General features: G+C 70.3%; 44 protein-coding genes, 2 tRNA genes and 5 pseudogenes. 24 read left to right on the forward strand and 27 right to left on the reverse strand.

Annotated elements, in window-relative coordinates; all coding sequences use genetic code 11:
- The first annotated feature begins 349 nt into the window (after positions 1-349).
- The 3 genes and pseudogenes from BJF79_RS34340 to BJF79_RS34350 all read left to right on the forward strand — a co-directional run.
- Positions 350-1,015 (forward strand): hypothetical protein, encoded by a 666-nt coding sequence (locus BJF79_RS34340; RefSeq protein WP_075903696.1) that lies wholly within the window; start codon positions 350-352, stop codon positions 1,013-1,015.
- A 117-nt stretch (positions 1,016-1,132) separates the two neighbouring features.
- A complete protein-coding gene (locus BJF79_RS34345; protein WP_083734455.1) occupies positions 1,133-1,909 on the forward strand; it encodes a sensor histidine kinase in 777 nt (258 codons plus the stop codon).
- 23 nt (positions 1,910-1,932) lie between these two features.
- Positions 1,933-2,574 (forward strand): annotated as a pseudogene (locus BJF79_RS34350) (response regulator); the annotation flags it as partial.
- A gap of 96 nt (positions 2,575-2,670) precedes the next feature.
- Here BJF79_RS34350 and clpX read toward each other — a convergent pair.
- The 4 genes and pseudogenes from clpX to tig form a co-directional block, all read right to left on the reverse strand.
- Positions 2,671-3,945: an ATP-dependent Clp protease ATP-binding subunit ClpX gene (gene clpX / locus BJF79_RS34355; protein WP_075903698.1), complete on the reverse strand. Its 1,275-nt coding sequence runs from the start codon at positions 3,943-3,945 to the stop codon at positions 2,671-2,673.
- Positions 3,946-4,118: 173 nt separating this feature from the next.
- Positions 4,119-4,790: an ATP-dependent Clp protease proteolytic subunit gene (locus BJF79_RS34360; RefSeq protein ID WP_075903756.1), complete on the reverse strand. Its 672-nt coding sequence runs from the start codon at positions 4,788-4,790 to the stop codon at positions 4,119-4,121.
- A gap of 53 nt (positions 4,791-4,843) precedes the next feature.
- On the reverse strand, positions 4,844-5,476 hold the full coding sequence (locus tag BJF79_RS34365) for an ATP-dependent Clp protease proteolytic subunit (RefSeq protein WP_075903700.1): 633 nt from the start codon (positions 5,474-5,476) through the stop codon (positions 4,844-4,846).
- A gap of 203 nt (positions 5,477-5,679) precedes the next feature.
- Positions 5,680-7,216 (reverse strand): annotated as a pseudogene (gene tig / locus BJF79_RS34370) (trigger factor).
- Positions 7,217-7,767: 551 nt separating this feature from the next.
- Here tig and BJF79_RS67645 point away from each other — a divergent pair.
- The gene (locus tag BJF79_RS67645) at positions 7,768-8,934 is read left to right on the forward strand and encodes a hypothetical protein (protein WP_262402982.1); all 1,167 of its coding nucleotides are present in this window, start codon (positions 7,768-7,770) and stop codon (positions 8,932-8,934) included.
- Positions 8,935-9,036: 102 nt separating this feature from the next.
- Here the strand turns inward: BJF79_RS67645 and BJF79_RS34380 are convergent.
- Together BJF79_RS34380 and BJF79_RS34385 are read right to left on the reverse strand one after the other, a co-directional pair.
- Positions 9,037-11,489: pseudogene (locus BJF79_RS34380) on the reverse strand (Tex family protein).
- Between the two features lie 144 nt (positions 11,490-11,633).
- Positions 11,634-12,089 carry a DUF6210 family protein gene (locus BJF79_RS34385; protein WP_083734456.1) on the reverse strand — a complete coding sequence of 152 codons (456 nt, stop codon included), beginning with the start codon at positions 12,087-12,089 and terminating at the stop codon, positions 11,634-11,636.
- 147 nt (positions 12,090-12,236) lie between these two features.
- Between BJF79_RS34385 and BJF79_RS34390 the strand changes: the two genes are divergently transcribed.
- A complete protein-coding gene (locus tag BJF79_RS34390; protein ID WP_262402983.1) occupies positions 12,237-13,553 on the forward strand; it encodes a sensor histidine kinase in 1,317 nt (438 codons plus the stop codon).
- A complete protein-coding gene (locus BJF79_RS34395; RefSeq protein WP_075903706.1) occupies positions 13,505-14,152 on the forward strand; it encodes a response regulator in 648 nt (215 codons plus the stop codon). The genes BJF79_RS34390 and BJF79_RS34395 overlap by 49 nt, the downstream gene beginning before the upstream one ends.
- Positions 14,153-14,177: 25 nt before the next feature.
- On the opposite strand, the gene BJF79_RS34400 is transcribed toward BJF79_RS34395, so the two are convergent.
- Positions 14,178-14,597 (reverse strand): cupin domain-containing protein, encoded by a 420-nt coding sequence (locus tag BJF79_RS34400; RefSeq protein ID WP_075903708.1) that lies wholly within the window; start codon positions 14,595-14,597, stop codon positions 14,178-14,180.
- Positions 14,598-14,656: 59 nt separating this feature from the next.
- Here BJF79_RS34400 and BJF79_RS34405 point away from each other — a divergent pair, with 59 nt between their 5' ends.
- Positions 14,657-15,127: a MarR family winged helix-turn-helix transcriptional regulator gene (locus BJF79_RS34405; RefSeq protein ID WP_143220616.1), complete on the forward strand. Its 471-nt coding sequence runs from the start codon at positions 14,657-14,659 to the stop codon at positions 15,125-15,127.
- Between the two features lie 205 nt (positions 15,128-15,332).
- On the forward strand, positions 15,333-17,171 hold the full coding sequence (locus BJF79_RS34410) for a glycoside hydrolase family 18 chitinase (RefSeq protein WP_075903710.1): 1,839 nt from the start codon (positions 15,333-15,335) through the stop codon (positions 17,169-17,171).
- Between the two features lie 86 nt (positions 17,172-17,257).
- Here the strand turns inward: BJF79_RS34410 and BJF79_RS51915 are convergent, their stop codons facing one another.
- A complete protein-coding gene (locus BJF79_RS51915) occupies positions 17,258-18,058 on the reverse strand; it encodes a nucleotidyl transferase AbiEii/AbiGii toxin family protein (protein WP_158079379.1) in 801 nt (266 codons plus the stop codon).
- Positions 18,055-18,639 carry a hypothetical protein gene (locus BJF79_RS51920; RefSeq protein ID WP_262402984.1) on the reverse strand — a complete coding sequence of 195 codons (585 nt, stop codon included), beginning with the start codon at positions 18,637-18,639 and terminating at the stop codon, positions 18,055-18,057. Before BJF79_RS51920 ends, BJF79_RS51915 begins: the two co-directional genes overlap by 4 nt.
- 110 nt (positions 18,640-18,749) lie before the next feature.
- Here BJF79_RS51920 and BJF79_RS34420 point away from each other — a divergent pair, with 110 nt between their 5' ends.
- Positions 18,750-19,595 carry an alpha/beta fold hydrolase gene (locus BJF79_RS34420; protein ID WP_075903712.1) on the forward strand — a complete coding sequence of 282 codons (846 nt, stop codon included), beginning with the start codon at positions 18,750-18,752 and terminating at the stop codon, positions 19,593-19,595.
- An 8-nt stretch (positions 19,596-19,603) separates the two neighbouring features.
- Positions 19,604-20,281 carry an HAD family hydrolase gene (locus BJF79_RS34425; RefSeq protein WP_083734461.1) on the forward strand — a complete coding sequence of 226 codons (678 nt, stop codon included), beginning with the start codon at positions 19,604-19,606 and terminating at the stop codon, positions 20,279-20,281.
- A gap of 4 nt (positions 20,282-20,285) precedes the next feature.
- Here BJF79_RS34425 and BJF79_RS34430 read toward each other — a convergent pair whose 3' ends face one another.
- On the reverse strand, positions 20,286-20,723 hold the full coding sequence (locus tag BJF79_RS34430; RefSeq protein ID WP_075903716.1) for a hypothetical protein: 438 nt from the start codon (positions 20,721-20,723) through the stop codon (positions 20,286-20,288).
- Positions 20,724-20,947: 224 nt separating this feature from the next.
- Between BJF79_RS34430 and alaS the strand changes: the two genes are divergently transcribed.
- On the forward strand, positions 20,948-23,482 hold the full coding sequence (gene alaS, locus BJF79_RS34435; RefSeq protein ID WP_075903718.1) for an alanine--tRNA ligase: 2,535 nt from the start codon (positions 20,948-20,950) through the stop codon (positions 23,480-23,482).
- Here alaS and BJF79_RS62960 read toward each other — a convergent pair.
- The 3 genes from BJF79_RS62960 to BJF79_RS34445 all read right to left on the reverse strand — a co-directional run bounded on the left by BJF79_RS62960 (position 23,463) and on the right by BJF79_RS34445 (position 24,631).
- Positions 23,463-23,708 carry a zinc-binding dehydrogenase gene (locus BJF79_RS62960; protein ID WP_316043492.1) on the reverse strand — a complete coding sequence of 82 codons (246 nt, stop codon included), beginning with the start codon at positions 23,706-23,708 and terminating at the stop codon, positions 23,463-23,465. The two genes, alaS and BJF79_RS62960, sit on opposite strands and share 20 nt — an antisense overlap.
- The gene (locus BJF79_RS34440; RefSeq protein ID WP_262402986.1) at positions 23,603-24,496 is read right to left on the reverse strand and encodes an alcohol dehydrogenase catalytic domain-containing protein; all 894 of its coding nucleotides are present in this window, start codon (positions 24,494-24,496) and stop codon (positions 23,603-23,605) included. The genes BJF79_RS62960 and BJF79_RS34440 overlap by 106 nt, the downstream gene beginning before the upstream one ends.
- A gap of 58 nt (positions 24,497-24,554) precedes the next feature.
- Positions 24,555-24,631, reverse strand: a tRNA-Pro gene (locus BJF79_RS34445).
- Between the two features lie 141 nt (positions 24,632-24,772).
- On the opposite strand from BJF79_RS34445, the gene BJF79_RS34450 reads away from it, so the two are divergent.
- Positions 24,773-24,846, forward strand: a tRNA-Gly gene (locus tag BJF79_RS34450).
- A 268-nt stretch (positions 24,847-25,114) separates the two neighbouring features.
- Positions 25,115-25,481: pseudogene (locus BJF79_RS62965) on the forward strand (transposase); the annotation flags it as partial.
- A 389-nt stretch (positions 25,482-25,870) separates the two neighbouring features.
- Here the strand turns inward: BJF79_RS62965 and BJF79_RS34460 are convergent.
- The 10 genes and pseudogenes from BJF79_RS34460 to BJF79_RS34495 all read right to left on the reverse strand — a co-directional run bounded on the left by BJF79_RS34460 (position 25,871) and on the right by BJF79_RS34495 (position 35,437).
- A complete protein-coding gene (locus BJF79_RS34460; RefSeq protein ID WP_075903722.1) occupies positions 25,871-27,355 on the reverse strand; it encodes a class I adenylate-forming enzyme family protein in 1,485 nt (494 codons plus the stop codon).
- Positions 27,356-27,360: 5 nt separating this feature from the next.
- Positions 27,361-27,795, reverse strand: coding sequence for an enoyl-CoA hydratase-related protein (locus BJF79_RS65965; RefSeq protein ID WP_316043495.1), 435 nt, complete (start codon positions 27,793-27,795; stop codon positions 27,361-27,363).
- A complete protein-coding gene (locus BJF79_RS65970; protein WP_316043493.1) occupies positions 27,732-28,136 on the reverse strand; it encodes an enoyl-CoA hydratase-related protein in 405 nt (134 codons plus the stop codon). The genes BJF79_RS65965 and BJF79_RS65970 overlap by 64 nt, the downstream gene beginning before the upstream one ends.
- A gap of 14 nt (positions 28,137-28,150) precedes the next feature.
- Positions 28,151-29,548 carry an MFS transporter gene (locus BJF79_RS34470; protein ID WP_075903723.1) on the reverse strand — a complete coding sequence of 466 codons (1,398 nt, stop codon included), beginning with the start codon at positions 29,546-29,548 and terminating at the stop codon, positions 28,151-28,153.
- A gap of 93 nt (positions 29,549-29,641) precedes the next feature.
- Positions 29,642-30,277 carry an HAD family hydrolase gene (locus BJF79_RS34475; RefSeq protein ID WP_075903725.1) on the reverse strand — a complete coding sequence of 212 codons (636 nt, stop codon included), beginning with the start codon at positions 30,275-30,277 and terminating at the stop codon, positions 29,642-29,644.
- A 1-nt stretch (position 30,278) separates the two neighbouring features.
- Positions 30,279-31,478, reverse strand: a complete 1,200-nt coding sequence (locus tag BJF79_RS34480; protein WP_075903727.1) for an acetyl-CoA C-acyltransferase — start codon at positions 31,476-31,478, stop codon at positions 30,279-30,281.
- Positions 31,479-31,507: 29 nt separating this feature from the next.
- Positions 31,508-32,266 (reverse strand): 3-oxoacyl-ACP reductase FabG, encoded by a 759-nt coding sequence (gene fabG, locus BJF79_RS51925; RefSeq protein ID WP_083734462.1) that lies wholly within the window; start codon positions 32,264-32,266, stop codon positions 31,508-31,510.
- A gap of 240 nt (positions 32,267-32,506) precedes the next feature.
- Positions 32,507-33,352, reverse strand: a pseudogene (locus BJF79_RS51930) (phosphotransferase family protein); the annotation flags it as partial.
- Positions 33,345-34,145: an SDR family oxidoreductase gene (locus BJF79_RS34490; RefSeq protein ID WP_075903731.1), complete on the reverse strand. Its 801-nt coding sequence runs from the start codon at positions 34,143-34,145 to the stop codon at positions 33,345-33,347. The pseudogene BJF79_RS51930 and the gene BJF79_RS34490, both read right to left, overlap by 8 nt.
- Positions 34,142-35,437 carry an acyl-CoA dehydrogenase family protein gene (locus BJF79_RS34495; protein WP_083734459.1) on the reverse strand — a complete coding sequence of 432 codons (1,296 nt, stop codon included), beginning with the start codon at positions 35,435-35,437 and terminating at the stop codon, positions 34,142-34,144. Before BJF79_RS34495 ends, BJF79_RS34490 begins: the two co-directional genes overlap by 4 nt.
- Before the next feature lie 101 nt (positions 35,438-35,538).
- On the opposite strand from BJF79_RS34495, the gene BJF79_RS34500 reads away from it, so the two are divergent.
- A complete protein-coding gene (locus tag BJF79_RS34500; protein ID WP_075903733.1) occupies positions 35,539-36,021 on the forward strand; it encodes a MaoC family dehydratase in 483 nt (160 codons plus the stop codon).
- A gap of 119 nt (positions 36,022-36,140) precedes the next feature.
- Here BJF79_RS34500 and BJF79_RS34505 read toward each other — a convergent pair whose 3' ends face one another.
- The 3 genes from BJF79_RS34505 to BJF79_RS34515 all read right to left on the reverse strand — a co-directional run bounded on the left by BJF79_RS34505 (position 36,141) and on the right by BJF79_RS34515 (position 39,835).
- A complete protein-coding gene (locus BJF79_RS34505) occupies positions 36,141-37,262 on the reverse strand; it encodes an acyl-CoA dehydrogenase family protein (RefSeq protein ID WP_075903735.1) in 1,122 nt (373 codons plus the stop codon).
- Complete coding sequence (locus BJF79_RS34510) at positions 37,259-38,434, reverse strand: acyl-CoA dehydrogenase family protein (RefSeq protein ID WP_075903737.1); 1,176 nt, start codon at positions 38,432-38,434, stop codon at positions 37,259-37,261. The genes BJF79_RS34505 and BJF79_RS34510 overlap by 4 nt, the downstream gene beginning before the upstream one ends.
- A 219-nt stretch (positions 38,435-38,653) precedes the next feature.
- Complete coding sequence (locus tag BJF79_RS34515) at positions 38,654-39,835, reverse strand: lipase family protein (RefSeq protein WP_075903739.1); 1,182 nt, start codon at positions 39,833-39,835, stop codon at positions 38,654-38,656.
- A gap of 250 nt (positions 39,836-40,085) precedes the next feature.
- Here BJF79_RS34515 and BJF79_RS34520 point away from each other — a divergent pair, with 250 nt between their 5' ends.
- Positions 40,086-40,658 (forward strand): TetR/AcrR family transcriptional regulator, encoded by a 573-nt coding sequence (locus BJF79_RS34520; RefSeq protein ID WP_075903741.1) that lies wholly within the window; start codon positions 40,086-40,088, stop codon positions 40,656-40,658.
- Between the two features lie 19 nt (positions 40,659-40,677).
- Here the strand turns inward: BJF79_RS34520 and BJF79_RS34525 are convergent, their stop codons facing one another.
- On the reverse strand, positions 40,678-41,256 hold the full coding sequence (locus BJF79_RS34525) for a TetR/AcrR family transcriptional regulator (protein WP_075903743.1): 579 nt from the start codon (positions 41,254-41,256) through the stop codon (positions 40,678-40,680).
- 1,033 nt (positions 41,257-42,289) lie between these two features.
- On the opposite strand from BJF79_RS34525, the gene BJF79_RS34530 reads away from it, so the two are divergent.
- Genes BJF79_RS34530 through BJF79_RS34565 form a run of 9 tightly spaced genes read left to right on the forward strand, consistent with a single transcriptional unit; the run spans position 42,290 to position 50,011 of the window.
- Positions 42,290-43,273 (forward strand): acyl-CoA desaturase, encoded by a 984-nt coding sequence (locus tag BJF79_RS34530; protein WP_083734460.1) that lies wholly within the window; start codon positions 42,290-42,292, stop codon positions 43,271-43,273.
- A gap of 36 nt (positions 43,274-43,309) precedes the next feature.
- The gene (locus tag BJF79_RS34535; protein ID WP_143220618.1) at positions 43,310-43,573 is read left to right on the forward strand and encodes an acyl carrier protein; all 264 of its coding nucleotides are present in this window, start codon (positions 43,310-43,312) and stop codon (positions 43,571-43,573) included.
- Complete coding sequence (locus BJF79_RS34540) at positions 43,570-44,502, forward strand: SAM-dependent methyltransferase (protein WP_075903745.1); 933 nt, start codon at positions 43,570-43,572, stop codon at positions 44,500-44,502. The genes BJF79_RS34535 and BJF79_RS34540 overlap by 4 nt, the downstream gene beginning before the upstream one ends.
- Positions 44,499-45,431, forward strand: coding sequence for a cytochrome P450 (locus BJF79_RS34545; RefSeq protein WP_262402987.1), 933 nt, complete (start codon positions 44,499-44,501; stop codon positions 45,429-45,431). The genes BJF79_RS34540 and BJF79_RS34545 overlap by 4 nt, the downstream gene beginning before the upstream one ends.
- Complete coding sequence (locus tag BJF79_RS62970; RefSeq protein ID WP_262402988.1) at positions 45,428-45,796, forward strand: cytochrome P450; 369 nt, start codon at positions 45,428-45,430, stop codon at positions 45,794-45,796. Before BJF79_RS34545 ends, BJF79_RS62970 begins: the two co-directional genes overlap by 4 nt.
- Positions 45,790-46,557 (forward strand): thioesterase II family protein, encoded by a 768-nt coding sequence (locus BJF79_RS34550; RefSeq protein WP_143220620.1) that lies wholly within the window; start codon positions 45,790-45,792, stop codon positions 46,555-46,557. Before BJF79_RS62970 ends, BJF79_RS34550 begins: the two co-directional genes overlap by 7 nt.
- A 4-nt stretch (positions 46,558-46,561) precedes the next feature.
- Positions 46,562-48,313, forward strand: a complete 1,752-nt coding sequence (locus BJF79_RS34555) for a fatty acyl-AMP ligase (protein ID WP_075903747.1) — start codon at positions 46,562-46,564, stop codon at positions 48,311-48,313.
- A gap of 33 nt (positions 48,314-48,346) precedes the next feature.
- Positions 48,347-48,793, forward strand: coding sequence for a PaaI family thioesterase (locus tag BJF79_RS34560; RefSeq protein ID WP_075903750.1), 447 nt, complete (start codon positions 48,347-48,349; stop codon positions 48,791-48,793).
- Positions 48,794-48,796: 3 nt separating this feature from the next.
- Positions 48,797-50,011 (forward strand): cytochrome P450, encoded by a 1,215-nt coding sequence (locus BJF79_RS34565; protein ID WP_075903752.1) that lies wholly within the window; start codon positions 48,797-48,799, stop codon positions 50,009-50,011.
- The last annotated feature ends 313 nt before the right edge of the window (positions 50,012-50,324 follow it).

Genomic DNA, 50,324 nt, shown 5'->3' on the forward strand with positions numbered 1-50,324 from the left:
CGCGGTCGCCGCCGCGGCCGCCGGGGACGTGCCCGTCTCCCCGGGCGACGCCACGGCGGCCGTCGCGGGCGGGCTGGGCGCCCTGCTCGTCGTCGCCGCCGACGATGTCGCCCACCTGTTCCGATCCGCTTCCTGACGCCGCACGAAACCGTTTCCGAGGCCGAGCCCGTCCAGGGCTCGGCCATTTTTTCGCCCGTCGGTCATGTATTCGCGATGTATGGGATTTGTGCGCGGCCGACCTAGTGTGAAGGCGTCGAAGAAAGGAGGTGACCAACATGATCGCGAGCTTGGAGAGGAATCGGGACACGCCGCCGCGCCCGGCCGACCGGGTCCGTACGGGCCGGCCGGGATGCCCGGTGCGCCCGGGCCCGGGATGCCGATGGGGCCGCCGCGGCGGAAACGCGGCAAGGGGCTGCTGATCGGCCTGCTGGCCGGAGGGTTCGCGCTGGTGGTGCTGGCCGTCGGCGGCGTCGGGTTCTACATCCTGAGGTCCAGCCACGAGATCACCACCCCGCGCTCCGCGGGCGGGATGACCCTCGACATCCAGGCCACCGGCGAAACCGACGAGACCTACGAAGAGATGCAGCGGGTGATCCGCAGTACCATCGCGCCTTCGGGCGGCGACTGGGTCCGCGGCGTGTACCGGGACGGCGACCTGGGGTTCCTGCTCATCGGCTACACCGGTGGCTACGACCAGCGGGACAAGCTCGATTCCAAGCTCGACTTCCATCTGCGCAACTCGCTCAGCCTGGGCGAGGCCGAGATCTCCACCCGCATCTGGCAGATCGAGGACGCGGGCGGGGACGGCGACGCGTTCTGCGGGCGCGTGACCGCGAAGCTGCGGTCGTCCTACACCCACTCCTCGATCTGCGCCTGGGCCACCAGGACGACGTTCGCGGTGGTGCTGCCGCTCGGCGGGAAGGTGGCCGGGCGGGACGCGGCGGAGCCGCCGGAGTACAAGGTCGCGGGGCTGCAGCGGGTCATGCGGGACCTCCGGGCGGACGTCGAGAGCTGACCGTCCGGAAACGCTTTCCCGCCCGGGTCGGGACACCGGTCACCTGACACCGGGTCGCCGCCCGGGTCACGCTGGAGGGCGGTGCCCGTGTCGGCGGGCCGGAGGGAGAGGTTCGGGATGCGAGCGGTACTGGCACGGGCCGCCGTGCTGGCCGGCGCGTTCGCCGCGGGGGCCGTGACGGCGCACGCCGCGACCATCCCGCACCTCCACCGCATCGCCGCGGATCTCCAGCGGTCCCGGGAGCGAATCCTCGCCGGACGCGAGGAGGAGCGGCGGCGGCTGCGGCACGATCTGCACGACGGGCTGGGCCCGACGCTGGCGAGCCTGGCGATGTCGCTGGACGCCGCCCGCATCACGCTCGCGTGCGAGCCGGAGCGCACGGACCCGCTGCTCGCCGACGTCCGGGAGCGGCTGGCCTGCGCGGTCGGGCAGGTCCGGGAGCTGGCGCACGGGCTGCGCCCGCCCGCACTGGACGACCTCGGGCTCGTCGCGGCGATCGAGTCGTACGCCGTGGGCTGCTGCAAGCGGGTCGAGGTGCGCTGCGACGGCCCGGCGGGCGAGCTGCCCGCGGCCGTGGAGGTCGCGGCGTACCGGATCGTCCGGGAGTCGCTGACGAACATCCGGCTGCACGCCGCCGAGAGCACCGCCGTGGTGCTGATCGACCGGGCCGCCGACCTGCACGTGACGGTGGCCGATACCGGCCCCGGGCTGCCCGCGGCGAACGGTACGGCGCGGCGCGGCGGGCCGACGCGCGGGCTGGACGCCATGCGCGAGTGGGCGGCCGAGGTCGGCGGCGGGTGCACGATCACGTCGCGCAGCGGCGGCGGCACGGTCGTCGCGGCCCGCCTTCCGCTGCCCGCCGGATACCATCGGCCGGCGGGCGGGCGGGGGTGAATCCCGCCGGGGAAGGCGGGGCCATGGGCGGGGAGACGATCCGGGTTCTCATCACCGACGACCATCCGGTGTTCCGGCAGGGCCTCAAGGGGCTGCTGCAGGCGCTCGGGGTGGAGGTCGTCGCGGAGGCCGAGAACGGGCCGGACGCGGTGCGGATCGCGGCGGAGCTGCGGCCGGACGTCGTGGTGATGGACCTGCACATGCCCGGCGGCAACGGCATCGAGGCGACCCGGACGATCACCCGGACGAATCCGGGCATCGGGGTGCTGGTGCTGACGATGTTCCGCGACGACGACTCGGTGTTCGCGGCGATGCGGGCGGGCGCGCGGGGCTACCTGCTGAAGGAGTCGGGCGCGGAGGAGATCGCGCGGGCCGTGCGGGCGGTCGCGGCCGGGGAGGCGATCTACGGGCCGGAGATCGCGCGGCGGGTGCTGACGTTCTTCACCGACATGCCGGATCCGCGGCGGTCGGCGTTCCCGGAGCTGACCGACCGGGAACGCGAGGTGCTGGGGCTGATCGCGCAGGGCCGCAGCAACACCGAGATCGCGGGGACGCTGTTCCTCAGCCCGAAGACGGTCCGCAACCACGTGTCGAACATCTTCATGAAGCTGCACGTCGCGGACCGCGCGCAGGCGATCGTCCTGGCGCGGGAGGCGGGTCTCGGCGAGTCCGGACGCGCTGAGCGGCGCGTCCGCGCACCGGTGCGGAACGCGGAACGCGGCGACGCCCCCGGACGGGTCCGGGGGCGTCGCCGTTCGTCGTTACGCGGACTTCTCGCGGGGCTCCCGCTTCTTGCGTTCGCGGGGCACCAGCGTCGGGTTGACGTGCTCCAGCACCGCCTCGGCGGTGATCACGACGCGTTCGACGTCCTCGCGGCTGGGCACCTCGTACATCACCGACATCAGCACCTCTTCCATGATCGCCCGCAGGCCGCGGGCGCCGGTGCCGCGCAGGATCGCCTGGTCGGCGATGGCCTCCAGCGCGTCGTCGGTGAACTCGAGGTCGACGCCGTCGAGCTCGAACAGCCGGTGGTACTGGCGCACCAGGGCGTTCTTCGGCTCGGTGAGGATGTTGATCAGCGCGTCGCGGTCGAGGTTGTGGACGTTGGTGATGATCGGGAGCCGGCCGACGAATTCGGGGATCATCCCGAACTTCAGCAGGTCCTCGGGCATCACGTCGCCGAGCACGGCCGACGACTCGTCGAAGTCGGACTTGGAGCGGATCTGGGCGCCGAACCCCATCCCCTGCTTGCCGACCCGGGACTCGACGATCTTCTCGAGCCCGGCGAACGCGCCGCCGCAGATGAACAGCACGTTCGTCGTGTCGATCTGGATGAACTCCTGGTGGGGGTGCTTGCGGCCGCCCTGCGGCGGGACGCTCGCGGTGGTGCCCTCCAGGATCTTCAGCAGGGCCTGCTGGACGCCCTCACCGGAGACGTCCCGGGTGATCGACGGGTTCTCGCTCTTGCGGGCGACCTTGTCGACCTCGTCGATGTAGATGATGCCGGTTTCGGCCTTCTTGACGTCGTAGTCGGCCGCCTGGATCAGCTTGAGGAGGATGTTCTCGACATCCTCGCCCACGTAACCGGCCTCCGTCAGGGCCGTCGCGTCCGCGATCGCGAACGGCACGTTGAGGAGTCTGGCGAGCGTCTGCGCGAGCAGCGTCTTGCCGGATCCGGTCGGCCCGAGGAGGAGGATGTTCGACTTCCCCAACTCGACCGCGTCGTCACGGGTGGCGTCGCCCGACTGGATCCGCTTGTAGTGGTTGTAGACGGCCACGGCCATCGCCTTCTTGGCCGACTCCTGCCCGATGACGTAGGAGTCGAGGAACTCGTAGATCTCCCGCGGCTTGGGCAGGTTGTCCCACTTGAGGTCGGAGGTCTCGGTGAGCTCCTCCTCGATGATCTCGTTGCAGAGATCGATGCACTCGTCGCAGATGTACACGCCCGGACCCGCGATGAGCTTCTTGACCTGTTTCTGGCTCTTTCCGCAGAAAGAACACTTGAGCAGGTCACCACCGTCGCCGATGCGTGCCACCCAACTGTCTCCTTTTCGTGGGGCCGCGCTCTGGATCAGATGCGGTACGGCTCGGATGCGTCCCGAAGGCTCTCGACGTTGCTCTCGACGTTACCGCCTCCGACGGACTTGGAAAGCCCCTCGCCCGGAAGTCTGACGACCGGGCTGGGGGACTCCCTCGTCCTCGTATCGTCTCAGGACGACACTACCTCGGCTTTGCGCTTCCTGCTCGCGAAGACGTCGTCGATCAGACCGTACTCCTTGGCTTCCGCCGCGGTGAGGATCTTGTCGCGCTCGATGTCGCGGCGGACCTCGTCCACGCTCCGGCCGCTGTGCTCGGCCAAGATCGATTCGAGCAGCTCCCGGATCCGCATGATCTCGCGGGCCTGGATCTCGATGTCGCTGGACTGGCCGTAAGTGCCCTCGGTCGCGGGCTGGTGGATCAGGATCCGCGAGTTGGGCAGCGCCGCCCGCTTGCCGGGCGTGCCGGCCCCGAGCAGGACGGCCGCGGCCGAAGCCGCCTGGCCGATGCAGACCGTCTGGATGTCGGGCTTGACGAACTGCATCGTGTCGTAGATCGCCGTCATGGCGGTGAACGAGCCGCCGGGCGAGTTGATGTAGATGCTGATGTCGCGGTCCGGGTCGATCGACTCCAGCGTGATCAGCTGCGCCATCACGTCGTTGGCGGACGCGTCGTCGATCTGGACCCCGAGGAAGATGATCCGCTCCTCGAAGAGCTTGTTGTACGGGTTCATCTCCTTGACCCCGTACGTGGTCCGCTCCACGAAGGACGGAATGATGTAGCGGTTGTCCACCGGCAGCGGGGATCCGCCCGCCTGGACGCCCGGGCGGACGTGGTCACCGATGCCGGGTCGCGTCAGATCGCTCACTGTATGCCTCCGATTCGTCATTCAGGTCGTCAGGAGACGGGGCCCTCGGAGGGCACCTGGCTCGCGCTGAGCACCACGTGGTCGACGAACCCGTAGTCCTTGGCCTCGTCGGCGGTGAACCAGCGGTCGCGGTCGGAGTCGCGCTCGATCTGGTCGAGCTCCTGGCCGGTGTGCTCGGCGATCTTCTCGGCGAGCGTCTTCTTGACGTACAGCATCTGCTCGGCCTGGATCTTGATGTCCGAGGCCGTGCCGCCGATGCCGCCGGACGGCTGGTGCATCATGATCCGCGCGTGCGGGAGCGCGTAGCGCTTGCCCTGCGCGCCGGCGCACAGCAGGAACTGGCCCATCGACGCGGCCAGGCCCATGCCGACCGTGACGACGTCGTTCGGGACGTACTGCATGATGTCGTAGATCGCCATGCCGGCGGTGACGGAGCCACCTGGCGAGTTGATGTAGAGCGTGATGTCGCGGCGGCCGTCCTCGGCCGACAGCAGGAGAAGCTCGGCGCAGATGCGGTTGGCGATGTCGTCGTCGACCTGCTGGCCGAGGAAGACGATGCGCTCGCGCAGCAGCCGCTGGAAGAGCTGGTCGCCCAGAGGCAACAGGGGCGCCTCGGCGACCCGCGCCTGGATCCGCGACGACTCGTCGAAAGTCGGAGGCATGCTCACCGGGTGTTCCTCCGGTCCTTTAAATCGGTTCGGATGATTGGACATTAACGCGCTCAGCGGCCCTCTTAAGCCCGGGGGCCCGCCTTTTCGCCAGGGGCGTACCCGGTCGGCGCCGGGTATGCGGCGATCTACCGGAATGCGGCACGCCCCGTACCCGGACATCGGGTACGGGGCGTGCGCGCGGCTCGCAGAGCGCCTCAGGCGTCCTTCTTCTCCCCGGCGGCGTCCTCGGACGCCTCCGCGGCCTCGGACCCGCCCTCGGCGGCCTCGGCCTTGTCATCGGCGGCCTCGGCCGCGTCGGTGGCCTCGGTGGCCTCGGCCGCGTCGGTGGCCTCGGTGGCCTCGGCCGCGTCCGTGGACTCGGCGGACTCGGCGTCGGCCTCGTCGGCCTCGACGGTCTCGCCCGTCTCACCGTTCAGCTCGCGCTGCACGGCGTCGACGTCGATCTCGTTGCCCGACTCGTCCTTGACGCTGACGTGCTCGACCACGAGGTTCAGCGCCTTGCTGCGCAGCACCTCCGAGACGATCGCCGGGAGCTGGTTGTTCTCGGTGAGGTACTGGGCGAGCTGCTGCGGCTGCACGCCCATCTGCATGGCCTGCGTGACGACGTACTCGCTGAGCTCCTCGTTCTCGACGTTCAGCTCCTCCTGGACGGCGAGCTGGTCGAGCACGAAGCCGCCCTTGACGGCGAGCCGGGCCGCGTCGGCGACGTCGGTGTCGAACTCCTCCTCCGACTTCTCCTGGTCGGCGAGGTAGTCCTCCTTCGACATCCCGGCCATCTGCAGCTGCTGCTCCAGCTGCTGGTTGCGGCGGCCGATCTCCTCGTCCACCACGGCGTCCGGCAGCGGGATCTCGACCTTCTCCAGCAGCGCCTCGAGGGCCTTGTCGCGGGCCTCGGACAGCTGCTGCATCCGCACCTGCCGCTCCAGCCGCCCGCGGACGTCCTCGCGCAGCTCCTCGATGGTGTCGAACTCGCTCGCGAGCTGCGCGAACTCCTCGTCGAGCTCGGGCAGGTTCTTGACCTTCACGCTCTGCACGGTGGCGGTGATCTCCGCCTCCTCGCCGGCGCGCTCGCCGCCGGACAGGGTGCCGGTGAAGGTCTTCTCCTCGCCCGCCGACAGCCCGGTGAGCGCGTCGTCGAGGCCCTCGACGGCGGAGCCGCTGCCGACCTCGTAGGAGAAGCCGGAGGTGGAGGCGTCCGCGATCTCCTCGCCGTCGATCTTGGCGACGAGGTCGATGGTGGCGAAGTCGCCCTCCTCGATCGGCCGCTCGGCGGTGGTGAGGGAGGCGAACCGCTCGCGCAGGTTGTCGATCGTCTCGTCGACCTGCTCGTCGGTGACCTCGGCGTCGTCCACGACGACTTCGAGGCCGTCGTAGTCGGGCATCGAACTTCGGCCGGATGTCCACCTCGGCGGTGAACGCGAACTGGTTGCCGTCGTCGAGCTCGGTGACTTCGACGTCCGGCTGGCCGAGCACGAAGATCTCGGTCTCCTCGACGGCCTTGCCGTACAGCCCGGGCAGGGCGTCGTTGACCGCCTCCTGCAGGACCGCACCCCGGCCGACGTACTTGTCGATCAGGGGGGCGGGGACCTTGCCGCGCCGGAAGCCCTTGATCGCGACCTGCTGCGAGATCTCCTTGTACGCCTTGTCGAGGTTCGGCTTGAGCTCGTCGAACGGAACCTCGACGGTGAGCTTGACCCGGGTGGGGGTCAGCTCCTCGACATCGGTCTTCACTGGGGTTGGTCTCCTTGATCGGGCGCTGTCTCGGCCGCGGCGTTCGACGCGTCTCTCTGCTTCTTGCCTGCGAGCCCTCGGCCTCCCGCGCACGGACCCGGTGGATTCCGGCCGGGTCGGCCCCGGCCGGCCGGTCCGGCTGCGCGTCATTCCTCAGCCCGGCAGTGTCTCGGGCGGCGCGGGCACGCCGAATACGGCTCCGCGCCTTCGCGCGCAAGTCTATGGGGTACGGACGTCGTCTGCGGACATCGGAGGTCCACAACCGCCGAGAATCCCGGGCGGAAGACCCGTCGGGCACCGGAGACGACCCGCGGACGGGGTGCCGGGCCACGGTTTCGTGAACGCGTGAAATCAACTCGTACGCGCGCGGAACACCGGACGACGCGGAAGGAACACCGTCGGAACGCACGGACCACGAACGGAACGCGGGGGAATCGCGCGAGCGGGCGCGAGCATACGCGCACGTCGGAACGGGCGAGGCGACGATTCCGCGTTAACGGGGCCACACGGGCAGTGACATCGGGCACCCGGACCCTTCATACTCATCCGGGATGAACGGGATAACCGCGGCCTTCACCGCAACGGCCCTGTACTACCTCGGGTTCGCCGTGTTCAAGCTGGCGGCGGACCGGATGGCGGTCCTCCGGGGCAACCGCATCGTGCACATGATCTGGACGATCCTGAGCAACTGGGTGTTCCTGATCGGGCTGGCCCTCGTCCTCGGCGGGCTGAGCCTGCAGATCGTGGCCCTGAGCAAGCTGTCCCTGCCGACCGCCGTGCCGATCTTCATGTCGGGCATCGTCCCGCTGCTGATCATCGCGCTGGTCTTCTTCGGCGAGCGGCTCACCCCGCGCGAGTGGCTGAGCCTCGTGCTCACCGGCGCGGCGATCCTGCTGCTGGCGGCGTCGGTGGGCGGCGACGCGCCGATCAGTTCGGCGGACGCGCCGCCGTGGCGGCTCGGCCTGGTGATCGCACCGGCGGTGCTGCTGCCGCTGCTGATCCTCGTCATCGGCGACCACCGGCCGGACGGACGGCACGCGCGGCCGATCACCGGCATCGCCTACGGCATCGCGTCCGGTCTTCCGGTCGGGACCGCGGAGATCGCCATCGCGGGGTGGAGCGACCACGCGAACCGCGCCGACCTCGGGATCCTGGCGACGCCGTGGCCGTACCTGACGGTGCTGGCGGCGGCGATCGGGTTCGGGATCATGGTCGCGGCGTTCCAGCGCTGCCGGGTGTCGATCGTGTCGACCGTCATGACCGTGAGCGCTAAGTCGTACCTGCTCATCATGGGCACGTTCGTGTACGGGCAGCCGTGGCCGGACGAACTGGACCGGTCGGCGATGCGGATCGGGGCGCTCGCGCTCGCCGCCGTCGCCGTGCTGCAGTTCCCCCGGCACCGGCCGGTCGCCGACACCGGGCGGGACGCGGCCCGCGAGCGGGAGGCGGCCGAGCGCGACCCGTTCGGCGGACGTCCGCGCGCGGCCTCGGGTTCGGGGCGCCGGGGTTCGCCGAGCCCGCACTGGGCGCGCCCACCTACGGCGACCAGGGGCCGGGCGGCGGGCCGCCCCGGCAGCGGGAAGCCCCGCAGCCGGGCCCGTACGCGCAGGATCCCCTCGGGCGGGGACCGTCCGGACGCTGGGACGTGCCGCAGCCCCGGACCTCGGAGGCGTCCGAGGAACGGCAGCGGGAACAGGAACAGACCGTCACCGCGCTGATGCGGACCGGGCGCGGACGGACACGGACCTGGGGCGGACGGACGGCGCCGCGGTGGGCCGCCGTCCCGCTCGACACGCGGGACGGCGGCCCGCCGCACCGTCCTAGCGGCGCTTGCCGCCCTTGCGGCCGTCGCCCGGCAGCCCCTTGTCGAGCCCCGCGCGGCGCAACGCGTCGGCCATCGCGCGCCGCCACCGCCGGAGGAGCCGCCCTGGCCGCCGCGGCCCTGCCGCCGGTCGCGGGACTCGCCGCGCCGGCCGCCCTGCTCGCCGCCCGGCTCGTCGTCCAGCCGCAGCGTCAGCGAGATCCGCTTGCGCTGCAGGTCGACGTCCAGCACCTTGACGCGGACGATGTCGTTCGGCTTGGCGACCTCGCGCGGGTCGGACACGAACTTGTCCGACATCGCGGAGATGTGGACGAGGCCGTCCTGGTGCACGCCGACGTCCACGAACGCGCCGAACGCGGCGACGTTCGTGACGACGCCCTCCAGGATCATGCCCGGTTCGAGGTCGGAGAGCTTGTCGACGCCCTCCTTGAACGCGGCGGTCTTGAACGCCGGGCGCGGGTCGCGGCCCGGCTTCTCCAGTTCGGCGATGATGTCGGTGACGGTCGGCAGGCCGAACGTCTCGTCGACGAACTGCTCGGGGCGCAGCCCGCGCAGCACGGCCGTGTTGCCGATCAGCCCGCCGAGGTCGCCGCCCGCCGAACCGAGGATGCGGTGCACCACCGGGTACGACTCCGGGTGCACCGACGACGCGTCCAGCGGGTCGTCGCCGCCGCGGATGCGCAGGAAGCCCGCGCACTGCTCGAACGCCTTCGGGCCGAGCCGCGGCACGTCCTTCAGCCCGCTGCGCCCGCCGAACGGGCCGTTGGCGTCGCGGTGCGCGACGATGTTCTCCGCGAGGCCCTCGCCGATGCCGGACACGCGGGTCAGCAGCGGCGCGGACGCGGTGTTGACGTCGACGCCGACCGCGTTGACGCAGTCCTCGACGACAGCGTCGAGGGAGCGCGACAGCTTCACCTCGGAGATGTCGTGCTGGTACTGGCCGACGCCGATCGACTTGGGGTCGATCTTGACGAGCTCGGCGAGCGGGTCCTGCAGCCGCCGGGCGATCGAGACGGCGCCGCGCAGCGACACGTCCATGCCGGGCAGCTCGCGGCTCGCGTACTCCGACGCCGAGTACACCGACGCGCCCGCCTCCGACACCATGATCTTGGTGAGCTTGAGGTCGGGGTGCCGGGCGATCAGGTCGGCGGCGAGCTTGTCGGTCTCCCGGGACGCCGTGCCGTTGCCGATCGACACGAGGTCGACATCGTGCTCGCGGGCGATCTTGGCGAGCGTCTCGATCGACTCGTCCCACTTGCGGCGCGGCTCGTGCGGGAAGATCGTGTCGGTCGCGGTGACCTTGCCGGTGGCGTCCACGACGGCGACCTTCACGCCGGTGCGCAGCCCCGGGTCCAGGCCCATGGTGGCGCGGGACCCGGCGGGCGCGGCCAGCAGCAGGTCGCGCAGGTTCGCGGCGAACACCCGGACGGCCTCGTCCTCGGCCTCCTGCCGCAGCCGGGTGCGCAGGTCGATGCCGAGGTGCACCAGGATCCGGGTGCGCCACGCCCAGCGGACGGTGTCGGCGAGCCAGCCGTCGGCGGGACGGCCCCGGTCGACGACGCCGAACCGGCGCGCGATCTCCGCCTCGTAGGACGTCCGGACGCCGGGTTCCTGCGGCTCCTCCTCCGGTTCGAGGTCGAGGTCGAGTACCTCTTCCTTCTCGCCGCGCAGCAGCGCGAGGACGCGGTGCGAGGGCAGCTTCTCCAGCGGCTCGGCGAACTCGAAGTAGTCGGAGAACTTGGCTCCGGCCTCCTCCTTGCCCTCCCGGACGCGCGAGGTCATGCGGCCCCGCTTCCACATCCGCTCGCGCAGCTCGCCGATGAGGTCGGCGTCCTCGGCGAACCGCTCGACGAGGATCGCGCGGGCGCCCTCCAGCGCGGCGGCCCGGTCGGCGACGCCCTTCTCCGCGTCGACGTAGGGTTCCGCCTCGCCCTGCGGGTCGCGGGCCGGGTCGTCCAGCAGCAGGTCGGCGAGCGGTTCGAGGCCCGCCTCGCGGGCGATCTGCGCCTTGGTGCGCCGCTTGGGCTTGTACGGGAGGTAGATGTCCTCCAGCCGCGCCTTCGACTCGGCCGCCATGATCCGGGTGCGCAGCTCGCCGGTCAGCTTGCCCTGCGACTCGATCGACTCCAGGATCGCGGTGCGCCGCTCGTCCAGCTCGCGGAGGTAGCGCAGCCGCTCCTCCAGGGCCCGCAGCTGCGCGTCGTCGAGCGCGCCGGTCGCCTCCTTGCGGTAGCGGGCGATGAACGGGACGGTCGCCCCGCCGTCGAGCAGGTCCACCGCGACCCGCACCTGTCCTTCGCGGACGCCGATCTCGTCGGCGATCCGCCGGGTGACCGGCGGCGGGCCGTCCGTCCCTGCGGACTTCTCGGTAACGGTCTGCTCGGTGGCCGTCTGGCCAGTGGTGGCTGTCACAACTTCGATTCGCTTTCTCCCCTGGGTGTCGCAGTGCATTGTCCAGGGAACCGGGCCGCTTGTCTTGTCACCCCGGCGTGCCCCGGCTCCCACTGCGCCGCCCGCCCACCGTACGGCCTCCCCCCGACGATCTCGCGCGCCCGTCTCGCGCGCCGATCTCGCGCGCCGGCCGGAGCGTCGCGATCAGTCGGAGTTGTTCCACATCAGGACGCCGGGCCCGTCGGGCGTCCTGACGGGGATCCACGCCTCGTCCAGGTCGGCGATGCGCGTCTCGTCCAGCCGGAGCGGCACGCGTCCGGTCTCGGCTTCGCCGCCCGGGCCGGACGTCCAGAAGTGCAGCGCGCCGACCGCGGACCGGATCCGGTCGAGGAGGGCCGGGGCGAGCGTGCCGGAGCCGCCGAGGCCCGCGCCGCGCAGCGTGCGCTCGAACACGTCGCGAAGCTCGCGCGGCCCGTCGCGTCCGCTCGCCGGGTCGCGGGCGGCGACGGGGACGAGGTAGCCCTCCACGCCGCCGAGCAGCGTCGCCGTCCCTCCGTACTGCTGCCGGTAGACGACCCCGGTCGCGGCCCGCACGACGACGTAGAGCCAGTCGCCCTGGGTACCGTCCGGATCCAGGAACACGTAGCGTCGGACGTCCACGCTTGCATCCTCTCCCCCGTCTCCTGCCGGGGAGAGTAGGGGAAACTCCACCTCCCGCCATGCGGATCGGGGGTCTGGCTCCACTGTCGTCCGGGGCGGGACTAACGAAAATGGTCCGGAGCACCACATCGGACGCCTGGAGGAACGTTGAGCGAGCCCGCACGTCCCGTCGAACGCCTGGGAGGGTGGGGGCGGCGCGCCTTCCTCAACTTCGTTCGCGGGCTGATCCAGATCGTCGTGGCGTACGCGGCCGGGTTGCCGCTGTTCATCCTGACGGTGCTGTCGATCGCCTTCATCCCGCTGGGCGTGGGCGTCTTCCTGACCCCGGTGATGGTGGCGGCGCTGCGCGGCGTGACGAACCAGCAGCGGCTCTGGGCGGCGGAGTGGTCCGGGGTGGCGATCCCGCTGCCCTACCGGTCCGCGCCGGTCGGCCCGTCCGGCCGGACGGGGCCGTTCCGGCGGCTGGGGTGGCTGCTCGGCGACCCGGCGACCTGGCGCGACCTGCTGTGGTCGCTGCTGAACGTCCCGATCGGGCTCGTCCTCGGGCTGCTCGGCGGCGGCCTGACCCTGTACGGGCTGGAGGGCGTGTTCGTGGCCCCGCTCGTCGCGCAGATGGCCGACTACGGCTGGGGCCCGTTCTGGATGCTGAACGACTGGGGCGCGACCGGCTACGCCGGGACGTTCGTGCTGGCCTCGGCGCTCATCGCGGTGTCGGTCCCGGCGGGTACGGTGGCGCTCAAGGCGCACGCGCTGTTCTGCCGGTCGCTGCTGGCGCCGACGCGCGGCGCGCTGGCCGCGCGGGTGGAGCGGCTCGCCGAGACGCGGTCCGACACTGTCGACGCGTCCGCCGCCGAGCTGCGCCGGATCGAGCGCGACCTGCACGACGGGGCGCAGGCCCGGCTCGTCGCGCTCAGCATGAACATCGGGCTTGCCGAGGAGATGCTGAAGCACGACCCGGAGACGGCGGCGCGGCTGCTCGCCGAGGCGCGCGAGGCGGGCGGCACCGCGCTGACGGAGCTGCGCGACCTGGTCCGCGGCATCCATCCGCCGGTGCTGGCCGAGCGGGGGCTGGAGGGCGCGGTGCGGGCGCTGGCGCTGAGCCTGCCGCTGCCCGTCGACGTGCGGATCGAGCTGCCGGGACGCACCGACGCACCGGTGGAGTCGGCGGCCTACTTCGCCGTCGCGGAGGTCCTCGCCAACGTCGTCAAGCACTCCGGCGCGCGGCGCGCCTGGGTTCAGGTGGAACACGACGGCCGCCGGTTGCTTATGATCGTCGGGGACGACGGGACGGGCGGCGCGGACCCCGCGCGCGGCACCGGCCTGCGCGGGATCGAGCGGCGGCTGGCCGCCTTCGACGGGACGCTGGCGGTGACGAGCCCGGCCGGCGGACCGACCGTCGTGACCATGGAGCTGCCGTGCGCGTTGTCATCGCCGAGGACCTCGCCCTCCTCCGGGACGGCCTGATCAGGCTGCTCGAAGCCTTCGGCTGCGAGGTCGTCGAGGCGGTGGACAACGGGCCGTCGCTGCTGCGGGCGCTGACGACGCACCGTCCGGACGTCGCGGTCGTGGACGTCCGGCTGCCGCCGACGTTCACCGACGAGGGGCTGAAGGCGGCGCTGGAGGCGCGCCGACAGATCCCCGGGCTGCCGGTGCTGGTGCTGTCGCAGCACGTCGAGCAGCTGTACGCGCGTGAGCTGCTGTCGGACAGCACCGGCGGCATCGGCTACCTGCTCAAGGACCGGGTGTCGGACGTGAAGCAGTTCGTCGAGGCGGTGCGCCGGGTGGCCGCGGGCGGCACCGCCCTCGACCCCGACGTCGTCGCGCAGCTGCTCACCCGGCACGCCCGCGAGGAGCCGCTGCAGGCGCTGACCCCCCGCGAGCGCGAGGTGCTGGGGCTGATGGCCGAGGGACGGACGAACGCGGCGATCGCCGCGCGGATGTTCGTCACCGAGAAGGCCGTCAGCAAGCACACGAACGGCATCTTCGGCAAGCTCGGGCTGCCCCCGTCCGAGGACGACAACCGCCGCGTGCTCGCGGTGCTCGCCTACCTCAACGCCGGTTAGCGCGGCGTCCGGTCCACCGGCCGGTTCACTGCGCCCAGGGCGGGACGAGCCGCTCGTCGCCCTGCGGCGCGATGTCGCACTTATCCGGGTCGACCAGGGCGTCCGGGTCGTAGGCGAGGCAGCCCGCGTGCGCGGCGACAACGGCCGTGAAGCCCGTCTCCGCGGCCGTGGTCATCTGCCGGGGCACGTCGGCGGGCAGGACGAGCGTGTCGCCGGAGCCGACCCGCCGGGTGCGGCCGTCGACGTCGACCTCGGCGGAGCCTTCGAGGAAGGTCCACACCTGCTCGGTGTCGAAGGCGTGCCGGGGGCCGGTCTTCCCGGCGAGCATGTCGACGCGCCAGACGGCGAGCCCGGCGGTGCCACCCTGGGTGGGCGTGGCGAACGTGGTCATCGTTCCGTTCGGGGTCTCGGTGCGGCGGCCGTCGGCGTCGCGGACGAGGGTCATGGCGGAATCCCCTAAGTTAGACAATGTGGTTGTCGATATAGTCAATGAGGTTGTCCTTTATGTCAAGCGAGTCCCCCGGGTTCGAGCTGCCCCTGCGGATGTTCCTGGCGTTCCGCGCGTCCATCGACGAGGTGCACGCCGAGCTGGCGGCCGCCGGCCATCCCGAGCTGCGCCCGATGCACGGGTTCGTCTTCCAGGCGATCTCGCGCGGCGGCTCGTCGGCCGCCGAGCTGGGCCGCCGGCTCGGCGTGTCCAAGCAGGCCGCGGGCAAGATGATCGAGACGCTCGAACGCACCGGATACGTCGAGCGGGTGCCCGACCCGGGCGACGCCCGGCGCAAGACCGTCCGGCTCACGGCCCGGGCCGTCGACGCCCTGCAGCGCTCCGAAGCCGCCTTCGAGCGCGTCCGCGCCGACTGGTCGCGGCGGCTCGGCGCCGACCGCGTCCGCGCCCTGGAGGACGATCTCCGCACCATCACGCCCGCCGATCCGTGGCGCCTGGACGTGCCCGGCTGGTTCGGCGCGTCCTGAACTTTTTCGCCCGTCCGCCCGGTACGTACGTGTGCAGGCCGACGCCCAGACCAGCGGCCGCACCGCCCGCGGGGCGCGCGCGGCGGCCCGTCCGGGCCTTGAACGGCCGGATATGCCCGGTTACCATCGCCACAATTCTTAGGAAAGTTTCCTAAGAGTTGAGCGGGGATTCCTGTTTGCTCGGGGGCCGAACGAACGGAGAATCATGTCAAGACCGGGCGTACGGCGGGCCATCGCGCTCGCGGGCGCGGCCGCCCTCGCGGCGGCGGGCGGACTCGTCTCGGCGCCACCGGCGGCGTCGGCCGGAAGCGTCACCGCCACGTGCACCAAGACCTCCGACTGGGGCACCGGCTTCCAGGGCGGCTGCACGATCACCAACGGAACCGACGCGGCCGTCGACGGCTGGACGCTGGAAGGCGACCTGCCGTCCGGGACGTCCATCGGGGCGACCTGGGACGCGAAGAAGACCGTGTCGGGGAACCACTACACCTTCACGGACGCGGGCTGGAACAAGACCATCGCGCCGGGCGCGAGCGCGAGCTTCGGATTCGGCGGCACCGGGGCCGGCTGGTTCACCGGCTGCACGATCAACGGCGCCGCCTGCGACGGGTCCGGCGGGCCCGGACCGGGCGACGACACCGAGGCGCCGGGCGCGCCGTCCGGCCTGCGGGCCACCGGCACGTCCGCCACCAGCGTCACGCTGGCGTGGACGGCCGCCACCGACAACGTGGGCGTCACCGGCTACGACGTCTACCGGGGCGACGCCAAGGTCCAGTCGGCGACCGGGACGGAGGCGACCGTCACCGGCCTGACCGCCGAGACCGCCTACACGTTCACGGTCAAGGCCCGCGACGCCGCCGGGAACGTCTCCGCCGCGTCGAACGCCGTGTCCGTCACCACCGACGCGGGCGGCGGCGAGCCCGGGCCGGGCGGCGACAAGGTCATCGGCTACTTCGCGCAGTGGGGCGTCTACCAGCGCAACTACCACGTCAAGAACATCCACACGAGCGGGTCGGCGGAGAAGCTCACCCACATCAACTACGCGTTCGGCAACGTCTCCGGGGGCAAGTGCACCATCGGAGACGCCTTCGCCGACTACCAGAAGTCGTACACGGCCGAGCAGAGCGTGGACGGCGTCGCCGACACCTGGGACCAGGAACTGCGCGGCAGCTTCAACCAGCTCCGCAAGCTGAAGAAGATGTACCCGCACATCAAGGTCCTGTGGTCGTTCGGCGGCTGGACCTGGTCGGGCGGCTTCGGCCAGGCCGCGCAGAACCCGCAGGCGTTCGCCGAGTCCTGCTACGACCTGGTCGAGGACCCGCGCTGGGCGGACGTGTTCGACGGCATCGACATCGACTGGGAGTACCCGAACGCCTGCGGCCTCAGCTGCGACACCAGCGGTCCCGAGGCGTTCGAGAACCTGATGGGCGCGCTGCGGACCAAGTTCGGCGACGACAACCTCGTCACGGCCGCGATCACCGCGGACGCCAGCGACGGCGGCAAGCTCGAGAAGACCGACTACGCGGGCGCGGCCCAGTACGTCGACTGGTACCTGCCGATGACCTACGACTTCTTCGGAGCGTGGGCCAAGCAGGGCCCGACGGCGCCGCACTCGCCGCTGACGTCCTACCCGGGCATCCCGCAGCAGGGCTTCAACAGCGCCGACACCATCGCGAAGCTGAAGTCGATGGGCGTGCCCGCGAGCAAGCTGCTCCTCGGCATCGGCTTCTACGGACGCGGCTGGACGGGCGTGACCCAGTCCGAGCCGGGCGGCACCGCCACCGGTCCCGCGCCCGGCACCTACGAGGCCGGCATCGAGGACTACAAGGTCCTGAAGAGCCGCTGCCCCGCCACCGGAACCGTCGCCGGGACCGCCTACGCCAAGTGCGGAAGCGAGTGGTGGAGCTACGACACCCCGTCCACCATCGGCGGCAAGATGGGCTGGGCCAAGGACGAGGGCCTCGGCGGGGCCTTCTTCTGGGAGCTGAGCGGCGACACCACGGGAGGTGAGCTGATCACCTCCATGCGGAGCGGTCTCGGCTGATCGAGCGCGGGGGCCGCTCCCAGCCCCCGCGCCCGGCCGGACCCGCGGGCCCCCGACCACCCGGTCGGGGGCCCGCCCCTTCCGGATCACGGGTTCAGGCCGAGCCGTTCCGCCAGTTCCCGGACGTACCGTGCGGGCGGGCCGTCGACCTGCGGGCACGCGTCCGCGAACACGGCCGCACCGACTTCGAGGTCGCGGAGCCGGTCCAGGCGCCGCCGGACCGGCACCTCGAGGTCGCCGTCCAGGCCGACGTGACCGGCGAGCAGCCACGCGTCGTACAGGTCCTTCGGCTGCGGCCGGTCGTCGGTGAGCAGCCAGGTCACCTTCCACGCCAGCGACAGCCCGGGCGTCGCGCAGCGCACCGGCACCTCGCTCCCCCGGCCCGGCAGCGGGACGAGCGCGACCTCCGGCTCGACCGGCAGCGGCTCGCCGAACGAGAAGTCGACCTGCACCGTCCCGCGCGGCCCGTCGTCGGACGACCACGGCATCTCCAGCCGCATCCCGGGCGTGTCCGAGTACACCCACAGCTCCGACCGCTCCGCCGCGGTGCCGATGACCTCGACGTCCTCGTGCCGGGTCCGGTTCGACACGGCCGCTTCGAGAAGGTCCAGCATGTGCCGGGCCCAGTAGTCGCGGGCGTCCAGTTCGGGGGGAAGCACCACGAAGTCGATGTCCCCGGGCTCGCGGGCCCGCTCCCCGTACCAGGCCCGCAGCAGGACGCTGCCCCGCAGCACGAGATCGTCCGCCCACGCCGACTCGGAGATCGCGGCCAGGACGTGGCCGAGCGCCGTCCGCCGCGCCTCCTGCCAGCGGGCCCGCCGGGCGGGGTCGTCGAACACCGGCCCGGCCGAGGACGGCGCGGTGAGGTAGTCGTCGTACCTGCTCATCGGGACTCCTCGATCCATCCGTCGTCCAGGGACTCGTCGCCGTCGAACACCACGAACTCGCGCTCCACCTCGACGATCTCGTGGCCGGTCGCCCGCAGTGCGCCGACCAGGGCGTCGAGCCTGCACTCCGCCGTGCCCGTCCCGACCCGCCTGCAGCGCTGCGTGACGAACCGCTCCTGCCGTCCGTCCGTCCGGACACGACGGGCATTTCGTGACACGTGCGCCGCGTGCGGACGGACGACGTCGACGAGCGCCCGCGCGTCGGCTCCCGCGTCGAGCAGCAGCTTCACGTGGTGCTCGAAGTAGTACGCCGGCCCCGGCGCCTCGTCGTCGGCGGCCGGGATCCCCGTGTTCCACGGTGCCGCCTCGATCTTCACGCGGGCCACCGCGAACCCGTCCGTCCGCAGCGCCCGCACGAGGCGCGCGGCCTCGCCCCGCGCGACGTCCAGCGTCCCCTTGGAGGGCAGCGTCAGCATCGGCTGCGACGCGACACGGCCGCGCTCCAGCACGATGTGGACGAACTTCACGCCGCGCGCCGCCGCCCACGCCGCGACGGCGGCGGCGTCCCCGCGAACGGTCACGTGCGTTTCGAAATCCCCGGCGAAGTCCACGATCCGGATGGTCCCAGAACGTTTCCTGCGGCTCACTCCCATTTCAAGGAGTGAGAGCGTAGTGCGGACCGAAGGCAAAGATGAGGGAGAACATGGTGGACGGCTGGAAACTGGGGCGCGACTACGCGAGCGACTCCGGCGAGGTGCGGTGGGACACGTTCGGGGACGAGGGCGCACCGCCCGTCGTCCTCCTGCACGGAACGCCCTTTTCCTCCTACGTGTGGCGTGGTGTCGCGCGCGCTTTGGCCGGTGCCTACCGCGTGTACGTCTGGGACATGCCGGGATACGGGGCATCGGAGAAGAGGGACGGACAGGACGTCTCGCTCGCCGCGCAGGGCAGAGTGTTCCGAGATCTGCTGGACCATTGGGGGCTGGACGAGCCGCGCGTCGTCGCGCACGACTTCGGCGGTGCCGTGGCCCTGCGCGCCCATCTGCTGCACGGGGCCCGGTACCGGTCGCTCGCGCTCGTCGACCCGGTGGCGCTGGCGCCCTGGGGTTCGCCGTTCTTCCGGCTGGTCGGGGCCAACGCCCCGGTCTTCGAGCAGCTTCCCCCGCCCCTGCACCGCGCGCTCGTCCGGGAGTACGTGACCTCCGCGAGCGGCCCCGGACTGCACCCGGCGACGCTCGACGCGCTGGTCGCCCCCTGGCTGGACGAGGCGGGGCAGTCCGCCTTCTACCGCCAGATCGCCCAGGCCGACCAGCGGTACACCGACGAGATCCAGGACCGGTACGGCGAACTGGCGCTTCCCGTCCTGGTGTGCTGGGGAGCCGACGACACGTGGATCCCGCTCGCCAAGGGCCGCGAGCTGGCCGCCGCCGTTCCGGGGGCGCGCCTGCGCGTGATCGAGGGCGCCGGGCACCTGGTGCAGGAGGACGCCCCCGCCGAACTGACCGCGACCGTCCTCGGCTTCCTCCGCACCGCGTGATCGCCGCGGTGCTGTTCGACCTCGACGGGACGCTCCTCGACCACGACCGCGCCGCCGCGGAGGCGATCGTCCGGGCGTTCCCGGACGCCGACGCGGCATGGCTCGTCCCGCGCTGGACGGACCTGGGCGAGGCCGCGATCGAGCGTTACCTGGCGGGCGAGCTGGACTTCGCCGGGCAGCGCCGCGCCCGCATCGGGACACTGGCCCGGGAGCTCGGCCTCGGCACCTGGGACGACGCCCGCGCGGACGCGTGGTTCGCCGGCTACACGACCCTGTACGAGGCGGCGTGGCGCCCCTACCCGGACGCCGTCCCGGCCGTGGAGGCGCTCGCGGCGGAGGGGCTGCGGCTCGGCGTGATCACCAACGGGGACGTCCGCCAGCAGCGCTCGAAGCTCGTGGGGATCGGGCTCGCCGGACGCCTGCCGCACCTCACCGCGTCCAGCGAGGTCGGCTGGGCGAAACCCGCCCCGGAGATCTTCCGCAGCGCCTGCGCCGGTCTCGGCCTGGCCCCGGGCGCCGTCGCCTACGTCGGCGACCGCCTGCTCACCGACGCGCAGGGCGCCGCGGCCGCCGGCCTGACCGGCATCTGGCTCGACCGCTCGGACGGCCCCGCGCAGGGCGCCCCGGACGTCGTCCGCATCACCGGCCTCGACGCGCTTCCCCGCCTCATCGCGGGGATGGCCTGACGCGTCAGGACGCCGGGAGGTCGGCGTCGCAGAAGACGCACACGTAGTGCCCGTCCTTCACCACGTTGAGCTCGGTGCAGGACGGGCAGTGGCGGAAGACGAACACGTGCGTGAACCCGTCCGGACGGTCGAGACCCGCGCGGTCGAGGGCCGCGGCGACGGCGGGCCACGACTCCGAACCGGGGCAGTAGCCGGTCGACTGGTTCGTCACCTCGACGACCCGGCCGTCCCCGAACGCGATCTCGCCCGCCGCCAGGACGGGACGTCCGCCGGCGCAGGCCACGTGCTCGCTGCGCCGCGGCGCGATCCGCAGCACGCCGTCCAGATCGACGACGTACGTGAACGGTTCGTCCTCGGCGCGGTCTATGTCCGCCTTCGATTCGACGGGGTTCGCCGACCGTCTCCGGCCCGGCCTTGTCGAACAACTCGTCCGGGCCCACATAGGCGTACACGCACGCAACGGTAGAACACGGTCGAGTCAATAAGGGAGTGCCGATCGGTAGCGCGCGCGCTACCTTGAACGAAACGTCCGCGAGTCAGGAAGACCGATGGCCTTTCACGAGGTGGGGCGGCGAGCTAGCCGCGCCGAGCTGGGGGACGAGCAGTCGTGCCCGGCCCGGCTCGGCGGTGTGCGCCGTCATCCCATCCACCTCGTGAGGCCGTTCCATGCGCTCTTCTGACATCCGCACCACCTTCCTCGACTTCTTCCGCGAACGCGATCACCGCGCGGTCCCGTCCGGCCCGCTCGTCCCGTCCGATCCCTCGCTGCTGCTGACGAACGCGGGGATGAACCAGTTCAAGCCGTACTTCCTCGGCGAGACCGCGCCCGACCGTCCCCGGGCGGTGTCCGTGCAGAAGTGCGTGCGCACGTCCGACATCGAGAACGTCGGCCGCACGGCGCGGCACACGACGTTCTTCGAGATGCTCGGCAACTTCTCCTTCGGCGACTACTTCAAGCAGGAGGCGATCTCCTGGTCGTGGGAACTGCTCACAGAGCACTTCAACCTCGACCCCGACCGGCTCTGGGTCACGGTCTACCTGGACGACGACGAAACCGTGCGGCTCTGGCGCCGCATAGGCGTCCCTTCCGATCGCATCCAGCGGCTCGGCATGAAGGACAACTACTGGTCGATGGGCATACCCGGCCCCTGCGGCCCGTCCTCGGAACTGCACTACGACCGTGGACCCGAGTACGGCCCCGAAGGCGGCCCCGCAGTGGACGGCGAGCGTTACCTCGAACTGTGGAACCTGGTCTTCATGCAGAACCTCCGTGGGGAGGGCCCAGGGAAGGAGGGCTATCCGATCCTGGGCGAACTGCCCGCGAAGAACATCGACACCGGACTCGGACTCGACCGTCTCGCGGCGATCCTCCAAGGGACGAACGGCGTGTGCGAGACCGACCTCGTGGGCCCGACACTACGGCTCGTCCACGAACTCTCCGGCCGCGACGAGCCCGTCTCGTCCCGCATCGTCGCCGACCACGCGCGCTCGATCGCGTTCCTCGTCGCCGACGGCGTCCTGCCGTCCCCCGACGGGCGCGGCCATGTCCTGCGCCGCCTGATGCGCCGCGCGATCCTGCACGCCCGCCGGCTCGGCATCGACGACCTCGCGCTCCCGCCCGTCACCGCGAGCGTCGTCGACAACCTGGGCGGGACGTGGCCGGAGCTCGCATCGCACGCGGAGCTGATCCGGCACGTCGTCACGTCCGAGGAAGAGGGCTTCGAGCAGACGCTCCGGCACGGCACCCGGTTCCTCGACACCGCGATCTCCCGGTCGACCGGGACGATCTCGGGCGAAACCGCGTTCAAGCTGCAGGACTCCTACGGCTTCCCCATCGACCTGACCCTCGACGCGGCGCGCTCGGCGGGCCTCACCGTCGACGAGGACGCCTTCGCCGAACTCGTCGAGGAACGCCGCCGCCGGGCCCACGACGCGGGCCGCACCACCAAGGAGCACGCGCTCGCCCGTCACGAGACCTACCGACACCTCCGCGCCGAACACGGCCGCACCGAGTTCGTCGGCCACGACACCACCGACACCGAGGTCCGGATCCTCGCGATCATCGACGGAACGGAGGCGATCCTCGACCGCACCCCGTTCTACGCGGAAGGCGGCGGCCAGATCGGCGACACCGGCGAGATCCGCACCGACACCGGCGTCCTTCGAATCCTCGACACCCGCGAGCACGGCGGCATGCACGTGCACACCGTCCGGATCGTGGACGGCGAAGTCCGTGCGGGCGCCCGGGGACACGCGGTCGTCGACGCCGGGAAACGCCTGGCGACCGCCCGCTCGCACACCGCGACGCACGTCCTGCACGCGATGCTGCGCCGCCTCCTCGGCGACCACGCGGCACAGCGCGGATCCCACGTCGAGCCCGGCAGGCTGCGGTTCGACTTCGCGCACTTCTCCCCCGTCGACGTCACGTCCGTCCAGACGCTCGTCAACGAGTACCTCCTGGACGACCCGCAGGTGCACGTCCGGGAGGCGTCCCGCACCGAAACGGGAGGGGCGCTCGCGCTCTTCGGCGAGAAGTACGGCGACCGTGTCCGCATCGTGGACATCGGCGACGCGTCCAGCGAACTCTGCGGCGGCACCCACGTCGCGCACGGCGCGCAGGCCGGGCCCGTCCGCATCATCGGCGAATCGTCCATCGGCACCGGCCTGCGCCGCATCGAGGCGCTCACCGGCCTCGACGCGCTGCGCCACCACGACCACGAGCACCACGTGCTCACCGAACTCGCGAACCTCCTCGAAACACCACCGGACCGCCTCCACCGACACATCGAGACGCTCCTCAACGCCCAGCAGGAACTCAAAACACTCCACCGCAAACAACTCGACGACCTCGTGACCACGTTGGCGTCGACCACCGAGGAACACCCCGGCGGACGCCTGATCACCGGCGTGATCGACGTCCCCGACCTGCGGACCGTCGCGACGAAACTCCTACCGCACACCGACGCGGTCGTCCTCGGCACCCGCCAGGACGGCAAGGCGACGCTCGTCGCGGCGCTGAACCCCGCCCTCGGCACCCCCGCACGCGACCTCCTCACCCGCGCGGCCCGCGAAATCCGCGGCGGCGCGGGCGGCAAGGGCAACATCGCGCACGCGGGCGGCCCCCACCCGGACCGGCTCCCCCGAGCGATGGCGCTGGCGACCGCCGACGCCCGCGCCCTGCTCAGCCGTTCGGCAGGATGACCGCCCGCCCGTTCACCTTCCCGGCGTGCAGACGCTCGTACGCCTTCGGCGCCTCGTCCAGCGAGTACGTCTCGACGTGAACATCGACGACCCCCGCCCGAGCGAGCTCCAGCACCTCGATCAGCTCGCTCCGCGACCCCCAGTAAGGAGCACGCACCGCCGCATCGAAGGCGATCGCCCCGAACCCCACCTGAGCGACCCCGCCACCGATCCCCACGATGACCACCTCGGCCTCGGCGGCCGCCACCGACGTGGCGTCGCCACGGTCGGCCCCACCCCCACGAAGTCGAACACGGCCTGCACCCCGCCCGTCATCCCGCGAACCCGATCGGCGGCACGCTCGTCCGACAACACCACCTCGTGCGCCCCGACCGTCCTCGCCAGTTCGAGCTTCTTCTCGGACACATCGAGCGCGATCACCCGCGCCGGTGTCAGCGCCCGCAGCAACTGAATCGCCACGTGCCCCAGCCCGCCCGTCCCGATCACGACCGCCGCACTCCCCGGCACCAGCTTCGGAAGCGCCCCCTTGATCGCGTGGTACGGCGTCAGCCCCGCGTCCGTCAACGAAACGTTCGCGACCGGATCCAGCCCCCCGAGCGGCACCAGGTGCCTTGCATTATCGACGAGCAGATATTCCGCGATCGCCCCCGGTGCCCCCAGCCCCGGTGGCATGATCCCCAGTTCGTCCGCACGCACGCAGTAGTTCTCCTTGCCCTGCGAGCACATGACGCACGCGCCGCACCCCCACGGCCCGTACACCGCGACGGACTCCCCGATCGACACCCCGCGCACCCCGTCGCCGACCGCCTCGACCGTCCCGGCCCCCTCGTGCCCGAGCGTCAACGGCAACCCGAACGTCAACTGTTCGGCCGTCCAGCCCATCACGGCGATGTCGGAATGGCACACGCCGGCCGCCGACACCTTCAGCAGCACCTGCCCGGGCCCCGGCTCCGGATCGGCCACCGTCACGACCTCGGGTGCACCGCCCACCTCGCGATACTGCACCGCCCTCATGTCTCCCCCTCCGAACGTCCGTCCGGGGGATATGCCCACGAGGCCACATAACTACCGATGGTCGGGCTGGCGGGATTCGAACCCACGACCCCTGGCACCCAAAGCCAGTGCGCTACCAAGCTGCGCTACAGCCCGCACACCGACGCGCGAGCGCGGGGTGCTGCCGGAAGTCTAGTCCCGATCGCCCCCGCCCGCGGCCCTGCGACCCCGACCGCCCCCGAAACCCTGTACGCTACGGAAGGCGCACGAGGACCACCCAGGCCCTCCCGGCGCCGCGCGGGCGTAGCTCAATGGTAGAGCCCCAGTCTTCCAAACTGGCTACGCGGGTTCGATTCCCGTCGCCCGCTCCATATTTCCCCAGGTCAGAGCCTCTAGTCAAGATTGCAAGCCTCGACCAAGATCTTCTATCGCTGGGATCAGGCGTGATCATGGTTCATCGACACCCGACCTGGCACGCCAAGAGACTCGCAGGCAGGCACGAGCCCGGCAAGGTGGGCTCTGTCGCTCTTTTGGTGGTAGTAGAGCGTGTCAGCCTGTCACGCTGAGGCCTGATCAAGTACGGCGATCTTGTCGGTGTGGTGCGCGCGAACCGTGGCCGATCTCCCGGTCGACGGGGCGCAGGTCGGGGCAGTAGTACGGGCGTTGGCTGGTCGGGCGGTGCCCGCGTACTGACTCTTCTTGGCGTGCCGGTCTCACGTCACACCGCGCTACAAGTCCTGCTGCGGATTCCGCTGCAGACGGTGACGTCGCCGCGGGTGCTGGGGGTGGACGACTTCGCTCTGCGGCGTTCCCATTCCTACGCCACCGTGCTCATCGATGTCGAGACCCGCCGTCGGGTCGATGTCCTGCCCGATCGCCGCTCGGGCACCCTCGCCGCGTGGCTGCGCGAGCATCCCGGCGTCGAGGTCGTCTTGCAGCCGGCTACGCCGAGCCCGTGCATCAGGCCCTGCCCGGTGCCCTGCCGACCTTTGCCGCCTGGCCGCTGTGTGATCGTCCTTGGCGGAGGTCGACCGCGGATGCGCCGGAGGATTACGGCGGGCCACCGGACGGTTCGCTGGCGCCTGAACCGGGACCCCGGGACCTGGTTCTGCGGCCATCCGTACACGGACCAAAGGGGTGATCCAGGGCTAGTGACGAGTGGAATGTGATCGACGTCCACACCCACGACCACCGTGAGGTCGAGGGCATGTTCGCCGAGCCGTCGGCCGCCCAGCCCGGCGGGGGCCGGATCGCCGAGAAGGAGGTCTGCGACCACGCCGAGGTCGAGCGGCTCCTAAAGGAGTTGGAGACCATCGACACCGCCCGGGCGGCCTTCACCACGGTGGTGCGGCGTCTCATCGGCGCGGGCATCCGCCGCCTTCGGTCTCTTCGGTGTCATTCGCGGCGGACGAAGAGGTCGTGCGGGATCGCCTGCTTGAGGATTTTCCCGGTCGGACCTTTGGGGAGTTCGTCCATGACCGAGATCAGGCGGGGAATCTTGTAGGCCGAGAGGTGTTCCTTCGCCCACGAACGGAGAGTTTCGGGGGTGAGTTCGGTTCCGGGGCGTAGCGTGATGGCCGCGGCGACTTCTTCACCGTAGTGGTCGTCGGGTACCCCGATCACGGCGGCCTCGACGACGTCGGGGTGCCGGTAGAGCACCTCTTCGACCTCGCTGGGGTAGACGTTGTAGCCGCCTCGGATCACCATCTCCTTCTTCCGGCCGACGATACGCAAGTCCCCGTCGGCGTCCTTCACCCCGAGGTCGCCCGTTCGCAGTCGTCCGTCCGGCAGGGCCTCGGTGGTTGCCTCGGGTCGTTGCCAGTAGCCCTTCATGACCACGGGGCCGCTGATGCGGACCTCGCCGACCTCCCCGTTGGGCAGTTCGTTGCCCTCGTCGTCGTGGACAGTGACCACGCAGCCCGGGAAGGCGACGCCGACGAACCCGGCTTTGCGCTCGCGGTGGGCCGGCTGGTAGGTGCCCACACCGGTGCTCTCGGTCAGTCCGTAGCCCTCGAAGACGATGCAGCGGAATCGTTCCTCGAAGGCCCGCATGACCTCCCCCGGTAGTGAGGCCCCGCCGGACGAGGCATGCCGCAGGCTTCCGAACTTTGCGGCATCGTCCACCGTGTGCAGGAGCGCGTTCCACATGGTGGGGACCCCGGCCAAGAAGGTGGGGTCGTCGCGGCGCAGCATGGCCATCATCGATTCGGGTTCGAAGCGGGCCAGCAGTGAGAGGCTCGCACCCGCCTGGACGACGGTGTTCAGGACGCACGCTTGGCCGAAGACGTGGAATAGCGGCAGTGCAGTGGCACCCCGGTCGGCTGGCGTCAGCCCATGGGCGTCACGGATGATGGAACTGGCGGCGATCATGTTGCCGTGGGTGAGCTGGACACCTTTCGGGCGGCCCGTCGTCCCGGATGTGTACAGGATCGCGGCGGTGTCGCCGTCGTCACGCGGGTAAGGGGCGTCGATCGCCGCCTCATCGGCGATGCACCGGCGCAGCCGCCAGCACGGGATATCGAGGGCTTCGGCGGCCGCAGCCGGCGCGGGCGCGATCTCGGTCAGATCGATGATGAGTTCGGCCCCGGCATCCGCGCCGATGTACTCCAGTTCGGGACGGGTCGACATGGTGTTCACCGTGACGGCGATGGCCCCGGCGGCGTGGATGCCGTAGTAGACGGCGGCGAACTCGGGGTCGGTCGGCGCGATCAGCAGAACGCGGTGCCCGGGCCGCACGCCGTACTCGCGCAGGCGGCCCGCGATGGCGGCGGCCCGGTCGCGCAGTGTGCGGTAAGTCCAGGGTTCGGCGGCCCCGCGCAGGCAGATGGCGTCGGGGACAGTGCAGGCGTGCAGCCAGACGGCCTCGGCGATGTTCGGCATTCTTCTTACCTGGGGTCGAGGGGGCGGAATGCGGGCGGCCGGCCCTCCAGGTGGCTCTTCACGCCTTCGGCCGCGTCCGGATAGCGGAAGGAGTCGAGCATCAGCCGGTCGGCGTCGGCGACGGCGGCTTCGAAGGAGCGGTCGAGGTCCCGGTAGACCTGCTCCTTGATCACCTGCATCGAGGACGGAGAGCAGTGGGTGACCAGGTCGGCCGCGTAGGACACGGCGGCGTCCAGGACCGGTTCGGCGAGGAAGTCGACCAGACCGAGGTCGTGGGCTTCGTGTCCCTTGACGATGCGGCCGGACAGGAGCAGGTCGAGTGCCCGGCCGGTGCCGATCAGGCGGGGCAGCAGCCAGGAGATGCCGTACTCGGCGATCAGCCCGCGGCGGACGAACGCGGTGACCAGCTTGCGTCCGGGGTGGCGAACCGGATGTCGCAGTACAGCGCCTCGACCAGGCCGAGGCCGGCCGCCGCGCCGTTGATCGCCGCGATCATGGGCTTGCGGACGGTCAGCGGAAACGCCCTGGGCCGGGAGGGGGTGCGGGGCTGCAGGTCGTCGGTGGTGCTGGCGTCCTGCAGGTCGCTCATGTCGGCGCCGGCGCAGAATCCCCGTCCGGCGCCGGTAACGACGATGGCGCGGACGTCGGGGTCGTCCTCGGCCTCGTCGAGGAGGGCGAAGTACTCGTTCTCGAGGTCGTCGTTCCAGGCGTTGAGGCGGTCGGGGCGGTTCAGGGTGAGCACGAGGACGGGGCCGCGGTGCTCGGCCAGGACGAGGGTCATGGTGGGGCCTTTCGTCAGGAGGTCTGTGCGGGGAGGCTCGGGTTGAGGCCGGGAAGGGCGTCGGGGTCGTTGCGGACGGTGGCGGGGTTGGTCTCCCGCAACACCCAGGCGCAGACCAGGGTGATCAGGCCCATGGCTGCGATGAATGTCGAGACCAGGAACGTCGACCCGGTTTCTTTGAGGATGGCGGCCATGATGAACGGGGTGCCGCCGCTCACGGTGATCGACGACAGTTGGTAGGCGAGGGACGCGCCCGAGAGGCGGACGTTCGGTTCGAGCAGCTCGCCGATGTAGGCGGCGAGGGGGCCGTAGGTCAGGGACTGGCCGATCCCGCCGACGCCGATGGCGACGGCGATGAGCGCGATGGATCCGGTGTCGACGAGCCAGAAGTACGGGAACGCCCAGACCGCGATCAGTGCCGCGCCGAGGATGATCAGCGGTCGGCGTCCGATCCGGTCCGAGATCCATCCCGACCCCAGCACCAGGACGGCGCCCAGAAGCGTGATGGGGATCGAGACGGACAGGACGGCGTCGCGGCTCACGTCCAGTTCGGTGGTCGCGTAGCTGACCACCCCGGCGATGCTGACGTAGAACAGGGCGTTGGTGCCGGACAGCAGACCGGAGGCGAGCAGGATGGTGCGCCAGTGTCCCTTGATCGCCTCCTTCACCGGCGCCTTGACGATCCGCCGGTGCTTGCCGGCGGCCTCGGCGGCCAGTTCGCGGAACTCGGGCGTGTCCTCGACCTTGGTCTGGATGTAGAGCGCGACGGGGAACATCAGGGCGCTGGCCAGGAACGGGACGCGCCAGCCCCAGTCGGTGAACGCCTGCTCGGAGGTGAGCCGTGACGCGGCGAGGAAGACGGTGCTGCCGAGGAAGACGCCGAACGAGACCCCCATCTGCCCGAAGGTTCCGGCGAACCCTTTGCGCTTGGGGGATGCGGACTCGGTGAGCAGCAGGACGACGCCGCCCCACTGGGCGCCGCACGCGAGCCCCTGGACGAAGCGGAGCATGACCAGCAGGGTCGGGGCGAGGACACCGATGGTTCCGGCTCCCGGCAGGCAGCCGATCAGGAACGTGCCCAGCCCCATCATCACCATGGACGCGACCACGATCTTCTTGCGGCCATGGCGGTCGCCGAGGTGCCCGGCGATCACGCCGCCGATGGGCCTGGCGACGAAGCCCGCCCAGAACGTGCTGAACGAAAGCAGGATGCCCGTGGTCGCGGACGAGTCAGGGAAGAACACTTCGGGGAAGACGAGGGCGGCGGCCGTCCCGTAGAGGAAGAAGTCGTACCACTCGATCGAGCTGCCGATCAGCCCTGCGCTCAAAAGCTTGCCCTGGCCGCGGACGCGTGCCTCGGAGGCGCCCGGCGCGGTAGCGGAGTTGTTCACGTCCGAAGGCGGTGATGTCATGTGATCGCTCCTTTGGTGAATTCGACACCAAGTTCAACTGGGGTGGACGCCCTACCGCGGTCGAGCGGGAGGACGGGGAGCGTGGTCGGGTCGTCAGGCGAGCGGAACGCCGAGCGCGTCCGCGAGTTCGCGGACGGTCGTTGCGGCGTCGCGGTGCAGGATTCCGCCGATGTCGAGGCGCGCGGCGCCCCGGAGGTTCTGTTCGAGGTCGTCGATCAGCACGCAGTCGCGGGGCTCGACGCCGAGCCGCTCGCACGCGATCTGGTAGATGCGGCGGCTGGGCTTGCGGACGCCGACCTCGCTGGAGATGACGGCGACATCGGCCAGTTCGGCGAGATCGATGCCTTTGTAACCGTCGTCGCCGAGCGCGTTGGACACGATCGCCACCGGGACGCCGTGCTCGCGCAGTCGGCGGACTGCCCCGAGCATCGTCTCGTCCAGGTGGAGGCCGGCCTGGATCTGGGCGATGAGGCCGGGGGCGACCTCCGGCACGCCGTGGGCCCGCAGCCGGGCCGCGAACCCCGCTTCGAAGTCGGCCTCCGGCATCCGTCCGCATTCGTGCTCGACTAGGAGCTTCCCGGACTGCTCGTCCTGGCGCAGCAGCCGTTCGACGAGCAGCGGATCACCGCAGACAAGGGTGGAGGCGGCCCGGAACGCGGCGAAGACGTCGCTGGTCAGGACGCCGCCGACGTCGGTGAGTACCGCCCGTCGCGGCCCGGCCCCGGCCATGTCAGACCACCTCGAACAGGCCGGCCGCGCCCATGCCGCCGCCGACGCACATGGTGATCACCACGTGCCGGACGCCGCGGCGCCGGCCTTCGATGAGCGCGTGGGCGACCAGCCGCGCGCCGGTCATTCCGTACGGGTGGCCGACGGAGATGCCGCCGCCGTCGACGTTGCAGAGTCCGGGGTCGATGCCCAGTTCGTCCTGGCAGTACACGGCCTGGGAGGCGAACGCCTCGTTCAGTTCCCACAGGCCGATGTCGTCGACGGTCAGGCCGTGTTCCTTGAGGAGGCATGGGACGGCGAGCACCGGCCCGATGCCCATCTCGTCCGGCTCGCACCCGGCGACGGCGATCCCGCGGTAGATGCCGAGCGGTTCGAGCCCGCGGCGTTCGGCTTCGCTCGCCTCCATGAGCACCGAGGCCGATGCCCCGTCCGACAGCTGGGAGGAGTTGCCCGCCGTGACGGTCGAGCGCTCGGTGACCTTGCCGTCCGGCAGCACCGTCCGCAGCCCGGCGAGCCCGTCCAGGGTGGTGGACGGGCGGTTCCCCTCGTCGCGGGAGAGGGTCACCTCCTCTTCGTGCTCCCGGCCCGTCTCCTTGTCCACGACCTTGCGGACGGTGGTGAGCGGAACGATTTCGTCGTCGAACCGTCCGGCCGCCTGCGCCTCGGCCGTCCGGCGCTGGGAGGCGAGGGCGAACTCATCCTGGCGTTCGCGGTCCACGCCGTAGCGTTCGGCGACGATCTCGGCGGTCTCGAGCATCGGCATGTAGATCGACGGTTTGTGCTCCTGCAGCCAGGGGTCGGCCATCCGGTGCGTGTTGAGGTGGTCGTTCTGCACGAGGGAGATCGACTCGACGCCGCCGGCCACCGCCACGCGCATCCCGTCGTGGGTGATCTGCTTGGCCGCCGTCGCGATCGCCATCAGGCCGGACGAGCACTGCCGGTCGATCGTCATGCCGGGCACCGTCTCCGGCAGCCCGGCGCGGATCGCGGCCTGGCGGGCGACGTTGCCGCCGGAGCTGCCTTGTTGGAGCGCGCAGCCGAGGACGAGGTCTTCGATCTCGCCGCCGTCGACGCCCGCCCGTTCGACCGCGTGCGAGATCGCGTGGGCGGCGAGGTGCTGGGCCTGGGTGTCGTTGAAAGCGCCCCGGTAGGCCCGGCCGATCGGCGTACGCGCGGTCGACACGAGAACCGCTTGCTTCATTGGGATTCCCCTTCTCGTTCGGAGGTCGGTCAGACGGTGGGGCCGCCGGCCACGTAGAGGACCTGGCCGGAGACGAAGCCCGCCTCCTCGCCGGCGAGATAGGCGACGGCGCTCGCGATGTCGTCCGGGCGGCCCGTGCGGCCGACCGTGATCTGGGACGCCGCGGCGCGCTTGAACTCCTCGAAGTCCATGCCCATGCGGGCGGCGGTGGCCGCGGTCATCTCGGTCTCGATGAACCCGGGGGCGATCGCGTTCGCGGTGACGCCGTACCGTCCCAGCTCCAAAGCCAGCGTCTTGGTGAAGCCCTGCAGACCGGCCTTGGCGGCGGAGTAGTTGACCTGGCCGCGGTTTCCGAGCGCGGACGTGCTCGACAGGTTCACGATCCGGCCGAAGCCGGCCTCGACCATGTGCGCCTGGGCGGCCCGGGTCATCAGGAACGCTCCGCGCAGGTGGACGTTCATGACCGCGTCCCAGTCCTCGACGCGCATTTTGAACAGCAGGTCGTCGCGGATGATCCCGGCGTTGTTCACCAGGACGGTCGGCGGCCCGAAGGCGTCGGCCACTGCCCGGACGGCGTCGGCCGTGGTCGTCTCGTCGGTGACGTCGGCGCCCACGGCCAGGGCGGCGCCGCCGTCGGCGGTGATCGCCTGCACGGTGTCGGCGCACGCCTCCGCGTCCAGGTCGACGACGCCGACCGCCATGCCGTCGGCGGCGAGCCGCCGCGCGACCGCGGCGCCGATGCCCCGGGCTCCTCCGGTCACGATGGCCGTTCTCTTGTGCCGTCCCACTGCCTTCTCCTTATGGGGTGGTTCGTTCGCTTCGTTCGGGGTTCGTGCGGGCGGGGGGGGCGAGATGCCGGCCGCGTCCGCGATGCCCGCGGCCTCGGTGACCAGCGCATCGATCTGCCGCACGGTCGGGGCGCCTGCGGCGGCCCGGTTTCGCGGGTCGTCCTTGGACCGGCGCAGGACGCCTTCGCCGATGATCGCGATCTTCCAGAGCGCGAGCGCGTGCCAGAAGGCCAGTGCGCCGGGGTCCCTGCCCGTCGCCGCGAGGTAAACGGCGGCCATCTCGTCCTGGCGGGGGAACCCCGGCATGGCCGTCGCGGACCGCTCGACGCCCAGTGCGTCCGCCGACTCCGGCCAGTACGCCAGGAGGGACCCGACGTCCGCCAGGGGGTCGCCCAGCGTGCACAGTTCCCAGTCGAGGACCGCGCGGATCCGGCCGTCGTCGGGAGAAGCGATCATGTTGCCCAGGTGGAAGTCGCCGTGGACGAGCGTCGTCTCGTGCTGGACCGGGATGGCGGCCAAGAGCCGTTCGGTCAGGGTCACCAGCATGGGAAGCTCCCGCGTCTTGGACTTCTCCCACTGGACGAACCAGCGGTTGAGCTGGCGCTCGGCGTAGGAGCCGTGGCGGGCGAGATCCGTCAGGCCCGTTGCGTCCAAGTCCACCGCGTGAATTTCGCCCAAGGTCTCGGCCATGGACAGCCCGGTCGCGCGGCGCCGCTCCGGTGGCAGGGTCTCGGCGACGATCGGCCGGTCGATGACCAGCCCGTCGACGAACTCCATCAGCACCAGCGGCACAGCCCCGTCGGTCTTCACCCCGTGCACGCGCGGCGTGGGCACCGGGGTGCGCTCCAGCGCCGACAGGATCCGCGCCTCGCGCGCCACGTCGTGCGCGGAGGCGAGCAGCCGGCCCAGCGGCGGTCGGCGCAGCACCCAGCGCCGTCCGTCCTGGTCCGCGACATCGAAGGTCAGGTTCGACTGCCCGATCCCCAGCCGCTGGAGCCGCAGCGGCTCGGAGAACTCGATGCCCAGCGCGGCCATCCACGCCGATACCTCGGCGGGGTCCGCTCCGAGAGACACCACGTCACCCATCGGCCGCCCTCCGGCCGGACCGGTTCGTCCGGGTCTTGCGGTCGGTGGTGTCGCCGAGCAGCGCGCCCCCGTCGGCCACCAGGGTCTCCCCGGTGATCCAGGACGCGGTGTCGGACGCGAGGAACGCCACGGCGGCGCCGATGTCGTCCGGTTCGCCGATGCGGCCGAGCGCGAACGCCGCACCGAGACGCTCCTCGTTGCCGCTCCACAGCCCCTCGGCCAACCGTGTCCTGACCACCCCCGGAGCGACCGCGTTCACCCGCACGCCCGGCGAGAGTTCCAGGGCCAGTTGCCTGGTCAGGTGGATCAGCGCGGCCTTCGTCGCGTTGTAGACGCCGAGGTCGGCCTCGACGGCCATACCACCGACCGAGGCGACGTTCACCACCGCGCCGCCGTGCTCGCCCATCCACGCCTTGACGGCCAGGGACGTCCAGAGCAGCGGACCCCACAGGTTGACATCGACGGTCTTGGCGAACCGGGCGTGGTCCTGGTCGATCAGGGGTCCGTGCGCCGGATTGGTGCCGGCATTGTTCACCAGGACGTCGATGCTGCCGAAGCGTTCGACGGTCGAGTCCACACAGCGGCGCGCCGCCTCTTCGTCGGTCACGTGCGCGGCGACGCCCAGGGCGTTCCCGCGCACCTGTGCGGCGGCGGCGTCGGCGGCGTCCTGCTTGCGGGAGGTGAGGACGACGTTCGCGCCGGCCTCCGCGAGCCGCTGCGCCGCCGCCAGCCCGATACCGCGCGACGCGCCCGTTATGACGGCCGTGCGGCCGCTGAGGTCCCGCCCGTTCATGAATCGGCCCGCGCGGCGTCTCGCCCGTTCTCGGACGGAACGGTGGTCCGTTCCGGCGCCGCCGTCCCGGTGTCGCCCGCGGACACGCGGTGCCTGCGCAGCTCCCACTGCGCGATCGCGCGCTTGTGGACTTCGTCGGGGCCGTCGGCCAGCCGCAGCGTGCGGAGCTGCGCCCAGGCGTTGGCCAGCGGGAAGTCGTCGGTGACGCCGCCTGCGCCGTGGATCTGGATCGCGCGGTCGACGATCCGCAGCGCCATCGCCGGCGCGGCCACCTTGATCGCGGCGATCTCCGTCCGCGCCTCCTTGTTGCCGGCGGTGTCCATCATCCACGCGGCTTTCAGGGTCAGCAGCCGAGTCTGCTCGATCTCGATCCGCGCCTCGGCGATCCAGTCCTGGATGTTGGCGCGGTCGCTGACCGGCTGCCCGAAGGTGACGCGGGAGTCGGCGCGGCGGCACAGCAGTTCCAGGGCGCGCTCGGCCACCCCGATCACGCGCATGCAGTGGTGGATCCGGCCCGGGCCGAGCCGGGCCTGGCTGATCGCGAACCCTTCGCCCTCGCCCTTGAGGACGTCGCGGGCCGGGACGCGCACGCCGTCGAAGGCGATCTCGGCGTGCCCCTCGCGGTCGGTGTAGCCGAACACCGGGAGGTTGCGGACGACGGTGACGCCGGGGGCGTCGATCGGGACGACCATCATCGACTGCTGCCGGTGCGCGGGGGCGTCCGGGTCCGTCTTGCCCATCACGATGAGCACCCTGCAGTTCCTGTGCATCGCGTTGGAGGCGAACCACTTCCGCCCGTTGAGGACGTACTCGTCACCGTCGCGCTCCATGCGCAGCTCGATGTTGGTGGCGTCCGAGCTGGCGACCCCGGGCTCGGTCATCGCGAACGCCGAGCGGATCTTCCCCTCCAGCAGGGGCTTGAGGTACGTCTCTTTGTGCTCGTCGGTACCGAAGAGGGTGAGCACCTCCATGTTCCCGGTGTCGGGGGCTGAGCAATTGCAGGCTTCCGGGGCGAGGTGGACGCTGCGTCCCATGATCTCCGCCAGCGGGGCGTACTCCAGATTGCTCAGCCCGGGAGCCCACTCGGCGTGCGGGTGGAAGAGGTTCCACAACCCGCGGCGGCGCGCCTCCGCCTTCAGGTCCTCAACGATCTGCGGGTGGTGGTGCGGGTCGCCGGACTCGCGCATCTGGCGCTCGTAGACGGCCTCAGCCGGGTAGACGTGGTCGTCCATGAACTCCAGCAGGTCGGCCCGGAACCGCTTGGCGCGATCGGAGACGAAAAGCAGATCCACGTGTGGTCCTTCCGGGGGTCTGTAGCTTGAACTTGAATGCGGGTTCAAGTAATACTCGAATCCACGCCCGACTTCAAGAGCCGGAAGGAACCGACCATCAGATGATCGACACGAGCGCGCTGCCCGTACGCCCCGCCACGTTCACCGAACTCCGGGAGCTGATCGGCAAGGAGATCGGCCCCACGGAGTGGCACGAGGTCACCCAGGAGCGCGTCGACGCCTTCGCCGCCGCGACGGGCGACCACCAGTGGATCCACGTCGACCCCGAGCGGGCGGCCGCGAGCCCGCTCGGGACGACGATCGCGCACGGGCTTTACAGCCTCTCGCTCGGACCGGTGTTCTCCTACGCCCTGCTGTCGCTCGAAGGGTTCGGGCACTCGCTCAACTACGGCTACGACAAGGTGCGGTTCCCCGCGGCGGTCCCGGTGGGGTCGCGCATCCGCATGCGGGCCACCATCGCGGCCGTCGACAACGTCCCCGGCGGCGTCCAGGTCAGGACGGTGCAGAAGTTCGAGTGCGAGGGCGTCGGCAAGCCCGCGGTCGTCGCCGAATCGCTGGCACGGGTCGTCGAGAGCGGCGCCTGACTCGATCCGCGCACCGGCCGAGGCGCGACCTTCCCCGTGAAGGTCGCGCCTCGCTCTTTCCCGGGTGTTTCCGAATGTTCTTGGACGGTACGCGGACGCGGGCGTCCGTCCGTTCGTCCTCAGGCGGGGCTTGGGACGTCCGCCAACTCGGCGAGGGCATCGTGGTGATCGCCGACCGTACCCAGTGCGATCGAGTCCGCCTTGGCGCGCTTGAGGTACAGGTGTGCGGGATGCTCCCAGGTCATGCCGATTCCGCCGTGTATCTGGACGCACTCCTCGGCGGCGTGTACGGCCACGGGCCCGCACCAGGACTGCGCCACCGCGATAGAGGTGCGGACCTGCTCCGCCGGCGCCGAGCCCGTCAGATCCGGGTCCGCGAGCGCTCCCGCCAGGTGGTCGGCCGCGCTCCTGGCGGCCGCCCGGGTCCGCACCAGGTCCAGCCACAGGTCGGCAAGCCGGTGCTTGAGCGCCTGGAACGAGCCGATCGGCCGCGCGAACTGCTTGCGTTCCTTGGCATAAGCCACCGTGGTGTCCAGGCACCACTCGGCGACCCCGAGCTGCTCGGAGGCGAGCAGGCCGGCGGTACAGGCCAGCGCGAAAGGCAGCGCGCCGGGGTCGTCGCAGACGGGGACGGCCGGCGCGGCGTCCAGCGTCACCGTGGCGATCGGCCTGGTCAGGTCGAGCGAGGTGACCGTGTCCACCGCGAAGTCGGTGACGGCGTGGACCGCGCCGTCCACCGGGACGAACAGGACGTCGGCCGACTCCGTACCGGCGACGCCGCGGACGACCCCTGATACCCGTCCGTCCCGCGCCACCGGCGCCTCCGCTCCCGGCCGGCCCGGGCGGTGGGGATGCGCGGCCAGGGAGACCGCGACGGCCGCCGTCGAGGCACCGGTCGCGAGGTCGGCGAGGTGCTTGTCGGCCTCGGGCGTCCCGGCGCGCAGTAGCAGGGTCGTCGCCAGGACGGCGCTGGTCAGGAACGGGACGGGTGCGACGGCACGTCCGAGCTCCTCCAGCACGACCGCCGCCTCGCGGGGCGACGCGCCCATGCCGCCGAGCGATTCGGGGATCAGCAGTCCGGCGACGCCGACGTCCTCGGCGAGCGTCGACCACAGGCCGCTATCGCAGGGCGCCCCTTGGTCGATCAGTGCCAGGACCGTGCCCGGCGGGCACCGGTCGGCCAGCACGTCGCGCACGGTGGCGCGCAGATCCGATTCCACCTCGGTGTACAGGAGGCTCATCGCGGCAGCTCCTTCCAGGCAACGTCCTTGTCGGTGCGGGGTTCGGGCGGGAGGCCGAGGACGCGCTCGGCGACGATGTTGCGGAGGATCTCGGAGGTGCCGCCCTCGATGGAGTTGCCCCGAGCGCGCAGGTAGCGGTAGCCCGCCTCGCGTCCGAAGATGTCGAGGTCCTGGGAGCGCCGGAACGTCCAGTCGTCGTAGCGCAGGCCGTCCTCCCGGTCGAGTTCGACGTCCAGTCCCGACAGCTCCTGGTTCAATCGCGAGAAGGCCAGCTTGATGGCCGACCCTTCGGGCCCCGGCGCTCCCGCCGCGAGCTGTTCCTGGAGCCGCACCGTCGCGACGCGCGTGGCTTCGGCCTCCACCCAGAGGGCGAGCAGGCGCCGGTGGAGGTCGTGGGTGCGCAGCTCGGGCCGCGCACGCCAGGACGACAGGACGGGCGCGAGCGGCCCGCCGCCGGGTTCGACCGGCTCGCCGCCGAGCGCGACGCGCTCGTTCATCAGTGTGGTCTGCGTGACGCGCCAGCCGTCGCCGACCTCGCCCAGGCGGAGGCCGTCCGGAATTCGTACACCGGTGAGGAACACCTCGTTGAACTCGGCCTCACCGGTGATCTGCCGCAGCGGCCGGACCTCGATGCCGACGGCCCGCATGTCGCAGACGAAGTACGTCAGGCCGCGATGCTTGGGCACGTCCGGATCGGTCCGGGCGACCAGGATCCCCCAGCGAGCGTGATGGGCACCGGACGTCCAGACCTTCTGCCCGTCGACGACCCACGCGTCCCCATCGCGGACGGCGCGGGTGGCCAGCGAGGCGAGGTCGGAACCGGCGCCCGGCTCGCTGAACAGCTGGCACCAGATCTCCTCGCCCGTCCACAAGGGGCGCAGGAAGCGTCGGCGCTGCTCATCCGTACCGAAAGCGAGGATCGTCGGGGCCGCCATGCCGAGCCCCACGCCTTGCAGGCCCGGGTCCGGTTGGGGCGTACCCGCGAACTCGTGTTCCACGACCGCCTGCAGGTCCCTGGCCGCGCCCATGCCGCCCAGGCCCGCGGGAAAGTGAACCCAGGCGAGTCCAGCGTCGAACCGCGCACCCAGGAATTCGGCCCGTCCGGTGTCGGCCTCGCCTTCGTGGTCCGCCAGGAACCCGCGGATCCGGTCGCGCAATTTCGCAGTATCCATTGCCGCCCTCCTTGTTCAGTGCCCGGCGGACCTGCCCCGGCCGCTGCACTCACCGAGCAGGCCGCCGATTCTGCGTGCTCGCACCGTAGTTGAATGCGAGTTCAAGTTCAAGTGAACGATGGACATGGACGCCCCGGCCGGATCGTGGCCGGCCGGGGCGTCAGAAGAGTTCAGGCAGAACGGACACGCGATCGGCGCGCTCCGCTGACGCCCCTCACCTCAGCCACAGTTGCCCTGTGCGCTCTGGGCCTCGAAACGCTCGCCGAGCCAGTCCATGGCCGGGCCGGTGCCGATGAGCGCCGTGAGCATGTGGTCGCCCAGCGGAACGGACTCCCACTGAACGGTGGCCCCGCGGGCGCACCAGTCGGAACGGAGCTGCGCTCCGACGTCGTGCTGGACGATCTTGTCGGCGGTGCCGTGGTACAGGAACACCGGGTCACTCGGCTTGCGGGTGCCGAGCTTGTCGGCCTTGAGGCGCGCCTGCCAGTCGGGCTCCTCCAAGGGGTTCCGGGCGGTCAGCTCGTCGAACGTCTTGCCCTGGCTCGCCAGGGCGATGTCGACGACGCACCCGTTGCGCATCGTCTCGGCGAGTGCACGCCCTTCGGCGTTGAGGTACTCCTCCAGGTCGAGTTCCGGGTAGGCCGCGTCATGGCCGATGGCCGCCATCAGCGCCAGGGCGTCGCCCGTACCGCCGTCCGGTCCGTGCTTCAGCAGGTCGGCCGGAACGCCGCCGGACGCGGTGCCCGCGACGTTCAACTCGGGCGCGTAGGTGCCGGCGAGTTCCGCCGCCCACGCGCTCGCCTGGCCGCCCTGCGAGTACCCCATGATCCCGACGGGTGAATCCGCCGTCACCCCCGCCTGCTGTGCGCCCGGGAGGCGCTGCGCGGCGCGCGCGGCGTCCAGGACGGCCGTCCCCTCGGACCGTCCGACGAGGTAAGTGTGGTCGCCGGGGGTGCCGAGGCCGGGGTAGTCGGTGACGACGACGGCCCAGCCGCGCAGCAGCGCTTGTGCGACGGACCCGCCCGCCGGAGTTCCGCCCTCGGGAAGTGTCGCCGAGGGCGCGCACTGGTCGCCCATGCCGACGGTGCCGACCGCGAAGGTGAGCAGCGGCCGGGTGCCGCTGTGGCCGCCCTCCGGCACGATGACGGTACCGGAGACGACGTCGGGCTCCCCGCTCGCGTCGGTCGAGCGGTAGTGGATCTTCCAAGCCCGGGTGGGAGTGTCCATGCCGGGCAGCGCGCGGAACGCGGACGGCTCCACGCTCACGATGTCGCCCGGTCGGGTGGCCTCGGCGCTCGCCGTGCCCGCACCGGCCGCCTGGAGCGTCGCGGTCGCCACGGCGGCGACCGCCGTCCAAGCCAGGCCGCGCAGGCCGGTGGAAATGGTGCCTGTACGTCTCATGCTTCTCCTCGGGGGTGGGCCGCGGCCGGACGACCGCGGATGCCGCGGCGGACGAAGGTCTCTCGTCCGTGCGGGTACGGGCCCCTATGGAACATCCGACGACGAGATCGGACAATACTTGAATTCGAGTTCAAGTTCGTGTAACTGTGCCACGCCTACCCCGCCCACACCCCCCCGTTGAGCAGCTCCTTTTACTATCGGTGACTATACAAATACATGATGGAAATACTTCCGTTCGTACCGTGAAGGCATGGAGGAGCCAACGGTTCTGCAAGTCGCGGTCCGCTTGTTCGCCGAACTCGGCTATGACGGGACGTCACTGCAGCTCGTGGCCGATGCCGCTGGAGTCGGCGTCCAGGAGGTCATGGCCGCTTGGGGCGACAAGCGCGAGCTCTACCTGGCGGTGATGCGGGGCGCCTTCGAGGCAGAGGAGGCGATGCTGAAGGAGGCCGTGGACAACTGCCCGCCCGGCGTCCAGTGCCTCCACGACATCGCTGACGCCTACCTCGACTTCCACGCCGAGCACTCCTATATACGCGCACTGTGGATGCAGCGGTGGATGCAGGACGCGGCCGACATCGGCGGCCTCGAAGACGCGTTCAACCGTCCCCTGCTGCATCTGGTAGCGCGCAGCGTCGCCGACCGGCTACCAACCGGCGTCAACGTGCCTTATCTGCTCAGCATGGTGATCTGGTGCGTGCACGGTTTCCTGGCTTCGGGCGTGCTCGCACGCGAGCACGGCCTGCGTTACGCCGACGACCCGCAAACCCGGCAGGAGTTCCGCACGCAACTGCATCTGCTGATCGACCGGATGGTCGACTGACCGCCCGCGGCCGGCGGTCTCACGACGACGGTGCGAGCCGAAGACCGTTGAACCACAGCCTGTTCAACGTATCGACCAGGTCACCGTAGGCGATCGGCACCTCCGCGACGAAGGTCATGTACGCCATCCGGCTGACCATCGCCGACAGCGCATAGGCGGTGACCAGCGGGTCGAGGTCCCGGTCGGCCTCGCCGGCGTCTTGGAGTTCCCGAATCATCTTCGCGTTGCGCCGGGCGAAGGCGTCGCCGCGTTCCACACGGAGCTTGTGGAACTTCTCATCGATCTGGGCGACCTGCTCGAACAGGGCCATCAAACGGGCGTTCCGCCGGTACGACTGCAGGTACTCGCGGTTCGCTGTGTCGATGACCGCGCGAGGGTCGCTGATACCGGTGCGCTCGCGCATGTGCGGGTGCAGCATTTCCTCCTGCACCATCTCGACCAACGCGGCGAAGACCTCTTCCTTGTCGTTGAAGTAGGTGTAGAACGACCCGGTCGCGACCTTGGCGGTCTTGCAGATGTCGACGATGCGGGCTTCAAGGAACCCGTCGCGCTCGAACACCTCTCGCGCCGCGACGACGAGAGCCTTCCTCGTCCGCATACCCCGTTGGCTCCGCGGAGTGATCCTGGCCGGTCGCTCGCCCCCTGCCACGTCCTGGGGATCCACCACGGTCCATTCTTCCTTGCTCGTCGCGATTCTCTGCTTGGAAGGCTAGCAGCGGCGTGCTGTGAACGACGCGTCTCCGGGCTTTCGCACGGTTGCCGCCCCGGTCGTTCACCAGCACGAGCACGGGATCGACGTGCTGCCAGGCGCAGCGGCTGATCACCGCGATGCCCTGGCGTCGGTGACCTTGCGGCGGCCGTCCGGCAAGATGAGCAGCCCTCGCCACCTGCATGACCTTCCAGCACCGACCACTCCGCCACCCGAATCGTCCCCTCCATGTCAGCACCATGGACTTTCTTCGGCGTGCGGAGCAGGCGGCGCACCACCGGTGCCGCCGCCTGGAGCACCGTAAACGTCTGCGGGCCCCGCAAGGACACACCCGGCCGCTTCGGAGTGGTCCTCCGATTTCACTTGAACTCGAATGCAAGTTCAAGTAGACAGGACATCGCGCCCGTCGAGGGGAGCTCGCGCTGTGGAGATCGAGGATGTGCCGTTGACGGTGATCACGGGGACACGGCGCTCAAGAGCGGAGGCGTGCGGCCGCGCCGCAGTTGGAACCTGCCGGGGAAGCCGTCAGATCTCCGACCGCCCCGGTCGCGCGGGCACTCCCGGCGGGCATGAAGAGCGCGGTGATCCTCCCGATGACGCGGGAAGTGGGGAAGGTCGCCGTGCCGGAGGCGAGCCTCCGGCCCATGCCCGTCAATGGGAAGCCTGCGCGCAGGAGGTCGTTCGGGTTCCGCAGAAATCCGCCGATGCCGAACAGGAGCAGGCTAGGCCGGTCCTAGGGAATGAAGTGTGCCGGGCGGTCGTTCACGTCACCTCCCATGGTTGGCCTTGCTGTCGACATCTGACTACTTCAAGACAAAGGAATAGTCGAAGGCAAAGGAACAAGCGAGAGCGAACGCCAAAGTCTCTGCGCACCTTCACTTGGCGAATCAATCGACATTGATCGCCTTCATTAGGGAATATCATGTCCACGCAAGCGCATTCCGCAGAACCGACCGCAGATCCGCCGACGCCGGGCGTCGGTACGGCGACGCCGCGCCGAAAGACCATCAGCAGTCCCTACATCCACCGCCTCCAACGCCGGCACTTCTTGCTCTTCGACGTCCTTCCGATCGCCGGAACCGCGGGAGCTCTGGCCTTTCTCGCGGTGCACCCGCTGGGAACCACGGAGATCGTTCTGCTGGTCTCCATGTGGCTGCCTGACCGGTCGCTGGGGGTGACGGTCGGCTACCACAGACTGTTCACGCACCGGACGTTCAAGGCCGCGCCCTCGGCCGAGGCGGCCCTGGCGATCCTTGGTTCCATGGCCGGCCAGGGTGGGCTGGTGTCATGGGTGGCGCTGCACCGGCGACACCACGAGTGCAGCGACCGCGAAGGGGACCCGCACTCGCCGAACCTCGCCGGCACCGGTCTGATGGGCCGGCTACGGGGCCTGGCGCACTCCCACTTCCTGTGGATGCGCCGCCACGAGTACCCCAACATCGTCCATTACGCACCGGACCTGCTAAGGAATCGCCGGCTGGTCAAGATCACACGGCTCTACCACTACTGGGTAGCGCTCGGGCTGCTGATCCCCGCGGTGATCGGCGCGGTGGCGTATCAGAGCTGGAGCGGTGCGGTGAGCGGCCTCTTGTGGGGCGGGCTGGTGCGGATATTCGTCCTCGAGCACATCGTCTGGGCCATCAATTCCTTCCTGCACATGTTCGGGACTCGTCCCTACGAGTCGCGGGAGAACAGTAGGAACGGCGGCGTCTTCGCGCTGATCACACTCGGCGAGTCTTGGCACAACAACCACCACGCCTTCCCCGAGTCGCCGTCGTTCGGGCTTTCCTGGTATCGCCTCGACCCCGGATACTGGGTGATTTGGACACTGTCCAAGGTGAGACTGACGCGCGATCTCAAAGTGCCGTCCAAAACACGAATCGAAGCCAAACGGGCATCCGGTTGAGGGCGCCGATCCGGCCACTGCAAAACAAGGAGAACAGTGAAGTCAAGCAAGGAAGAAATCGTCGAATGGTGCCGGCACTACCTGGCCAATCTTCTTTCGGTCAGCATCGAAACGGTGGATCCGGACGCCGACTTCGACCGGCTGGGGGTCGACTCGGCGCTCGCAGTCTCCCTCTTGATCGATGTCGAGGAGCACTACGGCGTCGACCTGCCTCCCGAGGCCCTCTTCGAGAATCCGAGCATCAACGCGGTGGCGGCCTATCTGCACGCGCAGATCACGGAGAACGTGGCACAGGCATGAGCACCCGGATCGGCATTGACCCAGAGCCCTCCCACCGGTCGGCCGGAGCGGCGGAGGCCATCCGGCATCACTATGACGCCGGGAACGACTTCTTCGCTCTCTGGCTCGACCCGTCCATGACATACTCCGGCGCGCTCCGGCAGGAGAGCGACCGTGACGACGGCGACGACACGTTGGAGGCGGCCCAAGAACGCAAGTTGCGCTTCCACTTGGCAGCAGTCCGGGCGGACCGGGCGCAACGCCTGCTGGACATCGGATGCGGCTGGGGCTCGACACTCGAGCGCTTCGCCGCCCTGCCGGGCGCGCGGCACGCGGTCGGCCTCACTCTCAGCGACGCCCAGGCCGAGTACATACGGTCCCGGGCTCCGCGGGGTGTCGAGGTGCGCATCCAGGACTGGAAGGACTACGCCCCCTCCGCCCGCTTCGATGCGATCATCTCGATCGGCGCGTTCGAGCACTTCGCGCGGCCGGAGGACACTCCGGCCGACAAGATCGAGCTCTATCGGGACTTCTTCACGCGCTGCCGCTCCTGGCTGGCGGACGGCGGCACTATGTCGTTGCAGACGATCGCCTACGGGAACATGCGCCGCGAAAGCGCCAGCCGCTTCTTCCAGCAGGAGATCTTTCCCGACGCCGACCTGCCGAGGCTCACCGAGGTCACCGCCGCCCTCGATGGTGTCTTCGAGATCCAATCGATGCGCAACGACCGGCTCGACTATGCCTGGACCTGCGAGCAGTGGGCCCGCCGACTGCGCTGGCGCCGATCCGATGCCGTCCGGCTGGTCGGTCCTGAGGTGGTCGCCCGGTACGAGCGCTACCTGAAGATGTCCGCGCTCGGCTTCCGCATGGGGAAGATCTGCTTGCTCAGGATGGTCCTCGAGCCCTACAAAGACGGCTATTTCGCAGGGCGCGAGGGGCGACCGGCATGACCGCGCAGAGCACCCGACCCGCGACCCCCCGTGGCGGTGTCCGGTTCAACCCGTTCGGCGCCGACTTCCGGCGCGACCCCTACCCGATCTACGAGCGGCTTCGTGAAGCCAGGCCCGTCCACAAGACACTGGGCATGTGGGTGCTGACGCGTCACCGCGATGTCCGAGGCGTCCTGCACGACCGCACCTTCAGCGCCGGGCTCATCCCGCAGCTCGTCGACCGGCAGGCGGGACGGCTGCCGCTGGACCGGGAGCAGACGGCGCGCGTCGGGCGACTGGGCACCAAGTCGCTGGTTTTCACCGACAATCCGGAGCACGCCCGGCTGCGCGGGCTGGTGAACCGCGTCTTCTCCGGCCGCGCGGTCGCCCGGCTGCGCCCGCGGATCGCGGCGATCGCCGAGGAACTGATCGAACGCGCCTGGGCTCAGGGTGGCATGGACGTCATCGGCGACCTCGCGGCCCCGCTGCCGGAACGGGTCATGTGCGATTGGATGGGGCTGCCGCCCGACCTGTGCGCGGAGGTCGGTGGGTGGACTCACGACATCCGGTACCTGCTCGAACCCGGGTTGATGCAAGAGGACGACCTCACCCGTGTGTGCGCCGTGGTCGAGACGTTCGCGCAGGCCCTGGACGAGGTCATCCGGGCGCGCCGCAACGCGCCCGGCGACGATTTGATCAGCGACCTGCTGGCCGCGCGCACCGCGGGTGGCGACGGGCTGGAGGCCGAGGAGCTCGCGTTCGTCTGCATTATGTGTTTCGTAGCCGGCAACGAGACGACAAAGTCCTTGATCGGCAATGGCGTACTCGCTCTGTTCGACCACCCGGCGCAGGCCGGTCGCCTACGCCGCTCGGCACAGCATGCCGGGCAGTCGGAGACAGCGAAACGAGCCGTCGACGAGGCCCTGCGCTATGACTGCCGCTCCAGATGACCAAGCGCCTTGCTACGCGGGACGTGAATATCGGCGGCGAACTGATCCGCCGGGGCGACCAGATCCTGCTCTGCCTCGGAGCCGCCAATCGCGATCCCGAGGTGTTCGCGGAGCCGGACGAGTTCGATCTCGCCCGGAACGCCACGGAACATCTCGCCTTCGGCCACGGGATGCACGGGTGCCTGGGCGGGGTGCTTGCCGAACTCCAGGCCGGGGTCGCGTTCGAGCACCTCTACCGCCGTCCCGAACGCATGGAGCTCGCGGGGCGGATTCTTGAGTGGCAGGACCACAGCTTCATCATTCGTGGCCTCGAACGCTTGCCGGTCGACATCAAAGGCGGCCGCAAGGAGGGCACCCCGTGCTGACGGCGCTGACGGCGCTGACGGCCGGCGGCGGCGCCTCGTTGAAAGACGCACCCGCCGAAACGGCCGCGATACGACTGCTTCTACTCCCCCATGCAGGTGGCGGGGCGGCGTCCTTCACCCACTGGCCCGCCCTGTTCCCGCCAACGATCAGCGCGGTACGGGTGCAACTCCCGGGCCGTGAGGAGGCCGCGGCGCAGCCGCCCTTCCGCCGAGTACACCATGCGGTCGACGCGCTGCTGCCCCTCATGAGGCGGCTGGGCGAGGCCCCGATGGCGCTGTACGGCCACAGCATGGGAGCGCTCGTCGCCTTCGAACTTGCGCGTTCGCTGGGCGTCGCGGGCATGCCGCCCGTCCACCTGTTCGTCTCTGGCCGCAGGGCACCGCATCTGCCCGCGCGGAGTGCGCCGATCCACGGGCTGCCGGAGGACGCGTTCGTCGAGGCGGTGGAGCGGTTGGGCGGAATCCCGTCCGCGGCCGGGCGGAGCCGGGCCTTCCGGCGCTACGCGGTCCCGCTCATCCGCGCGGACCTCGAACTGTCGGAGGAGTACACGCACCATCCCGGTCCATTGCTCACCTGCCCGATCACCGCTTTCCGCGGGGACTCGGACCCGATCGTGGACGTAGCCGAGGCCCGCGGCTGGAGCACCCGCACGGACGCACGCTTCCGGCTCCACACGTTCGCGGGAGACCACTTCTTTCATCAAGCCAACCGGGAAGTCATGGCAAGAACCATCACCTTGGCGCTGCAGGAAGGGGGGTAACGGCGTGCGGAACGAAAATTCGCTATCTGAGATACTGCAAGGCCATGCTGCCGATCGGCCCTTCAAACGAGCATATGCCTTCTTGAACAGTAAAGGCGTCGAGGAAGCCGACCTGTCCTACGGCGAACTGCACGCGAAGGCACTGGCGGTCGCCCGGCTCCTGCTCGAACGCTGCGGTCCCGGCGACCGGGCCATCCTGATGTTCGCCCCGGGCCTGGACTTCATCGTCGCCTACTTCGGCTGCCTCTACGCGGAGATCATGGCGGTTCCGGTCCAACCTCCGCGACAGGGGCGCGTCCAGGATGCGACCCACGGCATCGTCCAGGACTGCGCGCCGTCCGCGGTACTGACCACCGGAGCGATGCTCGACGAGACCCGCGCCCTCTTGGAGCCCGCCCGACCCGGCCTGCACTGGATCGCCGTCGATCGGACCGACGACGGCGCAGGCTCCGGCTTCCGGCCGCGAACCCCCTCTGCCGACGCGATCGCCTTCCTCCAGTACACCTCGGGCTCGACATCGGCGCCCAAAGGCGTGATGGTCTCCCATCGCAACCTCATGGCGAACCAGGAGATGATCAGGCGCGCATTCGGGCACGACAAGGATTCCGCGGTCGTCGGCTGGGCGCCGTTCTTCCACGACCAGGGGCTGATCGGGAACGTCCTGCAGCCGCTCTTCCTCGGGTCCTTCAGCGCTTTGATGGACCCGATCACCATCATCAGGCGTCCGCTGGCGTGGCTGTCGGCCGTCTCCCGCTACCGGGCCCACAGCAGCGGAGGCCCCAACTTCGCATTCGACGCCTGCGTCGCACGGGCGGCGGCGACGGAGATCCCCGAAATGGACCTCGGCTGCTGGAAGGTCGCCTTCAACGGCGCGGAGCCCATCCGGCCCGCGACGCTGCGGCGCTTCACCGAGACCTTCGCTCCGTACGGCTTCAGTGAGAAGGCGCTCTTCCCCTGCTACGGGCTGGCAGAGGCGACTCTGCTGGTCTCCGGAAGCGGCATGGGGCGTGGACCGCGCCTGATCGAAGCGGACGCCGACGTGCTCGCGCAGCGGCGGTACGTCGAGGCCGTCCCCACCAGGTCCGACAACGGCAGCCAAGGCGGCGGCCGGATCCTCGCGGGATCCGGTGCCGTACTGCCGGACGAGGACGTCGACCTCCGGATCGTCGATCCGGAGACAGGGCGCACCTGCCCGCCGTCCCAGGCGGGAGAGATCTGGGTGTCCGGCCCACATGTCGCTCTGGGCTACTGGGACAACACGGCGGCGACCGCACAGTCCTTCCAAGCGGTGTGCGCAGACGCGCCTGGCCGCACCTACCTGCGGACCGGCGACCTCGGCCTGATCCTGGACGGCGAACTGTACGTCGTCGGCCGGCTGAAGGACCTGATCATCATCCGGGGCCGCAACCACTACCCCCAGGACATCGAACAGACCGTCCAACAGGCGCATCCCGCGATCGGCTCCGGCTCCTGCGCGGCGTTCGCGGTGCCGGCACCCGACGGCGAACGCCTGGTCGTCGTCCAGGAGGTCAGAAGAGCCGCGACCCGGCGGGACGACGTCGCGGACATCGAAGGTTCGATCCGAGCGGCGGTCACCCGCGAGCACCAGATCTCAGCGCACGACGTGGTCCTCGCCGCCCCCGGACAGGTGCACAGGACCACCAGCGGAAAGGTCATGCGGTCCGCCGCGAAGCGACGCTACCTGCGGGACGCGATCGTGACCTGGCGGTCTGAACGGACACCGACCGACACCTGACCCCCCGTCCACCACAGGAACAGGAGCATTCACATGGCAACGCCGGAAGCCCCCAACCCCGATTTCGAGAAGCTCGTCAAGGAGGCCGTGCTGAGCATGCCGGCCGCGCAGCACCTCGGTTTCGGCTTCGACCGCATCGCGCCCGGTGAGGTCGACCTGGTCCAGCCGCACCGCAGGGAACTCACCCAGCACAACGGCTACTTCCAGGGCGGTGTCCTCGGCTCCCTGGCGGACTTCGCCGCCGGATCGGCCGCGGGCACGCTGCTGCCCGCCGGATGGATCAACATGACCATCGACTACACGGTCAAGATCCTGGCTCCGGCGAAGGGCGACCGGCTCCTGGCCCGCGGCCGGGTCGTACACCCCGGTCGCGTACTGAGCATCGCCGGCGCCGAAGTCTACGCGCTCGGCGGAGACCGGGAGACGCACTGCGCCACGGCACTGGTGACCATGCGCAACGTCGAGATCAGGAGCTCCTGAACGATGGCCGCACCGCCCGGGAGGTACGTCTTCGACCCGTTCGCCGAGGGGTTCATCGAGGACCCCTACCCGCACTATGCGCGCCTGCGGACGCTCGATCCCGCGCAGGAGCACCCTCTCGGCTTCTGGGTCCTGTCCACTTATGAGGGTGTGTCGAAGCTACTGAGCTCCGGCCACTCCGTCGACGAGAGCCGGCTGCTCAATGTCCCCCTGTCCAAGGATCCCAGCACACTCGGCAAGCAGGCCCGCCCGTTGCAGGGCCTGTCCGTCTTGGACCAGGACCCGCCCGACCACCCGCGCCTGCGCCGACTGATGGCCAAGGCCCTCGCCCCTCGATCGGTCGACGCGCTGTCATCGCGGATCCAAGAGCTCGTCGACGCCCTGTGCGACCGCATCGCAGAACTCGGCCACGCCGACCTCGTCGCCGAGTTGGCTTTTCCCCTCCCCTTCGCAGTGGTCTCGGAGATGCTCGGAGCACCGCCGGTCGACCAAGCACGGCTCCGAGACCTGTCGGGGATCCTCCTCCGAACCCTGGAACCCCTCCCCGACCCACTACTTCGCGAGCAGGTCCGGTCCGCCAACGAGGAACTGATGGCAATCGGCCGAGACATGGTCGAGCGGAAACGCGCCGCACCTGCGGACGATCTGCTGACCGCGCTCATCACGGCCGAGCACGAAGGCGATCTGCACGGGGAGTCGGAGCTGGTCGCCCAGGTCATGTTCCTCTACCTCGCAGGCCACGAGACCACCGTGAACCTGATTTCCAACGGCCTCCTGGCACTGCTCCGCAACCCCGACCAGCTACGCCTTTTCAGCCGACGTCCCGACATCGCCGCCAATGCCGTCGACGAACTCCTCCGCTACGACAGCCCGGCCCAGTTGGCGCGGAGGGTCACCACCGAGGCGTTCGCAGTCCATGGCAAGGAGATTCCCGCGGGCTCGTTCGTGACCGCCTGCCTGTCCGCCGCCAACCGAGACCCCGAATTTTGGGGCCCCGACGCCGACACTCTCCGGCTCGATCGCCCCAGCGCCCATCGGCACCTCTCCTTCGGCGGCGGCGCTCACTCTTGCCTGGGCGCAAGACTGGCCCGTCTCGAAGGCCGAATCGCGCTCAGCCGCCTCGTCAAGCACTTCCCCTCCTTGTCCCTCGACAGGGTGAGCTGGAACGGCCGCATCAACCTGCGAGGCCCAGACGAACTATGGATCGACGCTGCATGACCCGATAGCACGCGACAGCCGCCCCCGAGCGCCGATGGACATGCGCAACTTTGCTCTGCTATGCGAGCACCTTCACAAACAAGCTCCAAATATTGCGGACGCAGAAGTTTTCTGGACCTGGATCGATTATGCGGAGAGCAAATGGGAACGCGAGTCCGAGCTTCGGCTTCTCGAATTTCTTTTGGAATCTACAAGATGAATATCACCGGATCCCGGACGCCGCAACCAGGAAGCATTTTAGAGCATGTCTCACGTGGAGAGTTTGACGAGTTTCTTGTAGCAGGTGATGGCGGCGGCGAGGGTGAGGAAGGCG

This window comes from Actinomadura sp. CNU-125 (assembly GCF_001942465.1).
In the GTDB taxonomy this organism is placed as follows: Bacteria; Actinomycetota; Actinomycetes; order Streptosporangiales; family Streptosporangiaceae; genus Spirillospora.

Excerpts from the sequence above, each read along its gene's own strand:
- BJF79_RS34340 (WP_075903696.1), top strand. The coding sequence starts at position 350 with ATGCCCGGTGCGCCCGGGCCCGGGATGCCGATGGGGCCGCCGCGGCGG.
- BJF79_RS34345 (WP_083734455.1), top strand. The coding sequence starts at position 1,133 with ATGCGAGCGGTACTGGCACGGGCCGCCGTGCTGGCCGGCGCGTTCGCC.
- BJF79_RS34365 (WP_075903700.1), bottom strand. The coding sequence starts at position 5,476 with ATGCCTCCGACTTTCGACGAGTCGTCGCGGATCCAGGCGCGGGTCGCC.
- BJF79_RS67645 (WP_262402982.1), top strand. The coding sequence starts at position 7,768 with ATGAACGGGATAACCGCGGCCTTCACCGCAACGGCCCTGTACTACCTC.
- BJF79_RS34400 (WP_075903708.1), bottom strand. The coding sequence starts at position 14,597 with ATGACCCTCGTCCGCGACGCCGACGGCCGCCGCACCGAGACCCCGAAC.
- BJF79_RS34405 (WP_143220616.1), top strand. The coding sequence starts at position 14,657 with ATGTCAAGCGAGTCCCCCGGGTTCGAGCTGCCCCTGCGGATGTTCCTG.
- BJF79_RS34410 (WP_075903710.1), top strand. The coding sequence starts at position 15,333 with ATGTCAAGACCGGGCGTACGGCGGGCCATCGCGCTCGCGGGCGCGGCC.
- BJF79_RS51915 (WP_158079379.1), bottom strand. The coding sequence starts at position 18,058 with ATGAGCAGGTACGACGACTACCTCACCGCGCCGTCCTCGGCCGGGCCG.
- BJF79_RS34420 (WP_075903712.1), top strand. The coding sequence starts at position 18,750 with ATGAGGGAGAACATGGTGGACGGCTGGAAACTGGGGCGCGACTACGCG.
- BJF79_RS34430 (WP_075903716.1), bottom strand. The coding sequence starts at position 20,723 with ATGTGGGCCCGGACGAGTTGTTCGACAAGGCCGGGCCGGAGACGGTCG.
- alaS (WP_075903718.1), top strand. The coding sequence starts at position 20,948 with ATGCGCTCTTCTGACATCCGCACCACCTTCCTCGACTTCTTCCGCGAA.
- BJF79_RS34440 (WP_262402986.1), bottom strand. The coding sequence starts at position 24,496 with ATGAGGGCGGTGCAGTATCGCGAGGTGGGCGGTGCACCCGAGGTCGTG.
- BJF79_RS34460 (WP_075903722.1), bottom strand. The coding sequence starts at position 27,355 with ATGCCGAACATCGCCGAGGCCGTCTGGCTGCACGCCTGCACTGTCCCC.
- BJF79_RS65970 (WP_316043493.1), bottom strand. The coding sequence starts at position 28,136 with ATGACCCTCGTCCTGGCCGAGCACCGCGGCCCCGTCCTCGTGCTCACC.
- BJF79_RS34470 (WP_075903723.1), bottom strand. The coding sequence starts at position 29,548 with ATGACATCACCGCCTTCGGACGTGAACAACTCCGCTACCGCGCCGGGC.
- BJF79_RS34475 (WP_075903725.1), bottom strand. The coding sequence starts at position 30,277 with ATGGCCGGGGCCGGGCCGCGACGGGCGGTACTCACCGACGTCGGCGGC.
- BJF79_RS34480 (WP_075903727.1), bottom strand. The coding sequence starts at position 31,478 with ATGAAGCAAGCGGTTCTCGTGTCGACCGCGCGTACGCCGATCGGCCGG.
- BJF79_RS34490 (WP_075903731.1), bottom strand. The coding sequence starts at position 34,145 with ATGAACGGGCGGGACCTCAGCGGCCGCACGGCCGTCATAACGGGCGCG.
- BJF79_RS34500 (WP_075903733.1), top strand. The coding sequence starts at position 35,539 with ATGATCGACACGAGCGCGCTGCCCGTACGCCCCGCCACGTTCACCGAA.
- BJF79_RS34505 (WP_075903735.1), bottom strand. The coding sequence starts at position 37,262 with ATGAGCCTCCTGTACACCGAGGTGGAATCGGATCTGCGCGCCACCGTG.
- BJF79_RS34510 (WP_075903737.1), bottom strand. The coding sequence starts at position 38,434 with ATGGATACTGCGAAATTGCGCGACCGGATCCGCGGGTTCCTGGCGGAC.
- BJF79_RS34515 (WP_075903739.1), bottom strand. The coding sequence starts at position 39,835 with ATGAGACGTACAGGCACCATTTCCACCGGCCTGCGCGGCCTGGCTTGG.
- BJF79_RS34520 (WP_075903741.1), top strand. The coding sequence starts at position 40,086 with ATGGAGGAGCCAACGGTTCTGCAAGTCGCGGTCCGCTTGTTCGCCGAA.
- BJF79_RS34525 (WP_075903743.1), bottom strand. The coding sequence starts at position 41,256 with ATGCGGACGAGGAAGGCTCTCGTCGTCGCGGCGCGAGAGGTGTTCGAG.
- BJF79_RS34530 (WP_083734460.1), top strand. The coding sequence starts at position 42,290 with ATGTCCACGCAAGCGCATTCCGCAGAACCGACCGCAGATCCGCCGACG.
- BJF79_RS34540 (WP_075903745.1), top strand. The coding sequence starts at position 43,570 with ATGAGCACCCGGATCGGCATTGACCCAGAGCCCTCCCACCGGTCGGCC.
- BJF79_RS34545 (WP_262402987.1), top strand. The coding sequence starts at position 44,499 with ATGACCGCGCAGAGCACCCGACCCGCGACCCCCCGTGGCGGTGTCCGG.
- BJF79_RS62970 (WP_262402988.1), top strand. The coding sequence starts at position 45,428 with ATGACCAAGCGCCTTGCTACGCGGGACGTGAATATCGGCGGCGAACTG.
- BJF79_RS34560 (WP_075903750.1), top strand. The coding sequence starts at position 48,347 with ATGGCAACGCCGGAAGCCCCCAACCCCGATTTCGAGAAGCTCGTCAAG.
- BJF79_RS34565 (WP_075903752.1), top strand. The coding sequence starts at position 48,797 with ATGGCCGCACCGCCCGGGAGGTACGTCTTCGACCCGTTCGCCGAGGGG.